The sequence below is a fragment of the Croceibacterium atlanticum genome, assembly GCF_001008165.2.
GTDB lineage: Bacteria > Pseudomonadota > Alphaproteobacteria > Sphingomonadales > Sphingomonadaceae > Croceibacterium_C > Croceibacterium_C atlanticum.
The window spans coordinates 338,207-395,025 of the sequence record NZ_CP011452.2 but is presented as its reverse complement, the minus strand read 5'-3'; the positions used below and the strand labels follow the sequence as shown (position 1 = coordinate 395,025).

At 61.8% G+C, this 56,819-nt stretch carries 53 protein-coding genes and 4 tRNA genes (2 of these 57 running past the window's edge); 27 read left to right on the top strand and 30 right to left on the bottom strand.

Annotated features, from left to right (window positions below):
* The 4 genes from ilvN to leuA form a co-directional block, all read left to right on the top strand.
* On the top strand, positions 1-513 hold the 3' portion of the coding sequence (ilvN, locus tag WYH_RS01935; protein WP_046902483.1) for an acetolactate synthase small subunit. The gene continues 3 nt to the left of window position 1, outside the view; the window shows 513 of its 516 coding nt (coding positions 4-516); its start codon lies off the left edge, out of view; its stop codon occupies positions 511-513.
* A gap of 118 nt (positions 514-631) precedes the next feature.
* Positions 632-1,651, top strand: a complete 1,020-nt coding sequence (gene ilvC, locus WYH_RS01930) for a ketol-acid reductoisomerase (RefSeq protein ID WP_046902482.1) — start codon at positions 632-634, stop codon at positions 1,649-1,651.
* A 91-nt stretch (positions 1,652-1,742) separates the two neighbouring features.
* On the top strand, positions 1,743-2,387 hold the full coding sequence (locus WYH_RS01925; protein WP_046902481.1) for a YceI family protein: 645 nt from the start codon (positions 1,743-1,745) through the stop codon (positions 2,385-2,387).
* Positions 2,388-2,738: 351 nt separating this feature from the next.
* On the top strand, positions 2,739-4,427 hold the full coding sequence (gene leuA / locus WYH_RS01920) for a 2-isopropylmalate synthase (RefSeq protein WP_046902480.1): 1,689 nt from the start codon (positions 2,739-2,741) through the stop codon (positions 4,425-4,427).
* A gap of 17 nt (positions 4,428-4,444) precedes the next feature.
* Here the strand turns inward: leuA and WYH_RS01915 are convergent, their stop codons facing one another.
* Together WYH_RS01915 and WYH_RS01910 are read right to left on the bottom strand one after the other, a co-directional pair.
* Positions 4,445-4,969, bottom strand: coding sequence for an AHH domain-containing protein (locus tag WYH_RS01915; RefSeq protein WP_235979753.1), 525 nt, complete (start codon positions 4,967-4,969; stop codon positions 4,445-4,447).
* 32 nt (positions 4,970-5,001) lie between these two features.
* Positions 5,002-5,595 carry a hypothetical protein gene (locus tag WYH_RS01910; protein ID WP_156320046.1) on the bottom strand — a complete coding sequence of 198 codons (594 nt, stop codon included), beginning with the start codon at positions 5,593-5,595 and terminating at the stop codon, positions 5,002-5,004.
* Between the two features lie 353 nt (positions 5,596-5,948).
* Between WYH_RS01910 and recJ the strand changes: the two genes are divergently transcribed.
* From recJ to phoB, 11 genes are all read left to right on the top strand, one after another.
* Positions 5,949-7,730 carry a single-stranded-DNA-specific exonuclease RecJ gene (gene recJ / locus WYH_RS01905; protein WP_046902478.1) on the top strand — a complete coding sequence of 594 codons (1,782 nt, stop codon included), beginning with the start codon at positions 5,949-5,951 and terminating at the stop codon, positions 7,728-7,730.
* A gap of 81 nt (positions 7,731-7,811) precedes the next feature.
* Positions 7,812-7,886 (top strand) — tRNA-Glu (locus tag WYH_RS01900).
* 48 nt (positions 7,887-7,934) lie between these two features.
* Positions 7,935-8,009: transfer RNA gene (locus WYH_RS01895), tRNA-Glu, on the top strand.
* 71 nt (positions 8,010-8,080) lie between these two features.
* Positions 8,081-9,280 carry a sensor histidine kinase gene (locus WYH_RS01890; protein WP_046902477.1) on the top strand — a complete coding sequence of 400 codons (1,200 nt, stop codon included), beginning with the start codon at positions 8,081-8,083 and terminating at the stop codon, positions 9,278-9,280.
* 137 nt (positions 9,281-9,417) lie between these two features.
* Positions 9,418-10,647 (top strand): OprO/OprP family phosphate-selective porin, encoded by a 1,230-nt coding sequence (locus tag WYH_RS01885; RefSeq protein ID WP_046902476.1) that lies wholly within the window; start codon positions 9,418-9,420, stop codon positions 10,645-10,647.
* Between the two features lie 136 nt (positions 10,648-10,783).
* On the top strand, positions 10,784-11,830 hold the full coding sequence (locus WYH_RS01880; protein WP_046902475.1) for a substrate-binding domain-containing protein: 1,047 nt from the start codon (positions 10,784-10,786) through the stop codon (positions 11,828-11,830).
* Between the two features lie 18 nt (positions 11,831-11,848).
* Entirely contained in the window at positions 11,849-13,228 is a 1,380-nt protein-coding gene (gene pstC, locus WYH_RS01875; RefSeq protein ID WP_046902474.1) for a phosphate ABC transporter permease subunit PstC, read from the top strand.
* Positions 13,221-14,471, top strand: a complete 1,251-nt coding sequence (pstA, locus tag WYH_RS01870; protein ID WP_046902473.1) for a phosphate ABC transporter permease PstA — start codon at positions 13,221-13,223, stop codon at positions 14,469-14,471. The genes pstC and pstA overlap by 8 nt, the downstream gene beginning before the upstream one ends.
* Before the next feature lie 32 nt (positions 14,472-14,503).
* Complete coding sequence (pstB, locus tag WYH_RS01865) at positions 14,504-15,250, top strand: phosphate ABC transporter ATP-binding protein PstB (protein ID WP_082348044.1); 747 nt, start codon at positions 14,504-14,506, stop codon at positions 15,248-15,250.
* The gene (gene phoU / locus WYH_RS01860; protein WP_046902471.1) at positions 15,250-15,918 is read left to right on the top strand and encodes a phosphate signaling complex protein PhoU; all 669 of its coding nucleotides are present in this window, start codon (positions 15,250-15,252) and stop codon (positions 15,916-15,918) included. The genes pstB and phoU overlap by 1 nt, the downstream gene beginning before the upstream one ends.
* Before the next feature lie 77 nt (positions 15,919-15,995).
* Positions 15,996-16,685, top strand: coding sequence for a phosphate regulon transcriptional regulator PhoB (gene phoB, locus WYH_RS01855; RefSeq protein WP_046902470.1), 690 nt, complete (start codon positions 15,996-15,998; stop codon positions 16,683-16,685).
* Positions 16,686-16,698: 13 nt separating this feature from the next.
* On the opposite strand, the gene WYH_RS01850 is transcribed toward phoB, so the two are convergent.
* The 4 genes from WYH_RS01850 to WYH_RS01840 all read right to left on the bottom strand — a co-directional run bounded on the left by WYH_RS01850 (position 16,699) and on the right by WYH_RS01840 (position 19,579).
* Positions 16,699-17,196, bottom strand: a complete 498-nt coding sequence (locus tag WYH_RS01850) for a PilZ domain-containing protein (protein ID WP_169780678.1) — start codon at positions 17,194-17,196, stop codon at positions 16,699-16,701.
* A 73-nt stretch (positions 17,197-17,269) separates the two neighbouring features.
* A complete protein-coding gene (locus WYH_RS01845; RefSeq protein ID WP_328700730.1) occupies positions 17,270-17,761 on the bottom strand; it encodes an extensin family protein in 492 nt (163 codons plus the stop codon).
* Positions 17,709-17,993 (bottom strand): hypothetical protein, encoded by a 285-nt coding sequence (locus tag WYH_RS17320; protein ID WP_328700729.1) that lies wholly within the window; start codon positions 17,991-17,993, stop codon positions 17,709-17,711. The genes WYH_RS01845 and WYH_RS17320 overlap by 53 nt, the downstream gene beginning before the upstream one ends.
* Positions 17,994-18,160: 167 nt before the next feature.
* Positions 18,161-19,579, bottom strand: coding sequence for a sodium-dependent transporter (locus tag WYH_RS01840; protein WP_046902468.1), 1,419 nt, complete (start codon positions 19,577-19,579; stop codon positions 18,161-18,163).
* Positions 19,580-19,667: 88 nt separating this feature from the next.
* Between WYH_RS01840 and panB the strand changes: the two genes are divergently transcribed.
* Together panB and WYH_RS01830 are read left to right on the top strand one after the other, a co-directional pair.
* The gene (panB, locus tag WYH_RS01835; protein WP_046902467.1) at positions 19,668-20,537 is read left to right on the top strand and encodes a 3-methyl-2-oxobutanoate hydroxymethyltransferase; all 870 of its coding nucleotides are present in this window, start codon (positions 19,668-19,670) and stop codon (positions 20,535-20,537) included.
* 59 nt (positions 20,538-20,596) lie between these two features.
* Positions 20,597-21,655, top strand: a complete 1,059-nt coding sequence (locus WYH_RS01830; protein ID WP_046902466.1) for a DUF475 domain-containing protein — start codon at positions 20,597-20,599, stop codon at positions 21,653-21,655.
* Here the strand turns inward: WYH_RS01830 and WYH_RS01825 are convergent.
* The 9 genes from WYH_RS01825 to efp form a co-directional block, all read right to left on the bottom strand.
* A complete protein-coding gene (locus WYH_RS01825; RefSeq protein WP_046902465.1) occupies positions 21,652-23,454 on the bottom strand; it encodes a tetratricopeptide repeat protein in 1,803 nt (600 codons plus the stop codon). The genes WYH_RS01830 and WYH_RS01825 overlap by 4 nt on opposite strands.
* Positions 23,438-24,811, bottom strand: coding sequence for a PEP-CTERM-box response regulator transcription factor (gene prsR / locus WYH_RS01820; RefSeq protein ID WP_046902464.1), 1,374 nt, complete (start codon positions 24,809-24,811; stop codon positions 23,438-23,440). Before prsR ends, WYH_RS01825 begins: the two co-directional genes overlap by 17 nt.
* Positions 24,811-26,922 carry an XrtA/PEP-CTERM system histidine kinase PrsK gene (gene prsK / locus WYH_RS01815; RefSeq protein ID WP_046904713.1) on the bottom strand — a complete coding sequence of 704 codons (2,112 nt, stop codon included), beginning with the start codon at positions 26,920-26,922 and terminating at the stop codon, positions 24,811-24,813. Before prsK ends, prsR begins: the two co-directional genes overlap by 1 nt.
* Positions 26,919-28,304: a TIGR03013 family XrtA/PEP-CTERM system glycosyltransferase gene (locus WYH_RS01810; RefSeq protein WP_046902463.1), complete on the bottom strand. Its 1,386-nt coding sequence runs from the start codon at positions 28,302-28,304 to the stop codon at positions 26,919-26,921. Before WYH_RS01810 ends, prsK begins: the two co-directional genes overlap by 4 nt.
* Positions 28,305-28,418: 114 nt before the next feature.
* Complete coding sequence (locus tag WYH_RS01805) at positions 28,419-29,753, bottom strand: amidohydrolase (RefSeq protein WP_046904712.1); 1,335 nt, start codon at positions 29,751-29,753, stop codon at positions 28,419-28,421.
* A gap of 51 nt (positions 29,754-29,804) precedes the next feature.
* Positions 29,805-31,607 carry an SLC13 family permease gene (locus WYH_RS01800; RefSeq protein WP_046902462.1) on the bottom strand — a complete coding sequence of 601 codons (1,803 nt, stop codon included), beginning with the start codon at positions 31,605-31,607 and terminating at the stop codon, positions 29,805-29,807.
* 33 nt (positions 31,608-31,640) lie between these two features.
* Positions 31,641-31,726 (bottom strand) — tRNA-Leu (locus tag WYH_RS01795).
* A 63-nt stretch (positions 31,727-31,789) separates the two neighbouring features.
* Positions 31,790-32,608, bottom strand: a complete 819-nt coding sequence (locus tag WYH_RS01790; RefSeq protein ID WP_046902461.1) for an inositol monophosphatase family protein — start codon at positions 32,606-32,608, stop codon at positions 31,790-31,792.
* A gap of 8 nt (positions 32,609-32,616) precedes the next feature.
* Positions 32,617-33,180, bottom strand: coding sequence for an elongation factor P (gene efp / locus WYH_RS01785; protein ID WP_046904711.1), 564 nt, complete (start codon positions 33,178-33,180; stop codon positions 32,617-32,619).
* 92 nt (positions 33,181-33,272) lie between these two features.
* On the opposite strand from efp, the gene WYH_RS01780 reads away from it, so the two are divergent.
* Positions 33,273-33,632 carry a hypothetical protein gene (locus WYH_RS01780; RefSeq protein ID WP_053833346.1) on the top strand — a complete coding sequence of 120 codons (360 nt, stop codon included), beginning with the start codon at positions 33,273-33,275 and terminating at the stop codon, positions 33,630-33,632.
* A 3-nt stretch (positions 33,633-33,635) separates the two neighbouring features.
* Here WYH_RS01780 and thiE read toward each other — a convergent pair whose 3' ends face one another.
* Positions 33,636-34,244, bottom strand: coding sequence for a thiamine phosphate synthase (gene thiE, locus WYH_RS01775; protein ID WP_046902460.1), 609 nt, complete (start codon positions 34,242-34,244; stop codon positions 33,636-33,638).
* 79 nt (positions 34,245-34,323) lie between these two features.
* Here thiE and WYH_RS01770 point away from each other — a divergent pair, with 79 nt between their 5' ends.
* Positions 34,324-34,716, top strand: coding sequence for a hypothetical protein (locus tag WYH_RS01770; protein WP_046902459.1), 393 nt, complete (start codon positions 34,324-34,326; stop codon positions 34,714-34,716).
* A gap of 34 nt (positions 34,717-34,750) precedes the next feature.
* Here WYH_RS01770 and WYH_RS01765 read toward each other — a convergent pair whose 3' ends face one another.
* The 5 genes from WYH_RS01765 to tkt form a co-directional block, all read right to left on the bottom strand.
* On the bottom strand, positions 34,751-35,650 hold the full coding sequence (locus tag WYH_RS01765; RefSeq protein WP_046902458.1) for a fructose bisphosphate aldolase: 900 nt from the start codon (positions 35,648-35,650) through the stop codon (positions 34,751-34,753).
* Between the two features lie 170 nt (positions 35,651-35,820).
* Positions 35,821-37,020: a phosphoglycerate kinase gene (locus WYH_RS01760; RefSeq protein WP_046902457.1), complete on the bottom strand. Its 1,200-nt coding sequence runs from the start codon at positions 37,018-37,020 to the stop codon at positions 35,821-35,823.
* Positions 37,020-37,478 (bottom strand): MOSC domain-containing protein, encoded by a 459-nt coding sequence (locus tag WYH_RS01755; RefSeq protein WP_046902456.1) that lies wholly within the window; start codon positions 37,476-37,478, stop codon positions 37,020-37,022. The genes WYH_RS01760 and WYH_RS01755 overlap by 1 nt, the downstream gene beginning before the upstream one ends.
* A 10-nt stretch (positions 37,479-37,488) precedes the next feature.
* Positions 37,489-38,496: a type I glyceraldehyde-3-phosphate dehydrogenase gene (gene gap / locus WYH_RS01750; RefSeq protein WP_046902455.1), complete on the bottom strand. Its 1,008-nt coding sequence runs from the start codon at positions 38,494-38,496 to the stop codon at positions 37,489-37,491.
* Positions 38,497-38,509: 13 nt separating this feature from the next.
* On the bottom strand, positions 38,510-40,486 hold the full coding sequence (gene tkt, locus WYH_RS01745) for a transketolase (RefSeq protein ID WP_046902454.1): 1,977 nt from the start codon (positions 40,484-40,486) through the stop codon (positions 38,510-38,512).
* A gap of 185 nt (positions 40,487-40,671) precedes the next feature.
* On the opposite strand from tkt, the gene WYH_RS01740 reads away from it, so the two are divergent.
* From WYH_RS01740 to WYH_RS01725, 4 genes are all read left to right on the top strand, one after another.
* Positions 40,672-40,872 (top strand): hypothetical protein, encoded by a 201-nt coding sequence (locus WYH_RS01740; protein ID WP_046902453.1) that lies wholly within the window; start codon positions 40,672-40,674, stop codon positions 40,870-40,872.
* Positions 40,869-41,174: a cell division protein ZapA gene (locus tag WYH_RS01735; protein ID WP_046902452.1), complete on the top strand. Its 306-nt coding sequence runs from the start codon at positions 40,869-40,871 to the stop codon at positions 41,172-41,174. Before WYH_RS01740 ends, WYH_RS01735 begins: the two co-directional genes overlap by 4 nt.
* 232 nt (positions 41,175-41,406) lie before the next feature.
* Positions 41,407-42,000, top strand: a complete 594-nt coding sequence (locus WYH_RS01730) for a 5-formyltetrahydrofolate cyclo-ligase (protein WP_046902451.1) — start codon at positions 41,407-41,409, stop codon at positions 41,998-42,000.
* Complete coding sequence (locus tag WYH_RS01725; RefSeq protein WP_046902450.1) at positions 41,993-42,205, top strand: DUF2842 domain-containing protein; 213 nt, start codon at positions 41,993-41,995, stop codon at positions 42,203-42,205. The genes WYH_RS01730 and WYH_RS01725 overlap by 8 nt, the downstream gene beginning before the upstream one ends.
* A 108-nt stretch (positions 42,206-42,313) precedes the next feature.
* On the opposite strand, the gene WYH_RS01720 is transcribed toward WYH_RS01725, so the two are convergent.
* Positions 42,314-42,390: transfer RNA gene (locus WYH_RS01720), tRNA-Asp, on the bottom strand.
* A gap of 179 nt (positions 42,391-42,569) precedes the next feature.
* Between WYH_RS01720 and WYH_RS01715 the strand changes: the two genes are divergently transcribed.
* On the top strand, positions 42,570-42,965 hold the full coding sequence (locus WYH_RS01715) for a hypothetical protein (RefSeq protein WP_046902449.1): 396 nt from the start codon (positions 42,570-42,572) through the stop codon (positions 42,963-42,965).
* 7 nt (positions 42,966-42,972) lie between these two features.
* Here the strand turns inward: WYH_RS01715 and WYH_RS01710 are convergent, their stop codons facing one another.
* The 5 genes from WYH_RS01710 to WYH_RS01690 all read right to left on the bottom strand — a co-directional run bounded on the left by WYH_RS01710 (position 42,973) and on the right by WYH_RS01690 (position 49,064).
* Positions 42,973-44,310, bottom strand: coding sequence for a dihydrolipoamide acetyltransferase family protein (locus WYH_RS01710; RefSeq protein ID WP_046902448.1), 1,338 nt, complete (start codon positions 44,308-44,310; stop codon positions 42,973-42,975).
* Positions 44,311-44,314: 4 nt separating this feature from the next.
* Positions 44,315-45,379, bottom strand: a complete 1,065-nt coding sequence (locus tag WYH_RS01705) for an alpha-ketoacid dehydrogenase subunit beta (protein ID WP_046902447.1) — start codon at positions 45,377-45,379, stop codon at positions 44,315-44,317.
* On the bottom strand, positions 45,367-46,647 hold the full coding sequence (locus tag WYH_RS01700) for a 3-methyl-2-oxobutanoate dehydrogenase (2-methylpropanoyl-transferring) subunit alpha (protein ID WP_046902446.1): 1,281 nt from the start codon (positions 46,645-46,647) through the stop codon (positions 45,367-45,369). Before WYH_RS01700 ends, WYH_RS01705 begins: the two co-directional genes overlap by 13 nt.
* Before the next feature lie 265 nt (positions 46,648-46,912).
* The gene (locus tag WYH_RS01695) at positions 46,913-47,803 is read right to left on the bottom strand and encodes an ROK family protein (RefSeq protein ID WP_046902445.1); all 891 of its coding nucleotides are present in this window, start codon (positions 47,801-47,803) and stop codon (positions 46,913-46,915) included.
* Positions 47,781-49,064, bottom strand: coding sequence for a glycoside hydrolase family 68 protein (locus WYH_RS01690; protein WP_235979730.1), 1,284 nt, complete (start codon positions 49,062-49,064; stop codon positions 47,781-47,783). Before WYH_RS01690 ends, WYH_RS01695 begins: the two co-directional genes overlap by 23 nt.
* 134 nt (positions 49,065-49,198) lie before the next feature.
* On the opposite strand from WYH_RS01690, the gene WYH_RS01685 reads away from it, so the two are divergent.
* The gene (locus WYH_RS01685) at positions 49,199-50,260 is read left to right on the top strand and encodes an alpha/beta hydrolase (RefSeq protein WP_156320042.1); all 1,062 of its coding nucleotides are present in this window, start codon (positions 49,199-49,201) and stop codon (positions 50,258-50,260) included.
* 22 nt (positions 50,261-50,282) lie between these two features.
* Here WYH_RS01685 and WYH_RS01680 read toward each other — a convergent pair whose 3' ends face one another.
* From WYH_RS01680 to WYH_RS01670, 3 genes are read right to left on the bottom strand one after another with little or no spacing between them, the layout of a single operon-like run.
* Positions 50,283-51,560 carry an MFS transporter gene (locus WYH_RS01680; protein WP_046902444.1) on the bottom strand — a complete coding sequence of 426 codons (1,278 nt, stop codon included), beginning with the start codon at positions 51,558-51,560 and terminating at the stop codon, positions 50,283-50,285.
* A 4-nt stretch (positions 51,561-51,564) separates the two neighbouring features.
* The gene (locus tag WYH_RS01675; RefSeq protein ID WP_156320041.1) at positions 51,565-52,671 is read right to left on the bottom strand and encodes an alpha/beta hydrolase; all 1,107 of its coding nucleotides are present in this window, start codon (positions 52,669-52,671) and stop codon (positions 51,565-51,567) included.
* 1 nt (position 52,672) lies between these two features.
* A complete protein-coding gene (locus WYH_RS01670) occupies positions 52,673-54,073 on the bottom strand; it encodes a neutral/alkaline non-lysosomal ceramidase N-terminal domain-containing protein (protein WP_046902443.1) in 1,401 nt (466 codons plus the stop codon).
* A gap of 190 nt (positions 54,074-54,263) precedes the next feature.
* Here WYH_RS01670 and WYH_RS01665 point away from each other — a divergent pair, with 190 nt between their 5' ends.
* Positions 54,264-55,310, top strand: a complete 1,047-nt coding sequence (locus tag WYH_RS01665; RefSeq protein WP_082347746.1) for a LacI family DNA-binding transcriptional regulator — start codon at positions 54,264-54,266, stop codon at positions 55,308-55,310.
* 162 nt (positions 55,311-55,472) lie between these two features.
* Positions 55,473-56,819, top strand: the 5' portion of a protein-coding gene (locus tag WYH_RS01660) for a TonB-dependent receptor (protein WP_046902442.1). The gene runs 783 nt beyond the window's last position; the window shows 1,347 of its 2,130 coding nt (coding positions 1-1,347); it begins with the start codon at positions 55,473-55,475; its stop codon lies beyond the right edge, outside the window.

Genomic DNA, 56,819 nt, shown 5'->3' with positions numbered 1-56,819 from the left:
AAAATCCAGCATCGCCATTCCGAACGCCACGTTCTCAACATCACCGTCGATAATGAAGCGGGCATCCTCGCCAAGATCGCCGGGCTATTCACCGCGCGCGGCTATAATATCGATAGCCTGACCGTGGCCGACATCACGGAAGACCACGCCGTCAGCCGGATCACCATCGTCACCAGCGGCCCCCCGCCCGTGATTGACCAGATCATGGCTCAACTGGATCGGCTCGTGCCGGTTCACGGTGTGATCGACCTCACCGATGAAGGCCCCCATGTGGAACGGGAGCTGGCGCTGGTGAAAGTTGCCGGCAAGGGCGAAAACCGGGTCGAGGCGCTGCGCCTGGCCGATGTGTTTCGCGCGGTCGCCATCGACACGACGACCTCCAGCTTCATTTTCGAGATCACCGGATCGCCCGACAAGATCGACAGTTTCGTCGCGCTGATGCGCGAACTGGGCCTGGTCGAAGTCGGCCGGACCGGCGTCGTCGGCATGTTGCGCGGCGCCCAGGGGGCATAGGACCAATTAAGTAAGACAAACAATTCGTCATTCCCGCAGGGGCGGATATCCGGCTAGGGCGACATGCATTTCCGGATCCCGCTGCGCGGGGGTGACGAGACAGAGAGAAGCGAGAACGATGAAAGTCTATTATGACGCCGATTGCGACCTGAACCTGATCACCGACAAGAAGATCGCCGTGCTGGGCTATGGCAGCCAGGGCCACGCCCACGCGCAGAACCTGCGCGACAGCGGCGTGAAGGACATTGCGATCGCGCTGCGTCCGGGTTCCGCTTCGGCGAAAAAGGCCGAAGGGGCCGGCTTCAAGGTGCTGAGCAATTCCGAAGCGGCGGCATGGGCCGACGTGCTGATGATCCTCGCCCCGGACGAATATCAGGCGGCGATCTGGGCCAACGATCTGAAGGGCAATATGAAGAAGGGCTCTGCCCTCGCTTTCGCCCACGGCCTGAACATCCATTTCGGCCTGATTGAACCGTCGGACGATATCGACGTGATCATGATCGCGCCGAAAGGTCCGGGCCATACGGTTCGCGGCGAATATGTGAAGGGCGGCGGCGTTCCCTGCCTGATCGCGATTCATCAGGATGCCAGCGGCAACGCGCATGACATCGCCCTCGCCTATGCCAGCGGCGTCGGTGGCGGCCGTTCGGGCATCATCGAAACCAATTTCAAGGAAGAGTGCGAAACCGATCTCTTCGGCGAACAGGCCGTTCTGTGCGGCGGCATCACCCACCTGATCATGGCCGGTTTCGAAACCCTGGTGGAAGCCGGATATGCGCCGGAAATGGCCTATTTCGAATGTCTCCACGAAACCAAGCTGATCGTGGACCTGCTGTATGAAGGCGGCATCGCCAATATGCGCTATTCCATCTCCAACACGGCGGAATATGGCGATTACCACACCGGTCCGCGCGTCATCACGGATGAGACAAAGGCGGAAATGAAGCGTGTTCTGGAAGATATCCAGGCTGGCCGCTTCGTCCAGCGCTTCATGCTCGACAATGCAGTGGGCAATCCGGAAATGAAGGCCGCCCGCAAGCGCCAGGCTGAACACCCGATCGAAAAGACCGGCGAACAGCTCCGCTCCATGATGCCGTGGATCACCGCCAACAAGCTGGTGGACAAGGACAAGAACTGAGCCCGCGTCGCTTCCCAGTGGACTTTGTCAATGCGGCACGTCAGACTGGGGCGAATGATTTGCATTGGCAAACTTCACTGGGAGACACTTGATGCGTAAATGGACACTTCCCGCCGCCGCTGCACTGGGCGTTGCGGCACTTTCGATCGGTTCGCTTCAGGCGCAGGGCGGCCCCGCCCCCGCCGAAGTCGATGTCAGCGCTATCGAATCCGGCACCTATACCGCCGATGCGGCGCATTCCCTGGTCGGCTGGAGCGTGAACCATCTGGGCTTCAACGACTATCTGGGCATTTTCGGAGACGTGTCGGGCACGCTCACGCTGGATACGGCCAATCCGGCCGCATCTTCGGTGGACGTGATGATCCCGATCGCGTCGGTAACCGTGCCCAGCGCCGGCCTGAAGGATCACCTGCTGCGCGCGGGCAAGGATGGCGCGAAGCCGGACTTCTTCGGCCCCGAACCGGCCCCGGCGCATTTCGTATCGACCAATATCGACGTGACGGGTGAAACCGAAGCCACGATCACCGGCGACCTGACTTTGAACGGCGTCACCAAGCCTGTCACGATCGAAGCCGAAGTCAGCGGCCAGGGCACCAACGCCATGAGCCAGAAGAAGACGGTCGGCTTCCATGGCGAAACCACCATCAAGCGGTCGGATTTCGGCATGGATTGGGGCATCCCCTTCGGCATTGGCGACGAAGTGGAACTGACGATCACTGTCGCTTTCGAGAAGTAAGCGCATCCTTTTTAAGGCTATCAGAGCGGCCGCCTGCCATTGAACCGGCAGGCGGCCGCTTTTCCTTGCAGCACAACACAGCGGAAAATGTCCCGGCCAGACCGGTTCAGCTGACGAAACCCGGCGCCTTGGTCCTTGTGGCTGGACATTCGATAACTAAATCGCATATGCAATGACCATGAACCGCCGCGAACTGCTATCGCTGCTTCGACTAACGCGCCCTTAGGCGCGTACCTTTGCCCATGCGCGCTTTGCGCCGGGCAGCCCGCCTAAGGGCTTTTCATTTCAAATGGTCGAAATCATGCTGCGCCCTTTGCGGCGCGCAATTCACGCGATAAGGCGAATTCCATTATGCCCATGCTCAAAGAACCGGGCCGCAAGTACCGACCCTTCCCGACGATCAACCTGCCTGACCGGCAATGGCCCTCGCGCGTGATCGAACGCGCGCCCCGCTGGCTCTCAACCGACCTGCGCGACGGCAATCAGTCCATCATCGATCCGATGGATGCCGTGAAGAAGAACCGCTTCTTCGATCTTCTCGTCGAAATCGGCGTGAAGGAGATCGAAGTCGGCTTTCCCAGTGCCGGCAAGACAGAGTTCGATTTCATCAGTTCGCTGGTTCATTCCGATCGGATACCAGACGATGTTCTGGTGCAGGTGCTGACCCAGTCCCGCGCTGACCTGATCGCCCGCAGCTTTGAAAGCCTGGAAGGCGCGCGCGCGGCAATCGTGCATCTCTACAACGCTGTTTCGCCCGCATGGCGGGAGATCGTGTTCCGCATGTCCCAATCGGAAGTGAAGGACATTGCGATCAGCGGCGCAAAATTGCTGCGGGACGAAGCAGCGAAGCGGCCCGACACGGACTGGCATTTCCAGTATTCGCCGGAAACCTTCTCCACCGCGGAACTCGATTTCAGCCTGGAGGTCTGCGAAGCGGTGATGGACGTGCTCCAGCCCACGCCCGAACACCCGATCATTCTCAATCTGCCGGCAACGGTGGAGGCGGCGACGCCCAATATCTATGCCGACCAGATAGAATATTTCTGCCGCAATCTGCCCCGGCGCGATGCGGCCGTTATCAGCCTGCACACGCATAATGATCGCGGCACTGGCGTTGCCGCGGCAGAGCTTGGCCTGATGGCCGGTGCGGACCGCGTTGAAGGCTGCCTGTTCGGCAATGGCGAACGGACCGGCAATTGCTGCCTCGTGACCGTCGCCCTCAACATGTACACGCAGGGCGTGGATCCGGAGCTTGATTTCTCCGATATCGACAAGGTCATCGAGACGGTCGAATATTGCAACCAGCTGCCGGTTCCCGCGCGCCATCCCTATGGCGGCGAACTGGTCTTCACGGCGTTTTCCGGCAGCCACCAGGATGCGATCAAGAAAGGCTTCGAAGCCCAGAGCCAGCGCAATGACGAAGAATGGCGGGTTCCCTATCTGCCAATCGATCCGGCCGATCTGGGACGGAATTACGAAGCCGTGATCCGCGTGAATTCACAGAGCGGAAAGGGCGGCTTTGCCTGGGTTCTGGAACAGGGCCAGGGCCTGAAACTGCCGAAGAAGCTGCAGGCGAATTTCTCCCGCCACGTGCAGGACATGGCCGATGAAGTGGGCCGCGAACTCAATGCCGATGATATCTGGAACTGCTTCCAGAGGGCCTATTTCATCGGTGCGGAGGATGCGACTTTCGAACTGGTCGATTACGAGGAAACCCGCGCCAGCGACGGCACCCGCCTCTTCGCAGGCACGATCACCGTCGGCGGCAAGGCGCAGAAGGTCAGCGGACGCGGAAAGGGACTGGTATCTTCGGTACTCACCACCTTGCGCCAGACCTTCGGGCTCGAACTCGACGTGGTGGACTATACCGAACACGCGCTGAGCAAGGGCACCGATGCCCGGGCCGCCGCCTATCTCGAATGCGCCCTGCCCAGCGGCGAAACCGTCTGGGGCGTTGGGATCGACGAAGACGTGGCCAGTGCCAGCGTCCGCGCCATCCTGAGCGCTGCGAACGGCGCGGTGCGCGACAGTAAGGGGTGACAACAGGCCTGACCGGTTCAGGCCTGCTCCACCACGTCCGTCCCGGCCCACAGGCTCTCCACCATGGCGTCGAGTTCGGAGAAATCCAGCCCGGCGTCCAGGGGGCATTTCCGGCTGAGTCGGACACGCGGCCTATCTGGCTGAAGCAGGCTGCGGCGCAGCGCACGTTGCAGCAGGCTGATTCGCATCACCGCCTCCTCGCACGCCGTGTCGGGCGCGGCTGGGGCTGAAACGGACCAGCTGCGCTCTATCTGGCCCATGCGCTGGGCAACCATGTCATTATAGTGGCGGTGCGGCCCTCTATGCAGTGGCAAACGCAGGCGCATCGCCACTTCGCCATTGGCCGGAAGCAACAATCCGTTGCGGCGGAAGTCGTCGAATCCGATGCGGGTCGGGCCAATCGAGCGGAAGAATGCGCCAAAGCACTCTTCGCCCAGTAATTGCCGGGGCAGGAGATGGTGCCTTTGCAGGCCGGGCTTGTAACCGGAACTGCCTCGTCGATTGACTGATCGGAACGGCAGGAATTGCCGGTCCGCCTGCAATCGGCCGCAATATCGCTGGTGCCGTGAAACCTTTAACCCTTCCGAACCTCTACCACTTTGCGGTCCGATGAAGGTTCAAGGATTAATTGTTCACTTTCAGGCCCGGATATTTCTTCGCGTTCGGCCAGATTTCCGCGCTCGACCAGCCAGTGCATCAGCCGCACAGCGAGCTGCGCACCCTGCCTGCGGTCGCTCGCCAATTCGGGCGCCAGGCGGATCTCCTGCCCGGTAAACAGCGACAGCCCTTCGCTCGCCATCCCGCCATCCTGCAAAGGCAGGAGCGCAGCAAGGCCCAGGCCGGGGAAGACGCCTCCATCAATCCAGCGCAGGACCGAGCTGCGAAAATGTTCCGGCGAAGACCAGCTACGCGCACTATGCCATGCCACTGCCTGCACCCCGGGGAGCAGCGCAAAAGAAGCCCCCAGCCCGGCGAGGCAGCGCGCAACCGGAAGCATCAGGCGCGCGGCGGCGATATGCGGTCCCGGACGGATCAAGATCGCTTCCAGATGAGAATCGCCAATCTCGTTCGGCAAGCCGAATAGATGCGCAGCACTCGTAACCGGCTCGGATTCGCCGGGCGAAAGGCCGGAAATATCGAAGCACAGGCCGTTCGCGACGATTTCCATCCGTCCAACGTCCCGAATGCCGCCCGCATCACCGGCGGAAATTTGCGGAGAATCGAGCCCAATGGAGAATTGGCCGTCCCTCTCCGCCAGACTCCGGATATTTTCGACAGATGGCCGCTTTCCGGGCTCAAAAAGGAGCGAGACTGCCGACATTCGACCCCCGAAATTGCGGCCCGTAGCACCCGACAAACCTGCTGCCGGGCGTTCCAACTCTGTGTAGTGTAACGAAAACCCCGCAAGGTCGAGTCCAGCCCATCGGTTCTTGATCCGAAACGGACCTGATCGCCAGACATCAGTGCGCAGTCCCTGCCCCTTCATTGCACGCGGCAATGGACCGATTATAGGATTTTCACATGGTTCCCATGCAAGCAGTGTTGGGCGTCGAACGATCCCTGTCCGGCAAGGCCTGGCGGTGGCGCGGCGGCAATATGGAACTCCCTGGCGGCGCGGCCGGACTGGAAGACGATATCGTCACCCAGCTCCTGCTCTCACGCGGGGTTCCGCGCGAAGATCTGGATCTGCACCGCAATCCCAGCCTTCGCGGTTTCCTGCCCGATCCTTCTGAATTCAGGGACATGGATCAGGCGGCGCAACGCATTGCCGAAGCGATAATCTCGCGTGAACAGGTCACGATTTACGGCGATTACGACGTGGACGGCGCGACCAGCGCGGCCTTGCTGATTCGCCTGTTCCGGCTGCTGGGCCATGATGCGCGGCATTATATCCCCGATCGCCTGCTGGAAGGCTATGGCCCCAGTGGACAAGCGCTGGTCCGTCTGGGCGAAGAAGGATCCAGTCTTGTCGTGACCGTGGATTGCGGCGCGATGGCGCATGAGGCGCTGGGTATGGCGCATGATGCAGGGATCGACGTTATCGTGGTCGATCATCACAAATGCGCACCCGATTTGCCCCGCGCTTTCGCGCTGGTGAACCCGAATCGGCTGGACGAGAACGATCTGGCCGCCTCCCACGGCCATCTTGCAGCGGTTGGCGTCGCCTTCCTGCTGGCCGTGGCCGTCACCCGCACTTTGCGGATGCGTGGCTATTTCGCTGACCGCAAGGAACCGGACCTGCTGGGCCTGCTCGATCTGGTGGCGCTGGGCACCGTGGCCGATGTGGCGGCGATTCGCGGTCTCAACCGTGCCTTTGTTGCGCAGGGGCTGAAGATCATGGCGCGCCGCCGGAATGTCGGCCTGTCAGCGCTGATCGATGCAAGCAGGCTCACCCGGCCACCCAGTTGCAGCGATTGCGGTTTCGCACTCGGCCCGCGAATCAATGCCGGGGGCCGCGTGGGCGAAGCGACCCTGGGCGTTCGGCTGTTGACGACGGAGGATCCGCAGGAAGCGCAGGCCATCTCTGCCCAGCTGTCGCGCCTCAACGAGGAACGCCGCGCCATCGAAGCGGCGGTACAGGAAGCTGCGGAGGAACAGCTTTCCGCGCAGCACAACCGCCCCGTCCATGTCGTGTCGGGCCGCGGCTGGCACCCGGGCGTGATCGGCATCGTGGCGGGCCGAATCAAGGAAAAGACCGGCAAGCCTTCGCTGGTCATCGCGCTGGATGACGAGAACGGACAGGGCAAGGGTTCGGGCCGATCGATTGCCGGAGTGGATCTTGGCGCAGCGATCATCGGCGCCCGAGAAAAAGGCCTCCTCGTTGCGGGCGGAGGTCACGCAATGGCTGCGGGCCTGACTGTCGCGGAGGAAAAGCTGGAGGAATTTTCCGACTGGCTGAATGAGAGACTCGCCGGCCCGGTCGCGCGCGCATCGGCACAACAGGTCACGACTCTCGATCTCGCACTGGCCCCGCGCGGCCTTACGCCGGAACTTGTGGATACGCTGGAAATTGCCGGCCCCTTCGGTGTCGGCTGGCCCGGTCCGCGCGTGGCCGTTGGCCCCGTGCACCTGATCAAGGCGGATGTAGTCGGCAGTGGCCATGTGCGAATCGTTGCCGGTGGCAATGACGGCGGTTCCTTCAAGGCGATCGGTTTCCGACTGGAGGACACGGAACTGGGCCAGGCGCTGCTGCACGGCGCCTCTGGCCGCAAGCTGTGGCTGGCAGGCCGCGCCAAGACCGACGACTGGGGCAATACGCCCCGGGCAGAGCTGCATCTGGAGGATGCGGCCTGGGCCGATTGAGCAGGAAGTTGCAAACTTATGCAGCATAGGGCTTGACCGATTCCAATCCTCCTCCTAATTGCGCGCCTCGCCTCCGGGCGTGGCCCCTTCGTCTAGCGGTTAGGACGCGGCCCTTTCACGGCTGAAACACGGGTTCGATTCCCGTAGGGGTCACCAACCGGGTGGCAGACTTGCCGATCCCGGCATTGTCCAGAGTGACACCCGGGCCCCTTCGTCTAGCGGTCAGGACGCGGCCCTCTCACGGCTGAAACACGGGTTCGATTCCCGTAGGGGTCACCAGTCGGTCTTACTTACCTTTCCCTGTCTTTCTTGCTGGCCCCCATCCTGCGCGCCCGTTAGATGGGCAAGCGATGGAGCAGGGTCGGAAATTCCCCATATCAGGAGTGGTGCTGGCTCTCGCCACGGGCATTGTCATGCTCCTCTATGGCGTGGATATCTGGCTCGTGCTCGGCGTCATGCTGGTCTGGTGCGCGTCCTACTGGCTGACCGCCTCCCCTCCCGAGCCGCCCCAGCGAGAAAGCACTGAAGGCGTGAAGCTCACGCGCACGGGGATGCGCGATCTGATCGAACATTCAGGCCTGCCCATGCTGATGCTCGACGGGGACCGAATCATCGTGGCCAATGCGGCGGCACGCGAAGCGATCGGCGCCCATGTGGTCGGGCAGGATGCGCGAGTCGCGCTGCGCCATCCGGCGGCAGTCGATTTGCTCAACCGCTCCGGCGGCGGCAGCGCCACGATCCAGGGTCTGACCGGGCCGCGCAGCAATTGGCAGATGTCGCGCCAGCCACTCGACGCACGCTATTCCCTGATCGAGCTGATCAATCGCACCGCCGAAGCCGATGTCAGCCGGGCCCATACCGATTTCGTAGCGAATGCCAGCCACGAGCTGCGCACCCCGCTCGCTTCCATCATCGGCTATATGGAAACGCTGGTGGACGAAGGGGGCGATATCGACCCCAAGCTGGCGGGCAGGTTTCACGGCACCGTTCTGCGCGAAGCACGGCGGCTGCAGAGCCTGGTGGACGATCTGATGTCCCTGTCCCGCGTGGAGGCCGAAAAACACGATCAGCCGCGGGAACGTGTGGATCTGGCACCTATCGTCGGTCAGGCCGCGCGCGACGGCGCCGGACCGGACCGGCTCGACCGGCTGGACCTCCATTTGCCGGAGGATCCGGTGATGGTGCGCGGCGACTATCGTCAGATAGAACAATTGGTGCGCAACCTCGTAGATAACGGGCTGAAATATGGCGATCAGGCGTTGCCGGTCACCGTTCGCCTGACCTCTGACCAGCGCCGCCGGGCAATCATTTCAGTAGAAGATCGCGGGGAAGGCATCGCGCCGGAACACATCCCGCATCTGACGCGGCGCTTTTACCGCACGGATCCGGGACGCAGCCGGGCTGCGGGTGGAACCGGCCTCGGCCTCGCCATCGTCAAGCATATCGTGGAGCGCCATCGGGGAACGCTGGATATTTCCAGCAAGGTCGGCCGCGGGACGACAGTAACGATCCGCCTGCCACTCGCTGAAGAAGAAGCGCAGGCCGACTGACGCAGCAAATCTCTGGGAACACGATACTTTCCCGCGAGTAATTTGCTGCAAATGCCGATTGTCACAAAATTGCAATGAAGCACGCCTAGGCGCGCTGACACATTACGGACACATCCATGTAACTTGTCAGCAATCTTATGATCCACCGCCTCACCCTCGCCTCCATGCTCGCGCTGCCAGTGGCATTGCTGCCGTCGGCCGCGCATGGACAGGCCGATACTTCCAGCAGCGATGCAGCGAAGTCGGCCCCCATCCCGATGCTGGACGAAGGCGCGCCGCGAATCGGCGACAAGAAGGGGTGGAGCATCAAGCCCCGCGGCCGAATCCAGGTCGATCTCGGTAAGATCGATGCACCGGAATCGCTGGATCTGGCGGAGGACTATAACAGCGAGTTCCGCCGCGCCCGGCTAGGCGTGGATGCCACGGCCCCCGGTGGTTTTGCCTTCCGTTTCGAGATGGATTTCTCGGAACATGAAGACCAGATCATGGATGCCTATGCCAGCTACAAGAATGGCCCGCTGCTGATTACCGCCGGCCAGCACAACACCGTGCAAACACTGGAAGAACTGACCAGTTCTCTGTCCATCTCCTTCGCAGAACGAAGCGCCTTCACAGATGCGTTCCAGTTCCAGCGGCGTATCGGCGTGTCCGGGCAATATGTCGCGCAGGACATTCTGGTTCAGGCCGGGATCTTCACCGACAATATCGAGGATCTGGGCGACAGGAATCGAAGCGCGGATGTGCGTATCGCCGCGATGCCGCGCCTGGGCGATGTGCAGCTGCATTTCGGCGGATCGGTCCATTACGCCTGGTACGAGGATGGAACGGATCTGCGTTATTCCGCGCGTCCGCAGGTGCATTCAGCGCGCAACAAGCTGGTCGATACCGCGCGCTTTTCGGCCGAGAGTGAATTGGGAACAGGCCTGGAATTTGCGGCGATTCGCGGGCCGGTCCACGTTACGGGTGAAGTCTATCGCCAGCATGTCGATCGCGGCCCCGGCATGGCCGACCCGACTTTCTATGGCGCCTATGCCGAAATCGGCCTGTTCCTGACGCCGGGTGATTCGCGCCCTTATTCCAAGGGCAGTTTCGACCGGATCCGACCTGTTCGGCCTGTAACCCAGGGCGGACCGGGCGCGTGGCAGGTCAATCTGCGTTACGATCATCTGGACCTGTCGGATGGCGATATTTCCGGCGGACGGCAGAGCAGCTACCGCGCCTCGCTGATCTGGACGCCCAGTGCCCAGACACGCCTGATGGTGGATTATGGCCGACAGAAATATTCGGGTGCCATATTGGCCGAACCGGATGGCAACAGGGCCTACAATGTCGATTCGCTGGTGATGCGAGCGCAACTGGATTTTTGACAAGAAGGCAAAGCATCGCGAAAGGGCCGGAACACACAAGGGCGCCAATTCGGTGGCCCGATGTCAAACCGTCGTCTCTGGACCGTAACAAAGCCTTCCTAGCTAGCCCCTGCGGCCTATCTGAAAGGTTCTTCCGATGATCAAGAAACTGCGTCTTCCGTTTGTCGCGCTTGGTGCGCTCGCCCTGGCTTCCTGCGGTGGTTCGGCCGATGGCGGGGGCACGCGCGAATCGATCCGCGCTGTCGGCTCCTCGACCGTCTATCCCTTCGCGAAATCCGTGGCGGAAATGTTCGCCCGTTCGCACCCGGAATATAAATCCCCGATCATCGAATCGACCGGCACCGGCGGCGGCGTAAACCTATTCTGCGAAGGTCTGGGCGCTGACACGCCCGATATCGTGAACGCGTCACGCCGCATGAAGCCCAGCGAATTCGCAACCTGCCAACAAAATGGCGTGGGAAAAATCACCGAAATCCAGATTGGCCTGGACGGTATCGCCTTCGCCTCATCGAAGGGCGGCATTTCGATGAACCTGACGCCGGAGATCGTTTATCGCGCCCTCGCCGCCAGCCCTTATGGCGAAGAGCAGACAGCCAGGACCTGGAGCGATGTCGATCCCTCCCTGCCGAACGAACCGATTCTCGTTTACGGCCCCCCTTCCACGTCCGGCACCCGCGACGCGCTGAAGGAACTGGTGCTGGAAAAGGGATGCGAAGCGAATCCCGCGATGGAAGCGATCAAGGAAAGCGACGAAGCGCGCTTCCAGCAGATCTGCACCGAAGTCCGCTCCGACGGATCCTATGTCGACCAGGGCGAGCAGGATAATCTGATCGTCCAGAAGATCGAAGGGAATCCGCAGGCCGTCGGGGTTTTCGGCTTCTCCTATCTTGAAGAGAATGCCGACCGCGTGCAGGGCCTGCGCATGAACGGCGTCGAACCGACATATGCCAATATCTCGAACTTCTCCTATCCGGGCGCCCGCCCGCTCTACATCTATGTGAAGAACGGGCATCTGGATGCGATCCCGGGTCTGCGCGATTTCATCGCCGCATGGGCGGATGCTTGGGTCAAGGACGGTCCGCTGACTTCGATCGGACTGGTTGCCAATCCGGACGATGCTGCGGCAAAGAGCGCTGCGGCCGCCACGGAGTTTACTCCGCTGACCGCTGCTGATTTCGAATAACAGGAAAATGCCAGCCTGATGTCGCCCGCAATTCTGTTTCTACTGGCCCTCGGCCTCGGTATGGCCGGGTGGCTGGCGGCACGGGCACGGGCCTGGAGTTTCCGTCGCCGCGATCCCAACCAGCGCCTCGCCGCGCTGCCGTCTCATTACGGCTGGTATGTGGCGGCGTGGATCGTGGCGCCGGTGATTCTCTTCGCCGCGATCTGGGGCGCCGTCGCGCCGGAGCTGGTCATGCAATCTGTGCTGGCCCATCCCGCCGCGGCGGAGCTGCCTGCATTCGGCATGCAGCGGCAGACGATCCTGGCAGAAGCTCGCGCTGTTGCCACTGGCGCAGCACAGGGCGTTTTCCGTCCCGAAGCGGCAGCACTGGTCGAACCGTTCCGCGATGCGCTGTCCCGCTATAACACGATCGGAATCGGGGTGAGCCTGATCATCGCCTTTCTGGGCGGCACTTGGTCATTCCTGCGCCTGAAACCGGATTTCGCCGCGCGGACCAAGGTGGAACGCATGGTGATGGCGGTTCTGCTGCTTGCCTCGCTGGTCGCCATCCTGACCACGCTCGGCATTCTGATCAGCCTGGTTTTCGAGACGATCCGATTCTTCGGCATGATCAACCCGATCGACTTCCTGTTCGGCACCCATTGGGGGCCCGATCCGATGAGCAGCGAGGCCGATCCATCCCGCTATGGCGCGCTGCCGCTGTTCTGGGGCACTATCTATATCGGCGCGATCATTGCCATGCTGGTCGCCATACCGCTCGGCATGATGAGCGCGATCTATCTGACGCAATATGCCAGTCCGCGCTGGCGTTCCTGGCTCAAGCCGACGCTGGAAATTCTCGCCGGCGTCCCGACCGTGGTTTATGGCTATTTCGCGGCCCTGACCGTGGCCCCGGCCGTGCGTGACATCGCCCTGTCCATCGGCATCAGCAACGCCTCCAGCGAAAGCGCTCTGGCCGCGGGCGTGGTCATGGGCGTGATGATCATTCCCTTCGTCTCTTCCATGGCGGACGATTCCATCGCCGCCGTTCCGCAAGCCATGCGTGACGGCAGCCTGGCAATGGGCGCCACCACGAATGAGACGATTCGCAAGGTTCTGGTCCCGGCCGCACTGCCCGGCATCGTCGCCGGGGTCATGCTGGCCGTCAGCCGCGCAATCGGCGAGACGATGATCGTGGTGATGGCTGCCGGCGCGGCCGCCAATCTCACCGCAAATCCGTTGGAAGCCATGACCACGGTGACTTTCCAGATCGTTGCCATGCTGACCGGCGAGGGCAGTTTTGACCATCCCGCGACGCTGAGCGCATTTGCACTCGGCTTCGTGCTGTTCCTTGTCACGCTGGCGCTCAACTACATCGCCCTGCGCGTCGTAAAACGGTTCCGCGAAGCCTATGAGTGACCATGTCGCCCCCACCCGCACGGCCGCTTTCGAGAAGCGCCTGAAGAAGCGTTATGCGGCGGAACGGCGATTCCGGATCGCCGGGCTTTGCGCGGTTCTGTTTTCCGTCGCGGTTCTGGTGTTCCTGCTGGCAACCATGACGATCAACGGCATCGGCGGTTTCCAGCGCGCGGAACTGCGCGTTCCGGTGGATTTCAGCACCACGCCGCTGGCAGTTGCTTCGTCAGGCGAAACTGCCGGGGTGGCCATCCGCTCCCTGCAGACGCAGGGCCTGCCGGAAATTGTGCGTTTCGGTGCAGAGCGCGCATTGGGTGCAGAAGGCGCTGCCCACCTCAACAATGAAGCATGGCGCATCGTCGCGCGGGAGATCATCGCCGATCCTTCCATCATGGCAGGTGAAGCCGAATTCTGGCTTCCGGCCGGAGAGAATCTGTCTGCGGCGCTGCGCGGCGACGGCAAGCCCGAACTGCAGCCACTGGCTCGGGACCTGGCCGATCGCGGATTGCTCGATAATCGTTTCGATCCCGGTTTCCTGACCCGTTCGGACGCAACAGACCCGCAATTGGTGGGGATATGGAGCGCGCTGAAGGGCTCGATCCTGACCATGATCGTTACTCTGGCGCTGGCCTTCCCGATCGGCGTGCTTGCCGCGCTTTACCTGGAAGAATACGCACCGCGTAATCGCTGGACCGACATTATCGAGGTGTCGATCAACAATCTGGCCGCCGTGCCTTCGATCATTTTCGGTCTGCTGGGCCTGGCCGTGTTCCTGGCGATTTTCCCGCATTTCCGTTCTGCCCCGCTGATCGGCGGCATGACACTGGCGCTGATGACCATGCCGGTGATCGTGATTTCCGGCCGCAATGCCATCAAGGCTGTGCCGCCATCCATCCGCGACGGTGCAATGGCGCTGGGCGCATCGCCCGTCCAGGTCGTTTTCCATCACGTCCTGCCGCTGGCTCTGCCCGGCATTCTGACCGGCACGATCATCGGCATGGCGCGCGCCCTGGGCGAAACTGCGCCGCTGCTGATGATCGGCATGCGCGCCTTCGTCGCCACTCCGCCCGATGGATTTACCGATCCTTCAACGGTGCTTCCTGTGCAGATTTTCCTGTGGTCCGACGAAATCGATCGTGGTTTCGTTGAACGGACTTCCGCGGCGATTATCGTGCTATTGATATTCCTTCTGCTGATGAATGGCCTTGCCATCTATCTGCGTAACAAGTTCGAGAAGAAGTGGTGACCGAACCGACTGCCGAAAATGCCAGCGCCAAGATGCGCACTCGCGATGTCAACGTCTTTTACGGGGACAAGCAGGCGATCGATTCGGTCTCGATCGATATTCAGACCGAATATGTGACCGCCTTCATCGGCCCGTCAGGCTGCGGCAAGTCCACCTTCCTGCGCACTCTGAACCGCATGAACGACACGATCCCCGCCGCCCGCGTGGAAGGGTCGATCGAGCTGGACGGAGAGGACATCTACCGTTCGCGAATGGATGTGGTGCAATTGCGTGCACGGGTGGGCATGGTGTTCCAGAAACCGAACCCCTTCCCCAAATCCATATATGACAACATCGCTTATGGGCCGAAGATCCACGGCCTGGCCGAAAGCAAGGCCGATCTCGACGCCATTGTCGAGAAATCGCTGCGCCGCGCCGGCCTGTGGGACGAGGTGAAAGACCGGCTGGCCGATTCCGGCACCGCCCTTTCGGGTGGCCAGCAGCAGCGCCTGTGCATTGCGCGCGCAATTGCTGTACAGCCGGAAGTGATCCTGATGGACGAACCATGTTCGGCGCTGGATCCGATCGCCACGGCGAAAATTGAAGAACTTATTGACGAATTGCGTGGCAGATATGCCATCGTGATCGTGACCCATTCCATGCAACAGGCCGCCCGCGTTTCGCAGCGGACTGCATTTTTCCATCTGGGCAAAATGGTGGAATACGGCCACACGTCAGACATATTTACCAATCCCCGTGAAGAGCGGACCAAGGATTACATTACAGGCAGATACGGTTGATGGCAGAACATACGGTCAAGGCGTTCGACGAGGACATCACCCGCCTGCGCGGATTGATCGCCGAAATGGGCGGCTTGGCCGAAGTCGCCATCCAGGAAGCCATGGAAGCCCTCGTCAATGGTGACGAGGAACTTGGCGAGCAGGTCGTCGCCCGCGACAAGAAGCTCGATGCGCTGGAAACGGAAGTCGATGCGATGGCGGTGCGTATGCTCGCCCTGCGCGCGCCGATGGCGGATGACCTGCGCGAAATCATCGCCGCGCTTAAGATCGGCGGCGTGATCGAACGAATCGGCGATTATTCCAAGAATATCGCCAAGCGGGTTGGCCGCATTGAAGGTCGTAACCGGCTCGAACCGCTGACGCTGATCCCGGCCATGGGCGAACTTGCTGCCGAAATGGTGCATGACGTGCTGACCGCCTATGCCGCGCGCGATCCGATCGTTGCCCGCGAAGTGATCGAACGCGACAGCCGCGTCGATGCTTTCTACGACAGCATTTTCCGTAATCTCGTCAGCCACATGGTGGAAAATCCCTCCACCATCAGCACGGCGGCGCAATATCTGTTCGTCGCCCGCAACCTGGAACGCATTGGCGACCATGCGACCAATGTTGCCGAAATGGTGCACTTCGCTGCGACAGGCGCATATCCAGACGATATTGACCGCTGATCGGGGTGTTGACCCATTTCTGTCGCAAGACTGTAATATGACAGTGGTTATGGGCTTGCACGAAAGGGGATAACATCGTGTCCGCGCCCAAACTTCTGCTTGTCGAAGACGATCTCGCTCTTGCCGAACTGCTGGAATACCGTTTCGAGAGTGAAGGCTATGATGTCCGCGTTACCGCCGATGGCGATGAAGCCCTGGTCCTTGCTTCCGAAGACGCTCCTGATCTCGTCATCCTGGACTGGATGATCGAAGGCACAAGCGGGATCGAAGTGTGCCGCCGCCTGCGGCGCGACAAGACCACCGCCCATGTCCCGATCATCATGCTGACTGCGCGCGAAGCGGAGGATGACCGTGTGCGCGGGCTGGAAACCGGGGCGGACGATTATCTGACCAAGCCGTTTTCACCGCGCGAATTGCTGGCCCGCGTGTCCGCCGTGCTGCGCCGGGTCCGCCCTGCCCTGGCCGGGGAAACGATCGAGGCTGGCGATATGCGGCTCGATCCCGTCGCCCACCGCGTGGAACGCCGCGGCCGCCAGTTGCAGGTCGGACCGACCGAATATCGCCTGCTGAAATTCTTCATGGAACATCCGCGCCGGGTCTTTTCGCGCAGCCAATTGCTCGATGCAGTCTGGGGCACTGGCAGCGAGATCGAAGAACGCACGGTGGATGTGCATATCCGCCGCCTTCGCAAGGCCATCACCATCGAACACGGCAAGGATCCGATCCGCACCGTCCGTTCGGCCGGTTACGCTCTCGAACCCGTCTGATCTTCCTTTGCCCTCAGCCAGCCAGGGCCCGTTCAACCACCGTGATCGGCCGTGAGAGGATATTGAAGACCGTCTCGGCAACAGCTGCCGCCGCCGCGCCGGCGATTACGACGATGGCGATGAATTGAAACGCCCTGGAAAAGCGCGCGCTGCGTGCCTGCCTTTCTCCCATGCTCGGCCGATATGCGGCTGCTGTTTCGGGCTTGCGCGGCGCCGCACGGCGGTCATTCGCCCGCCTCGCAACTTTCGTGGGCTCCTCCAACTGGGACAGCTGGATACGGTCCTGCGCGCGCATGCCAAAACGATCGTAACCGGCCCAGACGATGCGGCCGACAACCACATATGATCCGCGGCGAATTTCGATATAGGATCCGGATGGGGGAGGTTCATCGCATTCAGCCATCAGCCCGCGCGAGGAAACATTGCGGATATGCGCATCATCCCAGCCGGAATCGCTGCGAAACCGGACCGTGATATTGACCGTTTCGCGTGGTTCGCGTGGCTTGTTCACGACCAATCGATACTCCCCACACGGAGCGATACTGGCGATTGATAAACAATAAGTTAGCTAATCAGTCGTGGTGTTACCGGCAGACACTGCCCAAATTGCGCTCTTCCTGGTCCATATGGAAGTGATCGGCATGTGCCTCGTTATAATCGGGCGAAAGAACCGTCCCGAATATACTACAGGCTCTATCGCGCACGCGGTGAAGGAATTGCGCGGCATCCCCCGCGTCATCCCAGTCGCTCAGCACACTGACGCGCCGGCCGTCCTCCAGAACGAAGGCCGCAATATCGATGGCATTGCCTGTGGCGTGTTCGCTCCAGTTGCCCGTGGAGCGGCCATAGAGCCGGCGGCAGCTATATGTCCCCAGATGTTCGATATGTGCCACTGGAGAGCCGAGCAATTCGCGCGCTGCCGTATCCACAGCATGCCGCAACCACAGTTCCAGCCCGGCAGCCACCGCACAGGTGGTGGCCGGCTGGCGGGGGCTCAGCGGAGTTTCTGCCAGAACGGTTCGGTCATCCCGTAGGCAGGCCCCCCTCGCCCGCCGGTTCCAGCGCAGCGAATTCAACTCCGCTGCGTTCCAATACGGCGCGGCACGATTGCGGATTGCCCCGTAGATCGGCCAGCTTTCGCTGGGTCGCCCAGCCAGGAGGATCGTTCAGATTCAGCGGGGCCCAGGGATTATGCTGCGGATGATCCTCCAGCCAGGCACGGCCGGCCAGCAGCAATGCAGCCAGGGCCAGAAGGGCGATCAGAAATCGCTCCAGCCTGAAATGGCCGATCTCCGTGGAAATTCTCATCCACAATGAAAGTCACTCGGCCTCGGAATGATCCCTGCATTGCGGTCCCCATGATTACCCGCGACGCGGCGTCCAGCCAGACGGCCAAATGGGCGATGCCGGATGATGGCGAAACGCCACTACGCCCGAATCTCTAACCTGGAACGCCCCCGCAGTCAGACACGCAATCAGGCAAAGAGATCGGGAAAGATGCCGACAATGGTGATCGCAGCAAGAGCCAGCGGGCAGGCCCAGCGCACGAGGAAACGCCAGAACAGATGCAATCCGCCAGACAGGCCGTTCTCCGAATCGATCAGCTTCTGATCCGCGATCCAGCCGACGAAGATGCAAGTCAGGATCGCCGCAATCGGCATGAACAGCTTTGCCGTCACCCCGTCCAGCGTGTCGAAGAAATTGGTTTCCGCAAAAAGCGGGATGAAGCCGAGCGGGCGAAAATCGGCCAGCATGTTGAAGGACAGCGCCGCCAGCGAACCCAGCGCCAGCGCACCAAGCGCAACCAGCGCTGAACTGACGATGCGCGTCAGCTTGAATTTCTCGATCATCCAGGACGTGGGCACTTCCAGCAAGGCAACCGAACTGGTCAGCGCGGCAACGGAAACCATGATGAAGAACAGGATGCCCACCAGCGACCCGCCCGGCATGGACTGGAAGGCGTGCGGCAAGGTCTGGAACATCAGGCCCGGACCGGCATTGGCCGGCAGGCCAGCGGCAAAGACGATCGGAAACAGGCACAGGCCCGCCAGCAGGGCCACGGCCGTATCGGCGCCGGAAATGATCGCGGAAGTGCCGGCCAGATTGACGTTCCGGCCCACATAACCGCCATAGGTGATCATGCCCGCAACGCCGAGCGAAAGGGAAAAGAAGGCCTGCCCCAGTGCCGCAAGCATCACGGGGCCGGTCAGCTTCTCCGGCTCGAAGGTGAAGAGATAAGTCAGGCTTTCCGTGAATTCACCGCCGAAAGCGCCGTAGATCGTAATCCCGATAAGCAGGAAAAAGAAGGCCGGCATCAGCCACACGGCCATTACCTCGATCCCGCCGGAAACACCGCGCGCGACGAAGAAATACGTCACTGCAAGGAACAGCAAATCCAGCCCGACCATCAGCGGCCCATTGCCGAAAAGCCCCGGCAACAACGCCTCGATCTCCGCCGGATCGCGCCCTTCGAAGGCGCCGCCGGTTATCCCGGTCTGAACCAGATCGCTGAAGAAGATACCCACATAATAGAATACCCAGCCACCCACGACGCAATAGAAGCTGAGAATGAGGAAGGCGGACAACACGCCGAGCGAGGCCAGCACGTCCCAATGTTTCGAAGCCCGTGATTCCTTGGCCAGGCGGCGCACGCTTTCCGGAGCGGAGGACTGGCCGTGCCGGCCGATCAATGTCTCTGCCAGCAGGACGGGCAGGCCGATAAGCACCACGCACAATATGTAGAACAGCACGAAAGCGCCGCCGCCATTATTGCCCGCTTCCGCAGGGAAACGCCACAAATTGCCCAATCCGACCGCGGAACCGATTGCCGCCAGCACAAAGGCCGTGCGCGAAGACCAGCCTTCCCTGCCACCTGTCGACCCCGTGATTGCCATGTCGTCTCCGTTGCCCTGAATCCCGTCAAAGTCTCTGTTGCAACGAAATGTGGCTCGCGTCGAGAGCGCCATTTGCTAGAAAGCCGTCATGTCCACTACCTTCCAGCTCGATACAGCGACCAGCCGCGCCAATCCGACCCCTGCGCCGATGCGCCGGCTGACCGTCCCCGCCATTCGCGCGCGCAAGCAGGACGGCGTTACCGAAGAACCGATCGTGATGCTCACGGCCTATACGGCGCGGCAGGCACAATTGCTGGATGCGCATTGCGACATGCTGCTGGTCGGGGATTCGCTGGGCCAGGTAATCTATGGCCTGCCTTCCACCATTCCCGTGACGATGCGAATGATGGCCGATCATGCGGCGGCCGTGGTGCGCGGCAGCTATCATGCGGTGGTCGTGGTCGACATGCCCTTCGGCTCCTACGAAGCTTCGCCGCAGCAGGCATTCGACAGCGCGGCCATGCTGCTGAAGGAAAGCGGCGCCGCCGCGGTAAAGCTGGAAGGCGGAGAAGCGATGGCGGAAACGGTCGCCTTCCTCAATTCGCGCGGCATTCCGGTGGTCGGCCATGTCGGCCTGACGCCTCAGGCGGTCAACGTGCTGGGCGGATATGGCGCGCGCGGGCGCAGCGATGCCGAAGCGGAAAAGATAGTCGGCGATGCCAGGGCGTTATGCGATGCAGGCGCCTGCGCCATCGTAGTGGAAGGCGTGGTGGAACCGATCGCCATTGCCGTCACCTCGGCCGTGTCCTGCCCCACCATCGGTATCGGCGCTTCTGCCAGATGCGATGGCCAGGTATTGGTGACCGAAGACATGCTGGGCATGTTCGAACGCGTCCCGCGCTTCGTGAAACGTTATGATGATATCGCCGCGAATATTGCCAGCGCGGCCGAACATTATGCAAAAGAAGTACGCGATCGCAGCTTCCCCGGTGCGGAACAGACATACCAGCCGAAATAGGCTAGAGGCCCTGCTCGCAACTGATTTGCGCGGATATGCGCCCCCGGAAAGGACCAGAATTGCTTCGCTTCTATCGCGGCTCGATAGCCTTCACCCTGATCTGTCTTGGTCTGGCCGCCTGGTATGGCTGGGCCTCTTCAGGCAGCTTGCAGGATACGCTTGCCATGTTGTGGATCGTGGCCGTGCTTTCCGTGCTCGAAGTCTCGCTCAGCTTCGACAATGCGGTGGTAAACGCCACCGTGCTGAAGGAAATGGACGATGTATGGCAACGCCGTTTCCTGACCTGGGGCATGGCATTCGCGGTGTTCGGGATGCGCGTGGTGTTTCCGCTGGCCATCGTCGCCATTGCCGCCGGACTGGGGCCGGTGGAAACGATACATCTCTCTTTGAACGAACCGCAGGAATATGAACGGATCGTCTCTTCCGCCCATGTCGGCATTGCCGGCTTCGGCGGTGCCTTCCTGTCGCTGGTCGGATCGAAATTCTTCTTCGATGCGGACAAGGACGTGCACTGGATCGCCGTGATCGAGCGGAAGCTGTCAAAATTCTCCCGCGTTCCGGCTGTGGAGATCGCCCTGCTGCTGCTGACCATGTTCGGAATTTCGCTGATGCTGGAAAATGGCGAAGCGCTGACTTTCCTCGTCGCCGGCATGCTGGGCATCGTCACCTTCGTGGCGGTGGAAGCGATCAGCACCATCCTCGAAATGCGCGAGGAAGCGGCGCGGGCACGCGGCGCGATCGTGGCATCGGGCCTGGGCGGCTTCCTCTATCTCAACGTGCTGGATGCCAGTTTCAGCTTTGACGGCGTGATTGGCGCCTTCGCGCTGTCCAACAACATGATCGTGATCGCGCTGGGCCTGTCCATAGGCGCGATGTTCGTCCGTTCGATGACGATCATGCTGGTGAAGAAAGGCACGCTGGCTGAATATCGCTTCCTCGAACATGGCGCATTCTGGGCGATTCTGGCGCTGGGCGCGATCATGCTGCTGTCTTCCCGCTTCCACATTCCAGAAGCGATTACCGGGCTGATCGGCGCGGTCCTGATCGGCGTTTCGCTGTGGTGGTCCGTCCGCCATAATCGCCGCCACCCGGAAGGCGCGGCGCCGCCCATGGGTTAACGCCCGGCAAGCGTGGTGGGGCGTGAAAGCGCCTCCGCTTTGGCGAACAATGTGCGGGCGGATTCGTTATCTCCGCCCACGCGGTCGATCGTGCGGGCAAGAACCGCCGCCACCGCGCCATTGGCGCGCTGCAGACCATAGGCGTGGGCGGCATTGCTGCGCGCCGCAGAATTGCCCCCCGTGCGAAGCTCCGCAGCGGCGAGGTCAGCCAGCAGATAGGGATCTCTGCCCCCGCCGATGCGGCTGGCATGAAACAGCAAGTCCTGCGCCCGGCCCCAATAGCCGTCATCCGCCAGGAACTGGCCGAGCCATGAAGCCATGATGGCATCGCGCGGATTACCGGCAAGATAGGTTTCGAGCAATTCGCGCGCCCGGTGACGTTGGCCCGCCGCAAGCGAGGCGGCCACCATGCGCTGCACCAAAGGCCGGTCGAAACGGATTCTTGCCGCTTCTGCATAGAGCGGCAGGGCATCGCCGGGGGCGCCGGCCAGCAAGGCGACATCTCCGGCCAGCACCTCGATATCGGCGGAATCGGGATAGCGTTCGATCAGCTTTGCGGCGTGGCGGCGCGCCTCTTCCGCGCGCCCTTCGGCCAGCAATTTGCGCAGCAGAGGCACGGCCACCTCGGCCCTGTCGGGATCATCGCGCCAGCGCCATATCGTCAGTTCCGCAGCCGGCCCGTTGGGCATCACATGTATCCCGGTCGGTCGGCCCGCCGCGGCCCTGTCGAGATAGGGCGCCGCTTCCGCCCGCTGGCCCATCTGTTCATGGGCGCGTCCGACCAGCGTCAGGAGATAGGGGGAGGCATCATCCCGGTCTGCCAGCGGGGCGAGCCGGGCGATGACCACATTCGCTTCACCATTGGCCAGCAGGGCGCGGCCAAGAAGTTCCTTTGCCGCGACATTATCGGGCTGCATCCGGATCAGCCGGTCGAACTGTTCCATGGCGAGGCGCGCATTACCCATCTGCATTTCGAGCACGCCGTTGAGCAGCATCCCCGCCGGCAATTGGTCGAATGCGCCGTCCGTGCGCCACATCAGTTTGCGCGCAAGGTCTGTCTTGCCAGCCCGGGCCGCCAATACCGCCTGAAGATAATAAGCGCGCGGATTTCCGCCATCGAGTTCGATCATCCGGCGCACGGTGCCGAGCATGTCTCGCGCTCGCCCCGCTTCCCCCAAGGTCGCGGCATATCCGCCCAGCAGGCCAAGATCGTCCGGCGCGATTTCAAGCGCCCTTTCATACCAAGGCAAAGCCGCGATCAGCCCAGCCGAATCCCGTTCCAATTGCGCGCGGAATTCCAGCGCGCGGGGATCCTTCGGATCTGCTTCGAGCGCCTTTACGGCGGCGTTCAGCGCCTTGTGATGCTGCCCCGCGCGATAACGCAAACGGCCGATATCGACCCAGAGCGTGGCACTGCCCTTCCCCTTTTCCAGCGCGCGATCGAAGGCGGCGCTTGCCGCATCAATATCGCCTTCCGCCATTTCCAGCCGGGCCAGCGCATGGAAGCCCTGTTGCCAGGTCGCATCGTCGAACTCGCCGGGGCCGAGCCATTCCCGGGCCTGGTCCAGATCCCCGGCAATCAGTTCAGCCTCGCCCATAAAAGCGGCAACGCTGGCACGCGGTATGCCCGCATCGAGCGCCTGCTTCGCGGCAACTTCGGCGGCAATGCCATCACGCCGTTCGATCGCGGCCCGCGCTTTTTCCAGCGCGGCAACGCCCGGTCCCGCGGCCGAAGCCGGGGCAAGCGCCAGCAAAGCCAGCGCCGAAAGCAGGATGCGTCTGTCAGCCCTGCAGATCATATTGCTTCAGCAGGTCGTAAAGCGTGGGGCGGCTGATCCCCAGCAATCGGGCCGTGCCCGAGATATTGCCCTCGCTGCGCGCCAGCGCATGGCGAATGATCCGGCGGTCCGTCTGTTCGCGCGCGCTCTTCAGGTTGAGGACGTCATCCTCTTCCTCGCCCTCGCCCAGATCCAGATCTTCTGCGCCGACCAGCTTGCCATCCGCCATGATCACGGCGCGCTTAACGCGGTTCTCCAGTTCGCGGACATTGCCGGGCCACGCCCAGCCATCGATCGCCGCCAGCGCATCGGGTGCAAAGCCGGTGACCTGCGGGTTCATTTCCTTCGCGAAACGCTTGAGGAAAGCCTTGGCCAGCAGCACTGCATCGCCGGGCCGTTCGGCAAGGGCCGGAATCTTCACGACCACTTCGGCGAGCCGGTAATAAAGATCTTCGCGGAAACGCTGCTCCGCGATCATCGTCTCCAGATCCTGATGGGTCGCGCAGACGATCCGCGTGTCGACAGCAATGGATTTGCGCCCGCCAATACGTTCGATCGTGCGTTCCTGCAGGAAACGCAGCAGCTTCACCTGCAAGGGCAGTGGAATGTCGCCCACCTCGTCGAGGAAAAGCGTCCCGCCATCGGCCTGTTCGATCTTGCCTTCGGTGGTTTTCACCGCGCCGGTAAAGGCGCCTTTTTCGTGCCCGAACAGCTCGCTTTCCAGCAGGTTTTCGGGGATCGCTGCGCAATTGATGGCAATGAAGGCGCCGTCGCGCCGGGTGGAGGCATCATGCAGCCCGCGGGCCAGCAATTCCTTGCCTGTGCCGCTGGCACCCAGCAGCATGACCGACACATTGGTATTGGCAACGCGTTCAATCGTTCGCGCCACCCGTACCATTTCCGGTGCCGCAGTGATCATTCCTCCCAGGACGCGATTGCCCTCCCCCGCCTTGGCCGCAAGGGCGCGATTTTCCGCTTCGATCTGATGGAGTTTATAGGCGCGCCGAACGATCAGGCCGAGCTGTTCGATATCGACCGGCTTCTGGTAGAAATCATAGGCACCGCGTTCGATTGCCTGCAACGCGCTTTCCCGCGCGCCATGGCCGGATGCCACGATCACCTTGGTGTCGGGTTTGATCGCCATGATCTCGTCCAGCACGGCGAAACCTTCGCTTGTGCCATCGGGATCAGGCGGAAGGCCGAGATCAAGCGTGACGACAGCCGGTTCTTCAGCACGCAGCGCAGCAAGGGCGCTCGCCCGGTCGCCGGCCAGCACGACCTCAAAATCGTCGTAAGCCCATTTCAGCTGCGCCTGCAGGCCCTGATCATCCTCGATAATCAGCAGTTTGGGCAGCACCTTCGTTTTGCTGTCAGGCATTATGCCACCTCGCTGTCCTTGTTCATGATCGATCGTTTGAGCGCTTCCATTCCGGCGAGCGGCAAGTGCACCAGAAAGCGCGTGCCCAGGCCTTCGCGGGATTCCACATCCAGCGTGCCGCCCATTGCACGGATCAGCTCACGCGCTTCGAAAGCGCCGATGCCGAAACCGCTCGGCTTGGAAGAATGGAACGGCTTGAACAGCCGCGTACGCACGAATTCGGGGCTCATCCCGCAGCCTGAATCGACGATTTCGATGACGGCATCGGTCGCTTCGCGGCGAATATCGAGGAAGACGGGTGAAGTGTCTTCGCTGGCATCAATCGCGTTCTGGACGAGGTGGACCAGCGCCTGTTCCAACGCTTCCCTGTCGCCAACGATCGTGCAGGGTTCACGCTTCACCTGCACGACCTGACTGCGATTGGCGAAACGGGCAGCCACATCGGCAAGCAGCCGCTCGACAGGAATTTCAACCCGCGCTTCCCCGCCCTGGCGGCCATAGCGGCCAAGCCTGGCCAGCAAGGCCTGCAATTTGTCCGAACTATTGCGCAAGGTAACCAGCATGTCTGCGCGAAATTCAGGTTTGTCGGCGTGCTTTTCCGCATTGCTGGCCAATAGCGAAAGCTGACTGGCGAGATTCTTGATGTCATGCATGACGAAAGCGATGCGGCGATTGAACTCGTCGAAACGCTGCGCCTCCCCCAGCGCGTCCTGGCTGCCCTGTTCAGCAAGATAGCTGGCCAACTGCCGCCCAACCACGCGCAGAAGGTCAAAATCTTCCCAGTCCAGGCGCCGCGTTACCGGGGGCCGGGCCAAGACCACGACGCCCACCAGCCGTTCGAAATGCAGCAACGGAACCAGAGCCCAAACACTCTGTTCCTCCATCAGCCAGGCCGGGCTTGCCGCATCGGGAACTCCGGTCAGACGCCCTGCCCGCAGATCATCGAGATCGAGAATGAACTGGCTGTTCTCGAAGAATGATGCACCTTCAGCCTCGATCGCCTCCGCAGGCACTTCGATGGCCGGCCATTGCCAGCGCGCATCGAGCCCCAGCCCGCCATCCTCGCGCGGGGTCAGCAACAAGCCGCATGGACTATCGGTAATATCCGCGACCGACTGGACCACGCGTTCACGCAATGGCGCGGCGGTCGGTGCCGCCCGGCCGATCGTATCGGTGAAGCGCAGCCATTCGGTGCGATAGTCATAACGATGCTGGAACAGATGTTTGGAAAGAGTAACCCGCAGCCACCCCCGCAGACGGCGAGACGGCAATATGGTCAGTATCGCCGCGGTGGCCATGACCAGGAAACCGAGCTGGACAAAACGCGCCAGATCGCTGCCGACATAGGCCAGGCCCTGCGCCACCAGCACCATGATCATCAGATAGGCGCCAATGACCAGCAGGGAAAAAGACTGAAAGGCGAAGGATCGCGACGGGCTGAAACGCAGGCTGCCACTCTTGCGGATCAGCCCGCCGGCCAGAAGCCCGACACAAACGAGCAGCGCAGCGGCGCGGAATGCAGTGAGTGTCAGGGGAATTTCGCCCCCGAGATAAGCCACGGTCGAAAGATTGAGATCATACAGCCAGATTGCCGCGAGAGCCGCAGCGGGCCAGCGCAACGCCTCACGCGCCTGGGCTGAAGCGCCGGCATAGAGATTATGCACAAGCACCAGCGCGCCGACGCAGAACAAAAGGCGGAAAGTGACCGAAAAGCGCAGGATCAGTGCCTCGGCCGGGACGACACCCGCATATTGCGCCTGTCCCACGATCAGTGCGAGACGGAGCATTTCAACGAAAGCGAGCGCGAAAATGACCGGGCGGATCGGCCTCACGCTCTTGTCGCGCTCGTCATGGGCGAAGAGGCGATAGAGCATCCACAGCCAGGCGAGATAGGACAGGCTCAGCAGTCCGCCCGTAACCGGGGCCATTATGCCCAGCCCGACCACCGAAAGCGCCCAGGCGGAGGACAAGACCAGGGCGATCGCCGCCGCCGTGATCGCCGGGCCGCGTTCCCGCCCGCGCGGCAGCAGCCAGCCGGCCAGTGCCAGCGATGCAACCGCCGCTATCAGGTGAAGCAGCTGGGTCAGGGCGAAGATCGGCGTCAACGTCACCGTGCGCCTTCCGGCCACAGGATTACGCGCAATGTCTGCAACAGAATCAGCAGGTCCAGAAATGGCGTGTAATTCTTGGCGTAATACAGATCATATTCGAGCTTCGCCCGCGCATCCTCCACCGAGGCGCCATAGGGATAGTTGATCTGTGCCCAGCCGGTAATGCCGGGCTTCACCATGTGCCGTTCGGCGTAATATGGCAGTTCCCGTTCCAGATCCTCGACGAATTTCGGCACTTCGGGGCGCGGGCCGACAAAGCTCATCCGACCGTTCAGCACGGTCCAGACCTGGGGCAGCTCGTCAATCCGCACCTTGCGGATGAAACGGCCGAGCCGCGTGATGCGCGGATCGTCCTTTTCCGCCCATTTCGCCCCGCCCGCTTCTGCATCGGTTCGCATCGAACGCAGCTTGAGCACCGTGAAGGGCTCACCATACAGGCCGACACGGGTCTGACGGAAGAAAGCCGGCCCCTTGCTGTCCAGCTTCACCAGCAAGGCGAAAACAAGGATGACGGGCAGTGTGATGGCCAGCAGCAAGCCGCTGGCGCAAATATCGAACAGCCGCTTCGCCACGCTGGAAAGGGCACGGCCGGAAGAAAAACCGTCGGAAAAGATCAGCCAGCTGGGATTGAGCGTGTCGAGATCGACCCGGCCCGTCTCCCGTTCCAGGAAGCTGGAAAAATCATTCACATGCACACCGGCGGTCTTGATCCGCAGCAAGTCCTTCAACGGCAGGGCATTACGCCGTTCCTCCAGTGCCAGCACAACTTCGCTGACGCCGAGATTGGCGACAAAACGCGCCAGGTCGTGAATGGCGGAACGCTGGATGGCTTCCTGCACAATTGGTGCGTTTTCGCTCATGCCGACATAGCCCACGATGGCGAAGCCGCTCGTCTGTGCCTCTCCCAGTTGCTTGAGGCGCTGCGCACGGGGCCCGGCCCCAAGGACCAGCACCCTGCGCCGGAAGGCCGAGTTCCCCAATATCCCGCCCACAACCAGGCGGTTGAGAACCAGCAAGGCGATGGACAGCCCCATCGCGTAGAGCAATGTGGAACGCCAGAAAGTGTTGCCCGGCAAAAGCCAGTCGAAGAAGGCCAGCGCGATGATCGACAGGCTGACTGCCACCAGCAGCCGCGCACCCGCAAAGCGCATGGAACGCAGCGCATCGGAACCATAGACGCCCACTGCGATCATTGCAGTCTGCACCACGACCGCAAAGGCCGTCAGCATTCCCAGCCGGTCTTTGAGCAGCCCGGCTTCCATGCCGATCTGTGCTGCACGCAAGGCCCAGGCCAGATCTCCGGCCAGGAAAACCAGCACGAAGTCGATCAGGCCCAGCAGCAGAACCGCATGGGGGACGTAATGTTTGAAGAGCCTTATCATCGCTCCAGCCAGCCACGTCCGCCCGATCCGGCGAACGCATCCCGGTTAGGGACGAGAAGTGAAATGTCGGTAAACTTTACACCCCGAAAGGTCAGGCAATCCGCCCGTTACTGCCTATTGCGGTGCAAGAACATTCATTGAAATTGCCGCAAGACTTTCCGCAGCCGTGGCGATGACCTTTTCCGCATCCGGCGCCCAGAGCGCACTGTGCAGCGAAGGCAGGTTCTTTTCCCCGGCCTGTGCCGCTTCGTAATCCTCCAACGGCACGCCGCCGACCCAGAACAGCAAGGACTGCACATTGTCGGGATCGGCACGGCGATAGCGGGCAAAATCTTCTCCACCCATCACCGGCGCAACCTCCTTGACCCGATCTGCCCCGAAACGCGTGGTCAGCACGCCCATCGCACGCTCGGTGAATTCCGGCGAATTGTAGACGGCGGGCGTATAGTGATCGGCAAATTTCACTTCCGGCAACATGTCCTGCGGCAATCCGGCCACCACGCCTTCGCCGCGGGCAATCCGTTCGATCCCGTCCCGCAGCAATTTGCGCGATTCGTCGGAATAGCTGCGCACGGTCAGCTGCAATTTTGCGTCGTCCGGGATGACATTATGCTTGGTCCCGGCGTGGAAACTGCCAACCGTCACCACGGCGGGTTCGCCAGGATTGCTTTCCCGGCTGACAAGGGTCTGCAAGCGGGAAACGATCGCACTGCCCAGGACGATCGGATCCTTTGTCATATGCGGATAGGCGCCGTGGCCGCCCTCCCCATGGACCGTGATATCGACGGAATCGACATTGGCCATGGCATAGCCCGGCACATAGCCGATCATGCCCGCCGGATATTGCGCGGCATTGTGGAAGGCCAGCGCATAGTCAGGCCTGGGAAAACGCTGATACAGGCCATCTTCCAGCATGGCCCTGGCGCCCTGCCCGATTTCCTCTGCCGGCTGGGCAATCATCACCAGCGTGCCCTGCCAGTTTTCGCGATTGCCGGATAATAGCTGCGCCGCCCCGATCCACGCGGTCATATGCGTATCGTGGGCACAGGCATGCATGATGCCGCTTTCAACGCCGGATTCGGGGATGCCGCGATCGAGCGAGGCGAATGGCAGGCCAGTCTGCTCGTTCACCGGCAGGCCATCCATGTCGGCGCGCAGCATCAGCACTGGCCCCTCCCCATTTTCCATTACCGCGACCACGCCGGTCTGCCCGACACCCTCCGTCACATCGAAACCCATCTCGCGCATGAGCGAGGCGAGCTTTGCGGCTGTCTTTTCTTCCTGGAAGCTCAGTTCCGGATGCGCATGGAGATCGCGATACAGCTCCATCAGGGCGGGCATGTCCGCCGCCAGTTCCGAACGAAGATCCTGTGCCGCGACCGGAGAAGATGCGAGCAAGATGGCGAGCGGCAGCGTTGCTGCGCGGAAGGCGGTTCTCATGCAGCGCATCATGCCAGAGGGGAGCGGCTGCGCAAGGCGCAAGGCCGCGTTTTCGCCCGGCTACATGCCGTAGGTGAGAACCAGCAATCCGCTGAGCGTTGCCGTCATGATCAGGACCAGCGGTACCCCGGTGCGCAGATAATCGCCGAAGCTGTAATTACCTTCCGCCATGATCAGCATGTTCGTCTGATAGGCGATGGGCGTGGCGTAGCAGAGATTGCAGCCGAACAGCACGGCCAGGATCAAAGGTTCGCGCGGGAGGCCCAATTGGTCCGCAATGGCGAAGGCAATCGGCGTGCCCACCGTGGCCGCCGTGGCATTGGAGGCGAAATTGGTCAGCAGGGTCACGAAAAGCATGATCGCCGCCAGCACGGCCGCCGGCGGAAGATGTTGCAAGCCGGAAGCCATGACCTCCCCCAGCCAGCCAGCCGCACCGCTTTCCAGGATGATGCGCCCCACTGCGATACTGGCCGCAACCAGCACGATGACCCGCCCGGAAAGTGCCCGGCCCACACGGTCAAATTTCACGCAGCCGGTGATGAACATCAGTATGGCGCCAGCCAGCGCCGAAATCGCAATTGGCAATAATCCGGCAGAGGCCAGCGCAATCGAACCGAACATGATTGCACCAGCCAGAAGCGCGCGGGAACGGCGCGGCATAACCTTGGCGCCTTCGAGCTGGAGCAGCCCATCCGTATTGGCGAAATCTTCAAGATTGGCCGCCCGGCCCATGACGAGCAGCACGTCGCCTTCTTCCAGCCTGATATCGCCGCGCGGATCGTCCGGCCCGGTCTTCATCAGACGGTCGGGCTTGTGAATGCCCAGCACGGCAACGCCATAAAGATCGGCAATGCCCGATGTCGCCAGGGTCCGCCCCTGGATCCGCGAATCCGTGGTCACCACCATTTCGATGACATGGACATCGTCATGCCGGACAGAGGCATCCCGGTGGATCTTGTCCACCACCCAGCCCGGCGCAATCTGGCCGCGCAATACGCGTATAGCCTCTTCAAGCGCCTCATGCGTGCCGGAAACGGTCAGGCGCTGGCCGGCTTCGAACACGCCGTTGGGACGTTGTTCGAAGCGGAAATCATTGGGTAGCCGCTCCACCACTTCATCGAAATGGCGGCCGACAAGATCGCTGCCCGCCGGCACACGCAGCCGCGTGACGAAACGGCGCCTCGCACGCGTGACACCCGATCGGTTGTCCTTCAGCAAGCGGGGCATGACAAGCCAGAGATAGGGCAGCGCCACCACGGCCGCCGCAAGCACGATCGGCGTATAGTGGAACACATTCATCTGCGGCATGCCCAGATCGCGGGCGATTGAAACGACCAGCAGATTAGTCGACGTGCCGATAGTGGTGGCCATGCCGCCGATCAGAACCGCGGCATTCAGCGGGATCAGCGTCTTGGATGCGGGCATGGCGCCGCGTTCAGCCAGCGCCACGAAGATCGGCAGCAACAGCACCAGAACCGGCGTATCGTTGACCATCATCGACAGGCAGAATGCCAGCAACAGGGATACAAGCAGCCCAAGCTGGAGATTGACCTTGAACACTTGTTCCAGGAATCGGGCCGCCGGTTCCAGCGCGCCGGTAACCACAAGCCCCCGGCCCATGATCATCAACGAGCAGATGGTGATCAGCGCGTAATGGCCGAAACCGGAAAAGGCGAGCTGCAGCCCATCTGTCGGCCCGGTATGCGGTAAGGGAAAGAAATAAAGCCCAACCGCGATCACGGCGATCGTCATCAGAGAGACGATCTCGGTCGACAATTTGCCGCGTGCAAAGGCGATGAACATCGCCAGCGTCACCGCCATGGCGGCGATCGCATGGGGGGTTGGCGTTTCGATCACATACATTGACGGCGGGTTCCCGTTTCATGCGGGAAAAGCTGGTGCCCCTGGCCAGACTCGAACTGGCACTTCGCGAAGAAACTCGATTTTGAGTCGAGCGCGTCTACCGATTCCGCCACAGGGGCTCCCGTCATCAGCCGCGATTAGCCGGGCCTGACGGCGCATTCAAGCAATAGTACCCGGCGCTGTTATTTAAGCGCGCCGGCCACCAGCTTGTGCAAGCGGGAATGAAGCTGGTCATTCCCGGCCACGATCTGTTCGGAACAGATCGGGTGTGAACGGCCGCGATAGTCGGTCACGAAGCCGCCCGCTTCGCGCACGAGCAGGCAGCCGGCAGCCGTATCCCAATCCGACAGGTCGCTTTCCCAGAAACCATCGAAACGCCCGGCGGCGAGCCAGGCGAGGTCGAGGGAAGCCGCGCCGAACCGGCGGATTCCCGCCACTTGCGGACCGACCGCACCGAAGATCCTGGCCCATTCACCGAAATCGCCATGCCCCTGATAGGGCGTGCCGGTGGCGATCAGCGATTCGGAAAGCTGGCGTCGGCCCGAAACGCGCAGACGCCCGTCATGCAGCCAGGCCCCGCGGCTCTTTTCCGCCCAGAACGTCTCGTCGGTAATCGGCTGATAGATCACTCCGGCGACGACATCGCCCCAGCCCGATCCATCCAGCTTCGGTTCCTGCGCGGCGATGGAGATCGCGAAATGCGGGATACCGTGGAGGAAGTTGCTGGTACCGTCGAGCGGGTCGATGATCCAGCGCGGCTTGGTGGGATCGCCTTCGATCACACCGCCTTCTTCCAGCACGAATCCCCAATCCGGGCGCGCGGCGCGCAATTCGTCCCAGATCGTGCGTTCGGCCTGACGATCGGCCTTGGACACGAAATCGGATGGCCCCTTGTGGCTCACCTGGAGATGCTCGACCTCACCGAAATCGCGCCGCAACTTGCCGCCCGCCTTGCGCGCGGCCTTTTCCATTACGCGAATGAGACCTGAAATGGCTGCCATCGTGGTTCTCAGCCCGCCTTGCCGACATAGGTGCGATCATACACGTCGACCACGATGCGCGTTCCGCTCTCGATATGGGGCGGCACCATCACGCGGACGCCATTTTCGAGCACGGCCGGCTTGTAGCTGGAAGAAGCGGTCTGCCCCTTCACCACTGCATCCGCTTCCACGATCGTGGCTTCGACCTGTTCGGGCAACTGGACGCTGATCGGTTTTTCTTCCCACAGTTCCAGCATCACTTCCATGCCGTCTTGCAGGAAAGCGGCCGCATCGCCCAGCAGATCGGACGGCAGCATGATCTGTTCGTAAGTATCCTTGTCCATGAAGACGAGCATGTCTTCTTCGGCATAGAGATACTGGAAATCCTTGGTGTCGAGCCGCACCTTTTCGACCGTGTCGGCGCTGCGGAAGCGGACATTGGTCTTGCGGCCATCCTGCAGGTTCTTCATTTCGACCTGCATGTAGGCACCGCCCTTGCCGGGCTGTGTGTGCTGGATCTTGGCGACTTTCCAGATGCCGCCTTCATATTCGATTATGTTGCCGGGACGGATGTCCACGCCGCTGATCTTCATCGCCATTACCTTGGTATGCGGGAAATGTGCGCGCGCACTAGCCGTTGCTTGCGTTCATGGCAATGCAAGCGCGCACGCGCTAGAGAGCCAGCATGAAGCATCGCCTTATTCTTTCCCTCGTTTCGGCTGCTCTTGCGGCCGGGCTCGCCATGCCCGCCGGCGCCGAAGGCCCGATCGGTACGGTCGAACGCGGCACATATGTGTGCGAATTGCCGGGTGACGCCAACGGTCCGCGCGGCCGGATTCTTGAAGGTCAGGGCTTCACGATCAAAAGTGCATCGCGTTACACCACCGATAACGGACATGGCACATATCTTCGCCGCGGGGACGAACTGGTAATGACCAGCGGGCCGCACAAGGGTGATCGTTACGCGGTGATTTCGGCCAGTTTCCTGCGCAAGATGGAAGATGGCAAGCCCGGCCGGATCCGCTGCATCCGCAAATCGCGCTGAACCCTATAGGCGGGCCGCAAAGGCGCGCACGGCGGCGGCTTCATCGCCGTTCCAGACCGCGCCCGAAACAGCCAGGAAATCGGCCCCAGCTTCCACCAGAGGGCCGCAATTTTCCGGCGTGATTCCGCCAATCGCAACGCAGGGAATTTCAAACAGACCTTGCCACCAGGTCAGCAATTCCGGTTCAGCCCTGTGTTCGCTCTGCTTCGTCCCGCTCGGGAAGAACGAACCGAAGGCAACATAGTCGGCCCCTGCGTCTCCGGCCTCCATCGCAAGGTGGCGGCTGGCATGACAGGTAACGCCGATCTGGGCTTCCCTGCCGAGAATTTCGCGCGCTTCCCGCGCATCGCCATCACCCTGACCCAGATGGACCCCGTCTGCCCGCAATCGCTTGGCGAGCGAGATGCTGTCATTGACGATGAAGGCCACGTCCCGTTCCGCACAAATGGCCTGCAGGGGCTCGGCAAGCCTGGCCGCTTCGTGCTGGTCCACATCCTTGACCCGGAACTGGAAGGCCGCGACCGGGCCGGCATCCAGAGCTTTTTCGAGACGGGCGGGAAAATCGCCACCCACATCCAGCGGCGAGATCAAGTAGAGCTGACAATCTGACATGCCACGGCCATATCGCCTCACGCGGCGCAGGCCAATATGTTCAGTAGCGGGCAAGCCCGCCCGAGCTTATCTCCTGTGCATGAAAGCGCTGTTCGCGATTCCCGCCCTCGCCCTGCTCGCATCCTGTGGACACACGCCCGATGCCCCCATCGTGGAGAACGGGCCGCCCGCAGAAGGCGGACTGGTGCCCTTAGGCCAGCCGGTGAATGTTGGCCGCCTGGTGGCGACACCCGTGAAACTCGTGACCGACAGCCGATGTCCCGAAAATGCGCGCTGTATCCGCGCGGGGGAACTCATTGTCACCACCCGCATCGACGGTGCCGGCTGGCGCGAAACGCAGGATCTGACACTTGGCGAGCCCCATGCAACGCACGGAACCACCATCACCCTGGTGTCCGGCCTGCCGGGAAGGCAGGCGGGACAGGAAACACCGGCCGAAGCCTATCTTTTCGCCTATGAGGGCGGAGAATAGGAACGGCTGACCGGCCGCAGCCGGTCAGGACCGATCAGGCGGCGACCTTCTTCGTGCTGGCCGCGTGAATGGCGTCGATTGCTTCGCCCAGCGTCGCATCGAATTCCTCGTCGCTCATCTGCGCACGCAATTCTTCCAGCAGGGCACGGCTGAAGCTGGCGATCATGCCTTCGTTCTTCGCCAGTTCGGCGCAGGCTTCATCCCGGCTGTAGCCGCCGGAAAGCGCAACGACCTTCAGCACTTTGGGATGGTCAACCAGTGCCTTGTAGGTGTTGGGCACCACGGGAATCGACAGTTTGAGCATGACCTGCTGGCCATCGGGCAGAGCATCCAGATTCTTCAGGATCTCGTCCCGAAGGATCTTTTCACCCTCTGCGCGGTCTTCCGCCTTGATCGAATATTCCGGCTCCAGGATCGGCATCATGCCATGACCGATCACCTGCTTGCCCACTTCGAACTGCTGCGCAACAATTGCCGCGATACCGCTGGCCGATGCCTTGTTGATGACGGAGCGTTCCTTGGTGCCGAAGACGCCCAGCCCGCTTGCCCGGGTCAGAAGCGCATCCAGTTCCGGCATCGGCTTCATCAGCTGTACGCCGTCAGCCTCGTCCTCCAGCCCCTTGTCGATTTTGATGAAGGGAACCACGCCCTTTTCGATCAGCGCGGCAGGAACCGGCTTGCCGTCCACCATCCCGTCCATGGTCTTTTCGAACAGGATCGCACCGACAACCTTTTTGCCGCTGAAGCTGGGGGCAGTGATGATCCGGCAACGCATCTCATGGATCTTGCCATACATCTCGTCTTCGCCGTCCCACTCGTCATCGGAGACGCCATAGGCGCGCAACGCTTTCGGCGTGGAACCACCGCTCTGGTCCAGCGCGGCGATGAAGCCGTCTCCCTCGGCGATGGTGGCGGTCATTTCCTGCTTGTTCATTCGGCTGTTCCCCTGACGGCACCAGAAATCGCGCCTCGCTTAGCCAGCAGTCAGGCCCCATGCAACTGCATGTGTCCTGCCGTGCCAGGACGGCAAAGCTTACCGGACGACGCAGAAAACGGCTCGTCGCACGGCAGATGCCGGAACATTTATCCCGGCGAGCAGGCGTTTCAGCGTGAAAGCGCGGCGACGCCCGGCAGATCCTTGCCTTCCATCCATTCGAGGAACGCACCGCCTGCCGTGGAAATATAGCTGAAATCATCCGCCACGCCGGCATGATGCAGCGCCGCAACGGTATCGCCGCCGCCAGCGACCGAGATAAGCGAGCCTTCCTTCGTCAGCGCCGCGGCGACCTTCGCCAGGGCGACCGTCGCCGCATCGAAGGGCGGCGTTTCAAAGGCGCCAAGCGGGCCGTTCCAGACAAGCGTATGGCAGGTCTTGAGCACGTCGCCCAACGCCTCCACAGCCTGCGGACCGACATCGAGAATCATCTCGTCATTGGCAACTTCGTGGACATTGCAGGTTCGCACGCTCGGCGGATTGGCCGCAAATTCCTTCGCTACGACAACGTCATAAGGAAGGTGGACGGTGCACCCTGCTTCATCGGCGGCATCCATGATGGCTTCGGCCGTGCCGGTCAGATCATGTTCGCACAGCGATTTGCCTACATCGACCCCGCGGGCGGCGAGGAAGGTATTGGCCATGCCGCCGCCGATAATAAGGTGATCGACCTTGCTCACCAGATGCTGCAACACATCCAGCTTAGTGGAAACCTTCGCGCCGCCGACCACTGCCGCGACTGGTTTGCGCGGATTGCCCAGCGCCGCGTCGAGAGCTTCCAGTTCCTTCTGCATGGCGCGGCCCGCATAGGCGGGTAAAAGCCGCGCCAGCCCTTCGGTGCTGGCATGGGCGCGATGGGCCGCAGAGAAGGCATCATTCACATAGATATCGGCATTCGCGGCAATGCCGCTGGCAAAAGCCGGATCGTTCTTTTCCTCGCCCGGCCAGAAACGGGTGTTTTCCAGCAGGCCGATATCCCCATCCTGCAGGATCCCGATCGATTGCGCGACCACGGGCCCTTCCACCTCGGGGATGAACATGACTTCGCGCCCGAAGACTTCCTCGGCGGCGCCCTGAACCAGGCTCAACGACATGGTCGAATTGCGTTCGCCCTTCGGACGGCCGAAATGCGCGAGCAGCAGGACCTTCGCACCGGCGTCTGCGAGTTCGAGCACGGTCGGCGCCACTGCGCGGGCGCGCGTGAGATCGGTGACCGATCCGCCGGACATCGGCATGTTCAGGTCCACACGCACCAGCACAACCTTGCCCCGGACATCGCCAATATCGTCGAGAGTACGGAAATTCGCCATCACAGGATCCTTATTTCGTCACCGACGGCGATCTCACCGTCTTTCACCACGCGGCCCAGGAAACCGCCGCGCCAGTCCGGCGTCATCGCGGCGCGCAGGCCGGGAAGCAGCGCCTCCATACGCTCGCATGGTTCGCATTCGTCCATTATTTCGATGACAAGCGTGCCGCCGATGGCGATCCTGGTACCAATTTCCCGCGGGATGCGCAGCCCCGACACAAGCAGGTTGCGCCGGGAATTCCACCAGTCGAGATCACCGTGAATGTCGGCCAGGGCCGCAGCCCAGCTTTCGGCTTCGATCAGCGAAACCTGCCTTTTCGGCACTTTCTTCATGGAAGCCAGCGCGCCGCGGTGATCGCCCGCCACGCCGGCCGAAGCGGTGACGAAAACGGAACCTACCGTCTCCATCGGCCCCTTTGGCCGGTCGTGGCGCGCAATCCCTCTGAGCGTGCCGCTCAAGCCACTTTCCTTACAGGAAGCTCGCCATCACACCGGCAGTGTCGATCATCCGGTTGGAGAAGCCCCATTCATTGTCATACCAGGAGACGACGCGGGCAAGCTTGCCTTCCATCACCGAGGTTTCGAGGCTGTCCACGGTCGAACTGGCCGGGAAGTGGTTGAAATCGCTGCTGACCAGCGGCTGATCCGTATAGGACAGAACGCCCTTCATCGGGCCTTCCGACGCTGCCTTCAGCGCGGCGTTCAGTTCTTCCGCGCTCGTATCGCGCGAGGGAACGAAGCTCAGATCGACCAGCGAGACATTCGGCGTCGGCACGCGGACGGAGGAGCCATCCAGCTTGCCCTTCAGTTCTGGCAGGACGAGGCCGACAGCGCGGGCCGCACCCGTGGTTGTCGGGATCATGTTGGCCGCACCGGCGCGAGCGCGACGCAGATCCTTGTGGATCTGGTCCAGCATGCGCTGGTCATTGGTATAGGAATGGATCGTGGTCATGAAGCCACGCTCGATACCGACCGTGTCCTGCAGAACCTTGGCAACCGGCGCCAGGCAGTTGGTGGTGCAGCTGGCATTGGAAACGATGATGTCTTCCGCGGTCAGCACGTCATGGTTCACGCCATAGACAACCGTGGCGGAAACGCCGGTGGCCGGGGCGGAAATCAGAACGCGCTTGGCACCGGCATCGAGATGCGGCTTGGCGGCATCATGCGACTGGAAGAAGCCCGTGCATTCCAGCACGATGTCCACGCCCATCTCGCCATGCGGCAGATTACCCGGATCACGCTCGCTGGTAACGGCGATCTTCTTGCCGTTCACGATAATCGCGCCATCGTCAGCGGTCACTTCGCCGGGGAAACGGCCATGCACCGTATCATAGGCGAAGAGCAGCGCATTCGCCTTCGCATCGGCCAGATCGTTGATAGCGACGAGTTCCAGATCGTGATCGTCGCGTTCGAGAATCGCCCGGGCAACAAGGCGTCCAATACGCCCGAACCCGTTGATCGAAACCTTCGTCGCCATGAGTTAAACTCCCTCAGTTACCCAGTCTATCCAGGATTTTCGGAACAATCGCATCGACAGTGAAGCCGAAGCGTTCAAACAATTGATCGGCCGGAGCGGAAGCGCCGAAGCGATCGAGACCGATGCTCAGCCCGCCTGCCGTATAGCGTTCCCAGCCGAAGGTCGTGCCGGCCTCGATCGAAACGCGCAGCACGCCTGAATCGCTGGGCAGCACGTCCTCGCGATAGCTTTCAGGCTGTTCGTCGAACAATTCCGTGCAAGGCATGGAAACCACGTCCGCGCCGATGCCCTGGTTTTCCAGAGCTTCCGCCACATCGACCGCCAGCGACACTTCCGAACCCGTCGCGATCAGGATCACCTGCCGCGGGCCACTGGCATCGCGCAGGCGATATGCCCCGCGGGCGGACTTGTTTTCGCTGGCATCGCCGCGCAGCGCCGGCAGGTTCTGCCGTGTCAGCGCCAGCAGCGAGGGGCGGTCCTTCTGCGAAATCGCCAGTTCCCAGCATTCCGCGCATTCCAGCGCATCGGCGGGACGGAAATTGAGCAGATTGGGGATCGTCCGCAAGCTCTGCATATGTTCGACCGGCTGATGCGTCGGGCCATCTTCGCCCAGGCCGATGGAATCATGCGTCATCACATAGATGACGGGGATCTGCTGCAAGGCGGAAAGGCGAATGGCCGGGCGGCAGTAATCCGCGAAGACCAGGAAGGTGCCGCCATAGGGAATGATGCCGCCATGCAGCGCCATGCCGTTCATCGCCGCGCCCATGCCGAATTCGCGAATGCCGTAATAGACATAGCGACCGGCATAATCCTCGGCGGTGAGCGGCGTGGTGGACGGCGTCTTGGTGTTGTTTGACCCGGTGAGATCGGCCGAACCGCCGACCAGTGCGGGCACGGCCTGCGTCAGCACGGAAAGCGCCGCTTCGCTCGATTTGCGGGTGGCCATCTTCGGACCTTCCGAAGCGAGCTGCGCCTTGTATTCGGCCCAGTCGGCCAGTTCGGGCAGCTTGCCGGCCATACGGGCGGAAAACTCGCCGGCGCGATCGCTCGCGGCATGGCGTTCCTTCCACTGGGCATGAGCCTGCTTGCCGCGTTCGCCCGTGGCCCGCCAGTCGGCCAGGATATCCTCGGGCACTTCAAAGGGAGCGGCAGTCCAGCCCAGCGTCTTGCGGGCCAGCGCCACTTCGTCCTCGCCCAAGGGTGAACCATGCGTCTTGGACGTGCCCTGCATGTTGGGCGCACCCTTGCCGATCACGGTCTTGCAGGCGATGAGCGAAGGCCGATCATCCGCGATGGCGGCGTCTATCGCACGCTTGATATCGTCGGGATTGTGGCCGTTGCAGCTTTCGACATGCCAGCCGGTGGCGGCATAGCGGGCCTTCACATCCTCGCAGGTGGAAAGATCCGTGCTGCCGTCAATCGTGATATCATTGTCGTCCCACAGCACGATCAGATTGCCGAGCTTCAGATTGCCGGCCAGACCGATGGCTTCGTGGTTGATGCCTTCCATCAGGCAACCATCGCCGGCGATAACCCAGGTCCGGTGATCCACCAGATCGTCGCCGAATTCGGCATTCAGGTGCCGCTCCGCAATGGCCATGCCCACCGACATCGCCAGACCCTGGCCAAGCGGGCCGGTTGTCGCTTCCACCGCATCGAGCAGGAAGTTTTCCGGATGGCCGGCGCACGGGCTGCCCATCTGCCGGAAATTGCGGATGTCATCCATAGTCGGGCGCGCATAACCGCTGAGATGCAGCAGCGCGTAGATCAGCATGGAACCGTGGCCTGCCGACAGGACGAAACGGTCCCGATCGGGCCATGCCGGAGCCGTGGGATCGAATTTCAGATAATCGGACCACAATACAGTGGCGACATCAGCCATGCCCATCGGCATTCCCGGATGGCCGGAATTGGCCGCCTGAACCGCATCCATCGCCAATGCACGGACCGCATTTGCCATTGGTGCGAAACGGGCGGAATCGGTCATTTATGCTCTCCGGGTCGGGATCAGGTCGCTGGATCTTATTGGCCGCGATTCGGCTGCGCGCTCCTTGGGGGACCGCCGGGCTTCCCGTCAAGCTGCGGCAACCAGCTGCACCGGCGCTGGACAAGTAGAGCCATATTTACAGCTTCACGCGGCAAGTTTTTGCTTATGCGGCGAATTTCCACTAAATGGTCGGCATGTTGGAGGAAAGCATCTCGGATGCTCTGAAGCGGATCGAAGCGGCAGCCCGCCGGATCGAGGCGGCAAGCGAGGCTAAGGCCAGGCCCGCAGCCGATCCGGAGCTGGAGCGCAAATACACCGCGCTCAAGGCGGAAACCTCGGCAGCGCTTGCCGATCTGGACCGGTTGATCGGGACGCTCGAACGATGAGCAATGTCACTCTGGAAATAGGCGGCAGACGCCTTTCCGTCGCCTGCGGAGAAGGCGAAGAAGCGCATATCGCCGCGCTGGGCCGCATGATCGACGGCAAGGTTTCCGGCCTCCCGAATCTGCCCGCCCAGTCAGAGGCGCGCATATTGCTTTACGCCGCCCTGTTGCTGGCTGACGAGATCCATGAACTCAGGAACGCCGCCGCGCCGCAGGGCGGAATTGACGCCGCGCCGCTGGTGGCCCTGGCCGAAAAACTCGAAAGCCTCGCTTCTCGGCTTGAGGGTGCCGGGCCAAGCTCCTAAATAGGCCGCGGCGGGACTGCCCGGCACGAGCCGTTCGAGAATATCCCTGAGGCTATAAGCAATCCATGGGAGCTGTCCCTGCCCGGCTCACGGGTTCGTCCTGAGGGTCGGTGCATATGGCGCCCACCTGACGTTGAGGCGTCAGAGGATTTCCCGGCAAACGACCCATGGTGGTTCCGCCACTTCACCCGGCCCGACGCGGCAGGTTTATTGAACGTCGAGGAGCAGGTGGATGACTGCGGATATTTCCCAACGCAAGAAGCAGCTTCGAAGCGAGCTGCGCGCCAGGCGGCGGCATTATGCCATGACTCTCCCTCGCGAAGAGCGGGCACTGGTGTTCCATCGCCCCCCCGCCCCGCTGCTGCGGCTGGTCCCCGAAGGCGCGACCATCGGCCTGTACCGCGCCGAACCCGGCGAAGCTCCGGCGGCAAGCTATGCCAGATTCTTCATGGAAAACGGCCACCCCATCGCCCTTCCCCGCGTGACCACGCTGGATCGCCCGATGGAGTTTCGCAAACACACCGATCCATTCGAGGAAAGCGATCTGGAAGACGGGCCGATGGGCCTGCGCCAGCCGGGGCTGGACGCACCGATTGTCGAACCCGAAGTTCTTTTCATGCCCCTTGTCGGCTTTACCGAACGGGGCGAGCGGCTTGGCCAGGGCGGCGGATATTACGATCGCTGGCTGGCCGCCCATCCAGCCACGATCGCCATCGGCATGGCGTGGGACGTGCAGGAGGTTGAGGAACTGCCGTTGGAAGACCACGACATCCCGCTGAGCGCCATCGTCACCCCCAGCCGCATTCTGGGGCCTTTCGATGCGTGAGAAACCGACTCTGAGAATCCCGATCGGCATTCTTGCCTTGCTGGCCGGACTGACTCTCTACGCCCTTGGCGTGATGTGGGCATCGCAATGGATAGAGCGGACGCATGTCCTGCTGCAGACGATTATCTATCTGGTGCTGGGCGTCGCCTGGCTGCTGCCTCTGCGGCGATTCCTGATCTGGATGGAAACCGGGCGCTGGGGATAATCCCGGCGCTTTCCATGTAACACCGGCGATTGCGGCACTGTGCGCGCAATCCGTTACGCCCCTGTAACAGGGGGCTTTTTCACGTAACTGATTGGAAAATATCCCAAGTGGCGCGAGTGACGGGACTCGAACCCGCGACCTCCGGCGTGACAGGCCGGCGCTCTAACCAACTGAGCTACACCCGCGTAATTGGGCGTTGCACCGCTTGGGAGCCGCGCCACTAGGCCAGCGGATCGGGGCTGTCAACTCGCTCTTTGCACCCTTTTTCACTCTTGTCCGAAAGTCTGTGCATTAACCATATTTTGGGCTTCATCGCGCAACGAAAAGGCACCGGCGGCACCATGCCGCGCAATCGGGGCCACGCATGAACAGAATCATTGCCCTCGCCGCCTTGCTGTCTCCTGCGGTGGCCCATGCCGAACCGCGCGTGATGATCGATTCGAGCGTCTTTGTGGAACGGAAGGCGGATATTGTCCGGCAGCTGAAACCGGCGGAACGCCTGGCAAGCGGCGATCGCATCGTGAAAGTGTTACGATGGAAAGCGCCGGCAAATGGCGAATATACCGCCACCACCACCCCGGTGCCGAAGGGCGTATCCCTTCGCGGCGCGAGTCGCGAAGGGATGGAATTTTCTACAGATGGCGGTCGAAGCTGGCAGCGCCTTGCGGACGGCCGTTTCCTGCCACAGGGCATAACGCACCTACGCTGGCCCCTCGGCAAGGGGCCTGGCAGCCTGACCTATCGCGCTATCGTGCTCTGAAGGATTGTCAGTCGGCCAGAATCAGGGCCGGTGTTTCGATCAACCGCTTCACTGCCTGCACGAAAGCCGCCGCGTCATACCCATCCACCACGCGGTGGTCGCAGCTGATCGACAGGTTCATCAGCTTGCGTTTGGCGATGCGTTCGCCGCCTGTCTCGTCCGGCACAAATACGGGCCGCTCCACGATCCGGTTGGGCGCGAGAATCGCCACTTCCGGCTTGTTGATCACCGGGGTCGAGGCGATGCCGCCTAGCGGCCCCAGCGAAGTCAGCGTGAAGGTGGAGCCGGAAAGCTCTTCCGACCGGGCCTTGCCGGTCCGTGCAGCTTCGGACAGGCGCAGAATCTCGGCAGCAAGCTGCCACAGATTCATTCCCTGCGCATTGCGGATCACTGGCACCATCAGGCCCGAATCGGTCATGGTGGCCATGCCCATGTGAACCGCGCCATGGCGCGTGACGACATTCGCTTCATCGTCATACCGGGCATTGAGCATCGGAAAATCCGGTATCACCCGGCAGATCGCGGCAATAAGCAGCGGCAGCATGGTCAGCTTGGGCCGCTCGTCCCCATCCTTGTGTGCGCGTTTCGCGTTCAGATCGGCCCGCAGCTTTTCCAGCTCGGTAACATCGCATTCCTCGACATAGGTGAAATGCGGAATGCTGCGCTTTGCGGCGGCCATGTTTTCGGCAATGCGCCGCCGCAGGCCCACCACCTTGATCGTTTCGTCCGGCCGGGCGCCGCCAGCCGGGGCATATCCCCGCGAAGCGCCATAGCTGAGAAAAGCATCGAGATCGGCATGACGCACACGTCCATCCTGCGCCGGACGCACCTCGCACAGATCGATGCCCAGCTCCTTCGCCCGTTTGCGGACGGCAGGGCTGGCCAGAACCTTGGGCGCACCCGGCGGCCGGCTTCCCTGCGGCGGCGCGGTGAAGGCCGGGGAAGATGGCGGAGCGGGTGGCGGCGGTGCAGGCTCCACCTGCTGGACTGACTGCGACTGTTCCTCTTCAGGTTCAGGCGGGGGAGGAGGTGCGGGAGCCGGTGCAGGCTCCGCCTGATCGCCGGCGGCTTCGTTCTGTGCCGCCACATCGTCCGGCACACTGCCTTCCACTTCGAGCACGACCAGAGGCGAGCCGATGGCAATCACATCGCCGGCTTCGCCCGCGACTTCCAGCACCTTGCCCGCCACCGGGCTTTCCATTTCGACCGTCGCCTTGTCGGTCATCATGTCGGCCAGGCGGCCGTCTTCCTCGACCATGTCGCCCGGTTTCACATGCCAGGCAACGATCTCCGCCTCGGCGATGCCTTCGCCGATATCCGGCAGATTGAAGGTAAATCGTGCCATGGGCCTACTCGCTCAGCAATTTGTCGATCGCCTCGCCAATGCGGATCGGGCCGGGGAAATAGGCCCATTCGAGGCTATGCGGATAAGGGGTATCGAAGCCGGTCACACGTTCGACCGGCGCTTCGAGATGGTAGAAACAGCGTTCGGTCACCAGGGCCGACAATTCGGCGCCGAAACCGGCCGTGCGCGTCGCTTCGTGGACAATCAGGCACCTGCCTGTTTTCTCCACCGACTTTTCCACAGCCTCTATATCCAGCGGAACGATGGTGCGCAGATCGAGAATCTCGGCATCGACGCCCTTCTCCCGGCACACGCCCTCCGCAACATGCACCATCGTGCCATAGGCGAGAATGGTCAGCGCATTGCCTTCCTGCACGATACGCGCCTTGCCCAGTGGAATGGAATAATAGCCTTCCGGAACGGCCGCGCCGGGATGGCCTTTCCATGATTTGGTCGGACGGTCGTAATATCCATCGAAAGGACCATTATAGATCCGCTTCGGTTCGAAGAACATCACCGGGTCATTGTCCTCGATCGCGGCGATCAGCAGGCCCTTCGCGTCATGCGGGGTGCTGGGCACGACCGTCTTGAGGCCGGAAACATGGGCGAAGATCGCCTCCGGGCTCTGGCTGTGCGTCTGGCCACCGAATATCCCGCCGCCAAAGGGGCTGCGGATTGTCATCGGCGCGATAAATTCCGCGGCAGAGCGATAACGCAATCGCGCCGCTTCGCTCACGATCTGGTCCAGCCCCGGATAGATATAATCAGCAAACTGGATTTCGGGCACCGGGCGCAAGCCATAGGCCCCCATCCCCACCGCCACGCCGACAATGCCGCATTCGCTGATCGGCGTGTCGAACACCCGCGTCTTGCCATATTTCTCCTGCAGGCCGGCAGTGCAGCGGAACACGCCGCCGAAATAGCCGATATCCTCGCCCATCAGGATCACGTCCGGGTCACGCTCCAGCATGACGTCCAGCGCTTCATTGATCGCGTCGATCATGTTGAGATCGCGCACCGGCGCATCGGCCAGGGTCACGGGATCTTCGTCCGAACTTACTCCGGCCATTTGATTTCCCTTTCGCGGATCGCCGCCTTGCTCTGCTCGCGCAAATTCCAGGGCAGTTCCTCGAACACATCCTCGAACATGGTGTGGAAGGGATGATGCAGGCCGTGGCCGAGGATACCGTTCTTCTCGGCCTCCTTGGTGGCTTTCAGCACCTGCTCCGCCAGTTCGCGATCCATTTCCGCCTGCTGGTCTTCCGACCATTCCCCGATGGCGATAAGGTGATTCTTCAGCCGCGCGATCGGATCGCCCAGCGGCCATTCGGCAAATTCCTCTGCGCTGCGATAGACGCTGGGATCGTCGGAGGTGGAATGCCCTTCCGCCCGATAGGTAAAGAACTCGATCAGGGTCGGGCCATTATTCGACCGCGCCCGGTCCGCCGCCCAGCGTTCCGCCGCATAGACGGCCAGGGGATCGTTCCCATCCACCCGCAACCCGGCAATGCCATAGCCAATGGCGCGCGCCGCGAAACTCGTCCGCTCTGCCCCGGCAAAACCGGAAAAGCTGGAAATCGCCCACTGGTTGTTGACCACGTTGAAAATGGTGGGCGCGTTATAGACTGCCGCGAATGTCAGGGCGGAATGGAAATCCCCTTCTGCCGTTGATCCTTCACCCACCCAGGCCGCGGCAATCTTGCTGTCGCCCCGAATGGCGCTGGCCATGGAAAAGCCGGTCGCCTGCGGCAATTGCGTGGCCAGATTGCCGGAGATCGAGAAGAAATTGACCGACTTCGCCGAATAGAGAATCGGCAATTGCCGGCCCTTCAACTTGTCTGCCCGGTTGGAATAGATCTGGTTGACCATTTCCAGCATCGGATAGCCGCGCGCGATCAGGCAGCCCTGCTGGCGATAGGACGGGAATATCATGTCTTCGAAATCAAGCGCGTGGGTCGCCGCGACCGAGGTCGCCTCCTCACCCGTGCATTTGAGATAGAAGCTGGTCTTGCCCTGCCGCTGCGCCCGGTACATCCGTGCATCGAAGGCCCGCACCAGCGCCATCTCGCGCAGGATCCCGCGCAATCTTTCGGGCGCGAGCCGCGGATCCCATGGGCCATGAGCCAGATTGTCATCGCCCAGGACACGGATCAGATCCGTGCAGAGCGGATTCGTCTCGCTTGCGGCACAGGCTTCGTCCGGGCGCGGCTGTTCGCCTGCCCCGGGAAGGTCCAGATAAGTGAAATCAACCTTGTCGCCGGGCCGGAACTTCGGTTCGGGGACATGCAACGCAAGACGTGGCCGGTTCGCCGCCGCCTCTGCATCGTCCTTGGGCATCCTCTGCTCCCGTATGAATCTTTTATCCGGGCGACATATTATTAGTTACAAGGGAAACCGTCAACGTCACCGCGCTGCCCCTGACCGAAGCAGACCAGGAACCAGCCGCCTCGGCGCGGAGACTGTTTCCGGCAAATGATCGAAGATCGAATCCGGTTTCCTCAGCAATTCAAGCTTCGGACCGGCGGAGGGTTCCCGGACGGATGTATCTTCGGTCGGGTTTACTTGATTACAGAAGAGGCGCGCGGCACCGCCGGCAGCTTTTTCATCGCTGCTGCAAGGACGATTGAGCCAGTGCCACAGCACCCATCGGCCCGGCATCGGCGCCGAGAGACGCAATCCGGATCCTGTCCCGCGCCCCCGCATCGTCCAGAGCAGGCAGATAATCCCCCAGGCGCGACACGACATGATCCCTGATTTGCGAAAGGAGGAACTGCCGCGCCAGGGACACCGTGCCGCCAAACAGGATCCGGTTCGCAGAATGGGTCAGTATGACCGCACAGGCTAGCTCGCCAAGATCATGCGCCACATTGGTCCAAAGCGGATGATCGTCAGGCACGTCCGGTGCAGCCATGCCAAAACGCGCGGCTATTGCCGGGCCGCTGACAAGCCCTTCGATACAATCCCCGTGGAATGGACACACGCCCGGGAAATCGTCCCCAGCCGCACGGCGGAGGCGCAAATGGCCGATTTCGGGGTGCATCGCGCCGTGTACGGGCTTGCCGTCAAGGAGCAGGCCTCCACCCACGCCAGTGCCTATGGTGATATAACAGATTGCCCCGCACCCGGCCCCCGCGCCCCACCGGAATTCCGCCAATGCCGCAGCGTTTACATCCGTATCGATCGACCAGGGACAATCGAGGCCAGCGCTCAGCACTTCCGCAATGCGCGCGCCGTCCCACCCGCGCTTGGGCGTTGCCAGCATCGTGCCGAACCCCTCCCGGCCAGGGTCAAGTTGCAAGGGGCCGAAAGATGCCATGCCAAGGGCAGCGAAGGGCGCTTCGTCCCACCATCCCCGCAAAATCGCATTTATGGTCGGAAGGGTTGAACCCGGTTCAAGGGTCGGCAAGATTTCCCGCGCGACGATCCTATCGTCATCCGCGAGCACGGCGATGGATTTCGTGCCGCCCAGTTCAACGCCGGCCAGCCGCGCCATCCCCGCCCTCCTGCTTCACCAGCCCCGCCTTGTCTCCGTCGAGCCACAATTGCAGCATCGGGGCGAAGGTCGCCCCGAACCGCCGGGGGCCGCCATTCTGCGAAGCAGTGCCCCAATCATCCACGAAGCTGGTCACCTGCAGGTCCGGCATCACGAACCAGCTATAGGCCTGGCGCGGTGCTTCTGGCGGATTGGCGAATACCAGGCTACTGCCATTGAGCGGGTGCCATCCATGCAGCAGGTTTTCGGAAACCATCCCGTAGAGGCCGGTTGGCCCGACCGGCCCCTGCGGATCGAACACATGGGACTGGGTGGACCAGAACAGATAATACAGCCCTTCATGGCGAACCACGTGGGGACGTTCCAGTTCGTTATTCAACCCATCCGCGCTGACCACCGGCGGTAATGTCTCCCAATCCGATCCGGCATCATCCTGCGCCGCGGCAACACCGATGACGCCGTTGAATGCGGAAGAGGATTGCGCAGCGGACGCAGCGAAGAAGAGATAGTCCCGCCCGCTCTTGTCGTCATGAAAGAAAGCTGGATCGCGGAATGCCTTTATCGTCCCGATCCTGCCGCTTCCCGCCTCGCTCGCCATATATTGCGCAGGGTCACGCTGCACGACCTCTTCAAGATCGCGCCAGTCCACCAGACAGGGTGCCTCGCAATCGCCGCCAAGAGTGGCACGCGCCACGAACATGCGCTGCAGGAAGCTCGGTTCAGCTTCGCCCTTCCGGCCGGCAGCGGTGAAATAGAGCGTGACCGTGTCGCTCTGCCCGTCGAGAACCGCGGAACCCGACCACTCCCGGCTGCCGGGAGAAAATCCATCCGGCATGGCATGGCCCAGATGCTGCCATTCATCGCCTGACAGCCGAAGCAGATGGATACGTGCGTGCCCATGCCGCATTTCGGGATCGGGAAAATGCGGCGCGCCGAGTGCCATCCACAGCGTCGATCCATCTGCCAGGCGCGCCGGCATCCCGGCCGCTTCCTGAATGGGCCAGGCGTCCCAGAAATCCACATCGGAGGCGATACGCGCAAAGTCATCCTGCGTGAGCACAGGCGCCGTCTGACAGGCCCCGTCAGCGCCGATCGACTTCACATGGTCAGGCGTCCAGGCAGACAGGCTGGCTTCCGCCGGTTGCGAAGAAACAGCAGGAAAATCCGCCCCCTTCAAGACAACGCCCCCTGCCTGCGTACTGCCGCGCTTCGACAATTCATGCCCATCCGGTGAATCCGCACTGGCAAGCCACCTCCGCAACTGAAAACCTTTTTTGCCAACATCGCTTTAGACAAAGGAACATCATAGGGCAATCGATTGCATTTACTCTTGCATTTCGACTGACAGGCACATCTTATGTACAAGACCGCAAAAAAGGCAGCGAGGGGAGATGGATGATGGACCGACGCAGTTTCATGGGCGCCAGCATTGGCGCAGCGGCAACGATCGGAGCTTTCGGCACGGCACCGCTTCTGGCCCGTGGCAATTCCGGCACCATTGATCCCATCGCTTATCTCGACCCTGAGCTGCGCCCGGCGGCAAGGCAGTTGCTGGCCGGCGGGAATCTCGCTCTCAGTAGCGATGCCCTCCCCGCAATGCGCGCAGAAGGGAAAGCCAGTGCGCAGCCTACCCTGCCCGAAATAGATGTCAGCAAGCGGACCATTCCGGGCGCCCCCGGATTGCCGCCCGTGACCGTCTATGTCGTGAATGGCGGCAAGGCAGGATCGCGGCCAGCCATTCTCCATACTCATGGCGGCGGCCACATTCTCGGCTCTGCCGAGGGGGAGCTGCGGTATTTGCAGGAACTGGCGCGCGATCTGGATTGCCTGCTGGTAACGGTCGAATACCGGCTTGCCCCGGAAACCCGCTATGACGGTTCCATCGAAGATAATTATGCGGCCCTCAGATGGTTGCATGCAAATGCCGTGGAACTCGGCGCGGACCCATCGCGCATTGCGCTGCTGGGGGAAAGCGCTGGCGGAACGCATGCGGCATTACTGGCAATTACCGCACGCGATCGAGACGAAGTGCCGGTGCTGTTCCAGGCGCTCGTCTATCCCATGCTGGACGACCGGACCGGATCGACCCGCCAGATGCCGCCATGGATCGGTGCAATCCTGTGGGATGCAGCGGCCAACCGCTTCGGGTGGGAGGCGTTTCTGGGAACGAAGCCGGGCGGCACCGAAATCCCGGTGGCCGGTGTACCCGCGCGGATCCCCGATCTGTCCGGCCTTCCGCCAGCCTGGATCGGCGTGGGCGGCGCCGACCTGTTCGTCGAGGAAGACGTGGAATACGCTTCCCGATTGACGGAAGCCGGCGTACCGACGGAACTGCTCGTCGTGCCGCGCGCATTCCATGCCTTTGATCGGATAGTTCCGGACGCGGCGGTTTCGCAGCGTTTCACCGCAGCAAAGATGGATGCCTTGCGCCGGGCCTTTGCACGCGGCGCGGATTGATCTTTCCGCCCTGTCCCGTGGCTCACCCCGTTACCGGGGCGGCTTCCACTTCCGCGGTGTGATAATCGTCGAGATTGCGCTGCGCCAGACGCGCGGCGAATGGTTGCCGGGCTGCGTTCCAGGCGCATTGCACCACCAGCAGCGTGGCCATCACCGCGCCCAGCACGATGCTGTAGGCGCTATCGCCCAGCCAGTCACCCAATGCGCCCATTGCCAGCGGCGCGAAGACCGCGCTCAGGCAGGTGAAGAACAGCAGCAGCCCGGCGACCGATCCGTGACGCCCCTTGTCGAAACAGCTGATGCCGGTCGAATTGATCGTGGGATAAAGCACGGACATGAACAGTCCGGTCACAGGCAGCGCGAAGATTGCAACCTCCCGCCCACCGATGACCGCCGCCCAGAACAACAATGCCATTGCCGTGCTGCACAGGAGGAGGACCGTGGTCCAGTTCATGCGCGACAGCAGCCAGACACCCACGAACCTGCCGGCCGCGCGCAGCACGAAGAAGATCGACACGGCATAGGCGGCAAGAGCCACCCAGGAACCTGAATAATCCGCCAGATAGGTCGGAGCCCAGACATAGACGGCCGCCTCCGCACCGACATAGAACATCAGCGCCGTCCCGAAGAACAGCGCAGTGGGATCGGCCGCGAGGCGGATCGCCTCTGTCGGGGAAGTCGCCTTGTCCCTGGCGATCACCGGGCGCGGAAATCTGGCCGTGGCCGAACCGAGTATCAGGAGGCCGCACATCGCCGCGGCGATCAGATAGACCCAGGTCCAGCTTGCGCCCACCTGCAGCAGATAGGCCACGATGGCTGGGCCGATAATGGCACCGACGCCGAAGAAGCCCTCGATCAGGTTCATCGTCCGGGCATGTTCGTGGGTGGAGCGTGAAAGATCGCCGATCAGCGCCAACGCTCCGGCCTTGAAAATGCCGATTCCAAGACCCGAAACAAACAGCAATGAAACAAAGAACAGGAAATCGTTCCCCGCTGCGAACAGCGCGGATCCCAGTCCGAACATGGTCAATCCGATCAGGATAGTGACCTTGCGGCCCAGCCGATCGGCCAGGAAGCCCAGGGCGATGGCTGAGATCGCAATGCCCGACATGGTCGCATATTGAAACGATCCACCGGCAGTCAGGCCAAGATCGAATTGGCGGATCACTTCGGGAATCACGGTCCCGACGGAATCGGTGGTCATGGCGAACATCGCGAACATCGCGAAAACCAGGATCTTCAGCAGCGTTGAACTGCCCACCGCCGCACCGGCTTCGGCCGGGCCCTGTCTGCTTGCCATGGTTCTACTCTGCCAGATGGGTTTGAAAGAAGTCGGCCATGATGTCGTAAGCCGCGCGGGATTCACGCAATTCCGAATTGTAGATGAAGCCGTGGAACATGCCTTCCCAGCCATGGAAACGGGATTCCACTCCTGCCGAGGCCAACCGGTTATGGGAATTGAGCGCCGAGGAGAATTCGAAGGAACGAGTGCCGGTAATGAACAATGTCGGCGGGAAGTCCGCCACGACTTCGCGGGAAGCCAGCGGATAGGCCAGCGGATCGTCCGTGGAGGCAGCGTCGAGATAGCCGGGGCTATCATCGCCGGCGGGCGGAGCGGCCACACTGTCCGACAAACGCGGCAGATTGCCGGTCAACGGACCGGAAAGCACCGTGGATTCCCCGCCGAAATATCCGCTCAACGAAGCGCAGAAGACACCGACCGCCGCAGGGTTGGGAAGATCGTTGGCGCGGAACCAGGCGATGGATTGTGCAGTCAGCAGGCCTCCTGCCGAACATCCGTAAATGCCGATACGGGAAGGCTCATACTGTTTCAGCAGTTCACGATAGACCGCCGCGACGTCCTCACTCGCGGCGGGAAATGCGTGTTCCGGGGCCATCCGGTAATCGACCGAAACCACTTTGATTTTCATCAGCGCAGCCAGCGGAACCGATTCCACCAGGGAAGCCGACCGTCCGCCCGTGACGAAACCGCCGCCATGCAGGTTGATCAGCACCCGGTCGGCGTTTTCGGGGGAGATGCCTTCGGCCGGGGTGACCACGTCAGTCACGATGCCGCCGATCTCCTCCTCCGCAACGGCAACAGCATAGCGTTCCCGCATCGGCTTCAGGAAGCCGTGCATGATCTCGTCCTGGCGGACGCGCTCGGCCTCGATATCGGGTAATGGCGTGCCGAAGGGCTTGTTCAGAATTAGGTGGCGCAGATAGGCCCGCCCTTCCGGGCTGGTGAACTGGGAAAGCGGAACATTCACCCCGTCCAGACGGATGGTGCCGTCAGCGGCAATCCTGTCATCCTCAGGTTCTTCGCCAAACGCGGCAGCAGGCAGGCTTGCCGCAACCATGGACGCGGCAATTCCAATCAGGCGCAGCGTGCCTGTTTTCTGCCCCTGCACGCTATTCACCCCCTGCTCTGTCGATCAGATCCAGCAGGCCTTCGACAATGGCCGTCTCCGCGCAGCCCGGCTTCAGGCGGGATGAAACAACCTCGAAAGTATGCTGGTTGAATGCCGCATCATTAGGGATGTAGCCGGAACGGGCCGCGCCATTCGTAAGCGTCGCCATCATCGTGTTCCTGTAAGGCGATTCATCCTTGAAGCGCTGGGCAATCAGGGTGAAGATTTCAGCGTCCACGCCGCCGATCACGACATTGCCGATCTTCAACAGGCTGAGTTGCAGATCGATCGGATCGGCATCTTCATACGTGCCGGCATAACCCGCCCGCCCCTCGTCCAGTCGACGGCGGCCGGGACAGGTCGCCGTTTTCAGTGCGCCGGCAATGGTAACGCGCTCTTCTGGCCGCTGTAATCCCTCGCGCATCACGTGAAGAACTTCTTCTGCGAGCATGAGGCCAAGAGCGCTGTTGATCCGCTTTTGCTGATCGAGCAGCAGACGCACCTTCGGATTGCTGCGATCCAGCCCCTGGCCGCCGGGCGGCATGGCATTGCTGATATCTTCACCGCGACGGGCATAATCGGCGATACGGATTTCACGCAGATCGTAAGTCTGCTGGAAAAAGATCGGGTTCTGATCGCCAGAAGCACCGCTGGACCATACCGCCACGGCGTCTCCGCCAAGCGATTCCTCGATATAATTCGATGCAGCACCCGGAATATCGGCACTGATCATGTCCAGCGTTCCCGTGATGACCGGGTGAACAGCATAATTGTAATAGACCGCGATCGGCTCGCCCGAGAGTGTCTCGAACCGCAGGACCGCAACGGTCTGGTCGGAAGGCCCTTCATAATTCGGGCCTTCCCACCAGCGACGCGTCTCGGGGTCGATGATGTTGCGGTTGACATTGATGTGAGAAATGCCGGTACCAAACGCCATGCGCGCGGGCTGCATGGAGGCGGCAGCTTCGGCCATGGATTGAAAGATGCGTTCTTCGAAATCACCGGAACGCACGAATGGCGCCGAATGCGTATGGGTCGCCGTCAACATCACATTCTCTCGCGGAATGCCAAGTTCGGCCTCGGCCCGCTCTCCAAGGCGCCGCCACGCATCCGTGGGAAGCATCCCGGCATCCACGGTTACCATCGCCGCCTTTTCGATATCATTGCCGACAACAATCGCGCGTACATGAAGCGGGTCGAGAACGCCGGTCATGTTCTGCGGCATTTCATCTTCGCCGGGAGTGACATCGATCCTGGCGGCACCCACAAGCAACTGGCCAGTATCTTCCCCGGCCAGGGCCGGTGCGGCGAAACCCGCCGGAAGCAACAGGGCCGCCAGAACAAGCAAGGCAGCCTGGCGCAGGCCGGATCTCGCAACGATGGCGGTCAAAAGTTCAAGCATGGTCTCTCCCGGCGATCGTTCTTTGCAATCGATTGCGCAAATGCAATAGCTGCATCTTTCCGACCAGGCAAGCCGACGGCCGCCGCATTGGCGATGGCAATACCTCACCGGGAGGAAAGCGCGATTCCCGCTTGACCTCTCCGCGTGCAAAGCGTCGGATGCAGGCCAGATTGAGCGAGCAGAGGTTCCCTTGCCCCCGAAGAAGGCTTCGACACGAAATGGCGGCGCGCAAAGGCCGCAGAATATCCATGACCTGGCCAAGCTGGCCGGCGTTTCGGCAGCGACCGTGTCGCGCGCCCTGGCGGGGACCGGAAAGGTATCGCAGGCGACGCGCGACCGGATCCGCAAGCTGGCGGCCGACCATGATTTCCAGCCAAGCAGCATGGCCCGCAACCTGCGCACGGGCAGGACCGGAACCATTGGCGTGATCGTGCCGCTGGGCCATGAAAAGACGCAGCATCTTTCCGATCCGTTCTTCATGACGCTGCTTGGCCATATTGCTGACCGGCTGGCTGATCGGGGATATGATCTGCTGCTGAGCCGGGTCGTGCCCAGCGACCCATCATGGCTCCGCCAGCTGGCGGATTCGGGCCGGGTCGATGGCATGATAATCATCGGGCAGTCGAACCAGGCAGAAGTGATCGACAGCGTGGCGCGATCCTATCCGCCGCTGGTCGTCTGGGGCGCCCAATTGCCTGAACAGGAATATTGCTCTGTCGGCAGCGACAATCGGCTGGGCGGCCGGATGGCGGCCGAGCATCTGCTGGAGCAAGGCTGCCGAAAGCTTGCCTTTTTCGGTGATCCGTCAGTGCCCGAGGTTGAACAGCGCCTGCAGGGATTTCGCGAGGCGCTGCGCGATATGGGCCAGGGAGCGGTGGGGGCGAATCTGCCCGTTCATTTCGTGCCCGAGAAAGCGATCGAGGAGATATCCGGCTTCCTGGATCTGGCAGACAGTCTGGATGGCATTTTCGCCATGTCCGACACGATCGGGATGATGGCGATCCAGGCCCTGGTCGAGCGTGGACGCGCGGTCCCCGGAGATGTGAAAGTGATAGGGTTCGACGATCTCGAGATGGCTCGGCGAACGCTTCCCCCGCTCAGCTCGATAAGGCAGGATCTGGAAGCGGGCGCCGATGCACTGGTCGATCTGGTCTTCCGCCGGATGCAAGGGGAAGAGGCGCATTCGGTGACACTCAAGCCCACCCTCGTCGCGCGCGCATCCACCGCAAAGAACTGAATCCTCTGGCCTGCAAGAACCGCTAGCGCAGGCGCCCTCCCGACGCGCCCCAATGCAATCGATTGTTCTTTTCGGTTGACTCGCAGGCTGACTTCGTTGTTTTCTGCGCTGAAGCCCGCTTTTGAAGATGGGCAATCGTTTGTATCGTGCAGGAGGGGAGTTGTGAGGCATCTACGCACCGCGGTTGCGGCATTGGCGATCGTGTCCAGTCTGGCGGCAGCGGCGGCTCAGGCGCAGGACCAGTCTGATCAGTCCGAAAACAGGGAAGAAAGCGAAGAAAAATCGCCCCCGGCCGGTTCTGACGAGATCATCGTGACCGCCCAGAAGGCAGGCGTGCAATCCTTGCAGCAGGTGCCGCTGGCAATCCAGGCGTTCAGCGGGGAAACCCTCAAGGAACGCAACATCACGACGATCGGCGATCTTGTCTCCAGCGTCCCGGGCGCACAGGAGGGGTTCCGCCAGTCGAACGCTTCGCGCTTCTACAATCTGCGCGGCAATGTCACCCAGAACGGCGATTCCCCGATCGGTTATTATCTTGACGATACCCCGTTCATCGTCACCAATTTCGGCATCGCGCCGCCCGTACGCTTCATCGACATGGAACGTGTGGAAGTGCTGCGCGGACCGCAGGGCACCCTCTACGGACAGGGCTCATCCGGCGGCGTCTTCATCTTCCACACGCGTGATCCGGACCTCAACAATATCGAATATGCTTTCGAGGCCGAAGCGTCGAAGACGACAGGCGCTGACGAGCTGAATTACGGGGCGGCGGCAGCCCTTTCCATTCCGATTGTCGAAGACAGGTTTGCCATCCGGGCCAGCGGCGGGTTTTCCCGCGATGCCGGCTATGCCGATGCCTATTTCGGCCCGTATGACGGTACGCCGGACCAGACCAACGTAAACAGTGCGAGAAATGACGACATCAGGGTTGTCGCCCTGCTGCGCCCCTGGGACAATGTCGATATCCGCGCGCAATACTGGAACTTCCGCCCGCGGCAGGATTTCACCGGCTTCACCGCCTCTGTGAAGCCGCCCTATTTCGAAAACACTGCCGGGCAGGATGGCTTTTCCAACGGCGATTTCACGCTGTGGAGCCTGACGGCCACCGCCCATTTCGACGCCTTCACCGTGACCAGTGCGACAAGCCACCTCGAAGGTGAATTCGGGATCAATATCCCGCTTTCACCCTCGGGCTCCTTCTCCAGTCAGTTCCTGCCGAAAATGTTCGCGCAGGAATTGCGCGTGAACTCTGCCGGAAGCGGGCCGTTCAACTGGGTCGTAGGGGCAGCCTATCAGGACGGGGAAGGCCCGCAGGAGAACGCTCTCGTTCTCCCGGTCGTCACGATCAATGCGGATAACAACACGCTGACCGAAAACTGGGCCGTGTTCGGGGAAATCAGCTACGAACTGTTCGATGGCAAGCTGGTTCCGCTTGTCGGTTTGCGGACCTATCACGACGATCGCGCTTTCGAAGACGGTACCGGAAAAGTCCCGACCAAGGAGAGCGTG

What these genes read in the sequence shown, in the direction of transcription:
- WYH_RS01890 (WP_046902477.1), top strand. Translation starts at nt 8,081, where the DNA reads ATGGAGCAGGGTCGGAAATTCCCCATATCAGGAGTGGTGCTGGCTCTC.
- WYH_RS01670 (WP_046902443.1), bottom strand. Translation starts at nt 54,073, where the DNA reads ATGCTTGAACTTTTGACCGCCATCGTTGCGAGATCCGGCCTGCGCCAG.
- WYH_RS01730 (WP_046902451.1), top strand. Translation starts at nt 41,407, where the DNA reads ATGACTGCGGATATTTCCCAACGCAAGAAGCAGCTTCGAAGCGAGCTG.
- recJ (WP_046902478.1), top strand. Translation starts at nt 5,949, where the DNA reads ATGGTTCCCATGCAAGCAGTGTTGGGCGTCGAACGATCCCTGTCCGGC.
- WYH_RS01700 (WP_046902446.1), bottom strand. Translation starts at nt 46,647, where the DNA reads ATGCCCAAGGACGATGCAGAGGCGGCGGCGAACCGGCCACGTCTTGCG.
- WYH_RS01695 (WP_046902445.1), bottom strand. Translation starts at nt 47,803, where the DNA reads ATGGCGCGGCTGGCCGGCGTTGAACTGGGCGGCACGAAATCCATCGCC.
- WYH_RS01740 (WP_046902453.1), top strand. Translation starts at nt 40,672, where the DNA reads ATGGTCGGCATGTTGGAGGAAAGCATCTCGGATGCTCTGAAGCGGATC.
- WYH_RS01925 (WP_046902481.1), top strand. Translation starts at nt 1,743, where the DNA reads ATGCGTAAATGGACACTTCCCGCCGCCGCTGCACTGGGCGTTGCGGCA.
- WYH_RS01910 (WP_156320046.1), bottom strand. Translation starts at nt 5,595, where the DNA reads ATGGAAATCGTCGCGAACGGCCTGTGCTTCGATATTTCCGGCCTTTCG.
- WYH_RS01705 (WP_046902447.1), bottom strand. Translation starts at nt 45,379, where the DNA reads ATGGCCGGAGTAAGTTCGGACGAAGATCCCGTGACCCTGGCCGATGCG.
- thiE (WP_046902460.1), bottom strand. Translation starts at nt 34,244, where the DNA reads ATGTCAGATTGTCAGCTCTACTTGATCTCGCCGCTGGATGTGGGTGGC.
- pstB (WP_082348044.1), top strand. Translation starts at nt 14,504, where the DNA reads ATGCGCACTCGCGATGTCAACGTCTTTTACGGGGACAAGCAGGCGATC.
- WYH_RS01825 (WP_046902465.1), bottom strand. Translation starts at nt 23,454, where the DNA reads ATGATCTGCAGGGCTGACAGACGCATCCTGCTTTCGGCGCTGGCTTTG.
- WYH_RS17320 (WP_328700729.1), bottom strand. Translation starts at nt 17,993, where the DNA reads ATGAGAATTTCCACGGAGATCGGCCATTTCAGGCTGGAGCGATTTCTG.
- WYH_RS01765 (WP_046902458.1), bottom strand. Translation starts at nt 35,650, where the DNA reads ATGAACAAGCAGGAAATGACCGCCACCATCGCCGAGGGAGACGGCTTC.
- WYH_RS01760 (WP_046902457.1), bottom strand. Translation starts at nt 37,020, where the DNA reads ATGGCGAATTTCCGTACTCTCGACGATATTGGCGATGTCCGGGGCAAG.
- pstA (WP_046902473.1), top strand. Translation starts at nt 13,221, where the DNA reads ATGAGTGACCATGTCGCCCCCACCCGCACGGCCGCTTTCGAGAAGCGC.
- tkt (WP_046902454.1), bottom strand. Translation starts at nt 40,486, where the DNA reads ATGACCGATTCCGCCCGTTTCGCACCAATGGCAAATGCGGTCCGTGCA.
- WYH_RS01790 (WP_046902461.1), bottom strand. Translation starts at nt 32,608, where the DNA reads ATGGCAGCCATTTCAGGTCTCATTCGCGTAATGGAAAAGGCCGCGCGC.
- WYH_RS01680 (WP_046902444.1), bottom strand. Translation starts at nt 51,560, where the DNA reads ATGGCAAGCAGACAGGGCCCGGCCGAAGCCGGTGCGGCGGTGGGCAGT.
- WYH_RS01810 (WP_046902463.1), bottom strand. Translation starts at nt 28,304, where the DNA reads ATGATAAGGCTCTTCAAACATTACGTCCCCCATGCGGTTCTGCTGCTG.
- WYH_RS01715 (WP_046902449.1), top strand. Translation starts at nt 42,570, where the DNA reads ATGAACAGAATCATTGCCCTCGCCGCCTTGCTGTCTCCTGCGGTGGCC.
- efp (WP_046904711.1), bottom strand. Translation starts at nt 33,180, where the DNA reads ATGAAGATCAGCGGCGTGGACATCCGTCCCGGCAACATAATCGAATAT.
- prsR (WP_046902464.1), bottom strand. Translation starts at nt 24,811, where the DNA reads ATGCCTGACAGCAAAACGAAGGTGCTGCCCAAACTGCTGATTATCGAG.
- WYH_RS01840 (WP_046902468.1), bottom strand. Translation starts at nt 19,579, where the DNA reads ATGGCAATCACGGGGTCGACAGGTGGCAGGGAAGGCTGGTCTTCGCGC.
- panB (WP_046902467.1), top strand. Translation starts at nt 19,668, where the DNA reads ATGTCCACTACCTTCCAGCTCGATACAGCGACCAGCCGCGCCAATCCG.
- WYH_RS01805 (WP_046904712.1), bottom strand. Translation starts at nt 29,753, where the DNA reads ATGCGCTGCATGAGAACCGCCTTCCGCGCAGCAACGCTGCCGCTCGCC.
- WYH_RS01735 (WP_046902452.1), top strand. Translation starts at nt 40,869, where the DNA reads ATGAGCAATGTCACTCTGGAAATAGGCGGCAGACGCCTTTCCGTCGCC.
- WYH_RS01780 (WP_053833346.1), top strand. Translation starts at nt 33,273, where the DNA reads ATGAAGCATCGCCTTATTCTTTCCCTCGTTTCGGCTGCTCTTGCGGCC.
- WYH_RS01880 (WP_046902475.1), top strand. Translation starts at nt 10,784, where the DNA reads ATGATCAAGAAACTGCGTCTTCCGTTTGTCGCGCTTGGTGCGCTCGCC.
- WYH_RS01770 (WP_046902459.1), top strand. Translation starts at nt 34,324, where the DNA reads ATGAAAGCGCTGTTCGCGATTCCCGCCCTCGCCCTGCTCGCATCCTGT.
- ilvC (WP_046902482.1), top strand. Translation starts at nt 632, where the DNA reads ATGAAAGTCTATTATGACGCCGATTGCGACCTGAACCTGATCACCGAC.
- leuA (WP_046902480.1), top strand. Translation starts at nt 2,739, where the DNA reads ATGCCCATGCTCAAAGAACCGGGCCGCAAGTACCGACCCTTCCCGACG.
- pstC (WP_046902474.1), top strand. Translation starts at nt 11,849, where the DNA reads ATGTCGCCCGCAATTCTGTTTCTACTGGCCCTCGGCCTCGGTATGGCC.
- WYH_RS01710 (WP_046902448.1), bottom strand. Translation starts at nt 44,310, where the DNA reads ATGGCACGATTTACCTTCAATCTGCCGGATATCGGCGAAGGCATCGCC.
- WYH_RS01725 (WP_046902450.1), top strand. Translation starts at nt 41,993, where the DNA reads ATGCGTGAGAAACCGACTCTGAGAATCCCGATCGGCATTCTTGCCTTG.
- gap (WP_046902455.1), bottom strand. Translation starts at nt 38,496, where the DNA reads ATGGCGACGAAGGTTTCGATCAACGGGTTCGGGCGTATTGGACGCCTT.
- WYH_RS01685 (WP_156320042.1), top strand. Translation starts at nt 49,199, where the DNA reads ATGATGGACCGACGCAGTTTCATGGGCGCCAGCATTGGCGCAGCGGCA.
- WYH_RS01885 (WP_046902476.1), top strand. Translation starts at nt 9,418, where the DNA reads ATGATCCACCGCCTCACCCTCGCCTCCATGCTCGCGCTGCCAGTGGCA.
- phoU (WP_046902471.1), top strand. Translation starts at nt 15,250, where the DNA reads ATGGCAGAACATACGGTCAAGGCGTTCGACGAGGACATCACCCGCCTG.
- WYH_RS01800 (WP_046902462.1), bottom strand. Translation starts at nt 31,607, where the DNA reads ATGTATGTGATCGAAACGCCAACCCCCCATGCGATCGCCGCCATGGCG.